General features: G+C 72.3%; 52 protein-coding genes and 1 riboswitch (2 of these 53 running past the window's edge). Of the genes, 21 read left to right on the forward strand and 31 right to left on the reverse strand.

Annotation, left to right across the window (positions count from 1 at the left end):
* Positions 1–357, forward strand: the 3' end of a protein-coding gene (locus tag ACWCRJ_RS27845; RefSeq protein WP_450941881.1) for a nucleopolyhedrovirus P10 family protein. It extends 369 nt beyond the left edge of the window; 357 of the gene's 726 nt are visible here — the last part of the coding sequence; its start codon lies beyond the left edge, outside the window; the stop codon is at positions 355–357.
* A gap of 72 nt (positions 358–429) precedes the next feature.
* Here the strand turns inward: ACWCRJ_RS27845 and ACWCRJ_RS27850 are convergent, their stop codons facing one another.
* The 3 genes from ACWCRJ_RS27850 to abc-f form a co-directional block, all read right to left on the reverse strand.
* The gene (locus ACWCRJ_RS27850; RefSeq protein WP_005477682.1) at positions 430–1221 is read right to left on the reverse strand and encodes an enoyl-CoA hydratase/isomerase family protein; all 792 of its coding nucleotides are present in this window, start codon (positions 1219–1221) and stop codon (positions 430–432) included.
* A 127-nt stretch (positions 1222–1348) separates the two neighbouring features.
* Entirely contained in the window at positions 1349–1570 is a 222-nt protein-coding gene (locus ACWCRJ_RS27855; protein WP_006123601.1) for a helix-turn-helix domain-containing protein, read from the reverse strand.
* A 361-nt stretch (positions 1571–1931) separates the two neighbouring features.
* Positions 1932–3530 carry a ribosomal protection-like ABC-F family protein gene (abc-f, locus tag ACWCRJ_RS27860; protein WP_059079423.1) on the reverse strand — a complete coding sequence of 533 codons (1599 nt, stop codon included), beginning with the start codon at positions 3528–3530 and terminating at the stop codon, positions 1932–1934.
* Between the two features lie 226 nt (positions 3531–3756).
* On the opposite strand from abc-f, the gene ACWCRJ_RS27865 reads away from it, so the two are divergent.
* Entirely contained in the window at positions 3757–4185 is a 429-nt protein-coding gene (locus tag ACWCRJ_RS27865; RefSeq protein WP_046919317.1) for a VOC family protein, read from the forward strand.
* Between the two features lie 18 nt (positions 4186–4203).
* Here the strand turns inward: ACWCRJ_RS27865 and ACWCRJ_RS27870 are convergent, their stop codons facing one another.
* The 3 genes from ACWCRJ_RS27870 to ACWCRJ_RS27880 all read right to left on the reverse strand — a co-directional run bounded on the left by ACWCRJ_RS27870 (position 4204) and on the right by ACWCRJ_RS27880 (position 7806).
* A complete protein-coding gene (locus ACWCRJ_RS27870) occupies positions 4204–5598 on the reverse strand; it encodes a hypothetical protein (protein WP_450941882.1) in 1395 nt (464 codons plus the stop codon).
* A gap of 188 nt (positions 5599–5786) precedes the next feature.
* A complete protein-coding gene (locus ACWCRJ_RS27875) occupies positions 5787–6914 on the reverse strand; it encodes an alpha/beta hydrolase (protein ID WP_450941883.1) in 1128 nt (375 codons plus the stop codon).
* Positions 6915–7065: 151 nt separating this feature from the next.
* Positions 7066–7806 (reverse strand): class II aldolase/adducin family protein, encoded by a 741-nt coding sequence (locus tag ACWCRJ_RS27880; protein WP_450941884.1) that lies wholly within the window; start codon positions 7804–7806, stop codon positions 7066–7068.
* A gap of 271 nt (positions 7807–8077) precedes the next feature.
* On the opposite strand from ACWCRJ_RS27880, the gene ACWCRJ_RS27885 reads away from it, so the two are divergent.
* Together ACWCRJ_RS27885 and ACWCRJ_RS27890 are read left to right on the forward strand one after the other, a co-directional pair.
* A complete protein-coding gene (locus ACWCRJ_RS27885; RefSeq protein WP_450941885.1) occupies positions 8078–9328 on the forward strand; it encodes an anion permease in 1251 nt (416 codons plus the stop codon).
* A gap of 31 nt (positions 9329–9359) precedes the next feature.
* Complete coding sequence (locus ACWCRJ_RS27890) at positions 9360–9581, forward strand: hypothetical protein (RefSeq protein ID WP_391005313.1); 222 nt, start codon at positions 9360–9362, stop codon at positions 9579–9581.
* 113 nt (positions 9582–9694) lie between these two features.
* Here ACWCRJ_RS27890 and ACWCRJ_RS27895 read toward each other — a convergent pair whose 3' ends face one another.
* On the reverse strand, positions 9695–9940 hold the full coding sequence (locus ACWCRJ_RS27895; RefSeq protein ID WP_450941886.1) for a hypothetical protein: 246 nt from the start codon (positions 9938–9940) through the stop codon (positions 9695–9697).
* A gap of 335 nt (positions 9941–10275) precedes the next feature.
* Positions 10276–10429: riboswitch (cobalamin riboswitch) on the forward strand.
* Between the two features lie 107 nt (positions 10430–10536).
* Here ACWCRJ_RS27895 and ACWCRJ_RS27900 point away from each other — a divergent pair.
* The 5 genes from ACWCRJ_RS27900 (at position 10537) to ACWCRJ_RS27920 (ending at position 17128) form a co-directional block, all read left to right on the forward strand.
* A complete protein-coding gene (locus ACWCRJ_RS27900) occupies positions 10537–11508 on the forward strand; it encodes a cobalamin biosynthesis protein (protein ID WP_450941887.1) in 972 nt (323 codons plus the stop codon).
* The gene (locus tag ACWCRJ_RS27905) at positions 11505–13031 is read left to right on the forward strand and encodes a cobyric acid synthase (RefSeq protein WP_450941888.1); all 1527 of its coding nucleotides are present in this window, start codon (positions 11505–11507) and stop codon (positions 13029–13031) included. Before ACWCRJ_RS27900 ends, ACWCRJ_RS27905 begins: the two co-directional genes overlap by 4 nt.
* Positions 13032–13110: 79 nt before the next feature.
* Positions 13111–15156, forward strand: a complete 2046-nt coding sequence (locus tag ACWCRJ_RS27910; protein ID WP_450941889.1) for a putative cobaltochelatase — start codon at positions 13111–13113, stop codon at positions 15154–15156.
* Positions 15157–15756, forward strand: coding sequence for a cob(I)yrinic acid a,c-diamide adenosyltransferase (cobO, locus tag ACWCRJ_RS27915; protein ID WP_239753193.1), 600 nt, complete (start codon positions 15157–15159; stop codon positions 15754–15756).
* A gap of 4 nt (positions 15757–15760) precedes the next feature.
* Entirely contained in the window at positions 15761–17128 is a 1368-nt protein-coding gene (locus ACWCRJ_RS27920) for a cobyrinate a,c-diamide synthase (RefSeq protein WP_450941890.1), read from the forward strand.
* 44 nt (positions 17129–17172) lie between these two features.
* Here the strand turns inward: ACWCRJ_RS27920 and ACWCRJ_RS27925 are convergent, their stop codons facing one another.
* Positions 17173–17901 carry a ZIP family metal transporter gene (locus ACWCRJ_RS27925; protein ID WP_450941891.1) on the reverse strand — a complete coding sequence of 243 codons (729 nt, stop codon included), beginning with the start codon at positions 17899–17901 and terminating at the stop codon, positions 17173–17175.
* Positions 17902–18049: 148 nt separating this feature from the next.
* On the opposite strand from ACWCRJ_RS27925, the gene ACWCRJ_RS27930 reads away from it, so the two are divergent.
* The 3 genes from ACWCRJ_RS27930 to cobC all read left to right on the forward strand — a co-directional run bounded on the left by ACWCRJ_RS27930 (position 18050) and on the right by cobC (position 20760).
* A complete protein-coding gene (locus ACWCRJ_RS27930) occupies positions 18050–18631 on the forward strand; it encodes a cobalamin biosynthesis protein (RefSeq protein WP_450941892.1) in 582 nt (193 codons plus the stop codon).
* 100 nt (positions 18632–18731) lie between these two features.
* On the forward strand, positions 18732–19673 hold the full coding sequence (locus ACWCRJ_RS27935; protein ID WP_450941943.1) for a sirohydrochlorin chelatase: 942 nt from the start codon (positions 18732–18734) through the stop codon (positions 19671–19673).
* On the forward strand, positions 19663–20760 hold the full coding sequence (cobC, locus tag ACWCRJ_RS27940) for an Rv2231c family pyridoxal phosphate-dependent protein CobC (protein WP_450941893.1): 1098 nt from the start codon (positions 19663–19665) through the stop codon (positions 20758–20760). Before ACWCRJ_RS27935 ends, cobC begins: the two co-directional genes overlap by 11 nt.
* Positions 20761–20853: 93 nt before the next feature.
* Here cobC and ACWCRJ_RS27945 read toward each other — a convergent pair whose 3' ends face one another.
* The 9 genes from ACWCRJ_RS27945 to ACWCRJ_RS27985 all read right to left on the reverse strand — a co-directional run bounded on the left by ACWCRJ_RS27945 (position 20854) and on the right by ACWCRJ_RS27985 (position 31598).
* The gene (locus ACWCRJ_RS27945) at positions 20854–22785 is read right to left on the reverse strand and encodes a DUF2264 domain-containing protein (RefSeq protein WP_450941894.1); all 1932 of its coding nucleotides are present in this window, start codon (positions 22783–22785) and stop codon (positions 20854–20856) included.
* A gap of 121 nt (positions 22786–22906) precedes the next feature.
* Positions 22907–24151 carry a LacI family DNA-binding transcriptional regulator gene (locus ACWCRJ_RS27950; protein ID WP_450941895.1) on the reverse strand — a complete coding sequence of 415 codons (1245 nt, stop codon included), beginning with the start codon at positions 24149–24151 and terminating at the stop codon, positions 22907–22909.
* 47 nt (positions 24152–24198) lie between these two features.
* A complete protein-coding gene (locus tag ACWCRJ_RS27955; protein WP_450941896.1) occupies positions 24199–25836 on the reverse strand; it encodes an extracellular solute-binding protein in 1638 nt (545 codons plus the stop codon).
* A 36-nt stretch (positions 25837–25872) separates the two neighbouring features.
* Entirely contained in the window at positions 25873–26733 is an 861-nt protein-coding gene (locus ACWCRJ_RS27960; protein ID WP_450941944.1) for a carbohydrate ABC transporter permease, read from the reverse strand.
* Positions 26734–26804: 71 nt separating this feature from the next.
* Positions 26805–27659 carry an ABC transporter permease gene (locus ACWCRJ_RS27965; RefSeq protein ID WP_450941897.1) on the reverse strand — a complete coding sequence of 285 codons (855 nt, stop codon included), beginning with the start codon at positions 27657–27659 and terminating at the stop codon, positions 26805–26807.
* A gap of 282 nt (positions 27660–27941) precedes the next feature.
* Entirely contained in the window at positions 27942–29033 is a 1092-nt protein-coding gene (locus ACWCRJ_RS27970; RefSeq protein ID WP_450941898.1) for an amidohydrolase family protein, read from the reverse strand.
* Positions 29034–29101: 68 nt separating this feature from the next.
* Positions 29102–29911 (reverse strand): amino acid ABC transporter ATP-binding protein, encoded by an 810-nt coding sequence (locus tag ACWCRJ_RS27975; protein WP_450941899.1) that lies wholly within the window; start codon positions 29909–29911, stop codon positions 29102–29104.
* Positions 29908–30747 (reverse strand): amino acid ABC transporter permease, encoded by an 840-nt coding sequence (locus ACWCRJ_RS27980; RefSeq protein ID WP_450941900.1) that lies wholly within the window; start codon positions 30745–30747, stop codon positions 29908–29910. Before ACWCRJ_RS27980 ends, ACWCRJ_RS27975 begins: the two co-directional genes overlap by 4 nt.
* Complete coding sequence (locus ACWCRJ_RS27985; protein WP_450941901.1) at positions 30744–31598, reverse strand: transporter substrate-binding domain-containing protein; 855 nt, start codon at positions 31596–31598, stop codon at positions 30744–30746. The genes ACWCRJ_RS27980 and ACWCRJ_RS27985 overlap by 4 nt, the downstream gene beginning before the upstream one ends.
* Before the next feature lie 174 nt (positions 31599–31772).
* On the opposite strand from ACWCRJ_RS27985, the gene ACWCRJ_RS27990 reads away from it, so the two are divergent.
* From ACWCRJ_RS27990 to thpD, 5 genes are all read left to right on the forward strand, one after another.
* Positions 31773–32873: a pyridoxal-phosphate-dependent aminotransferase family protein gene (locus ACWCRJ_RS27990; RefSeq protein WP_450941902.1), complete on the forward strand. Its 1101-nt coding sequence runs from the start codon at positions 31773–31775 to the stop codon at positions 32871–32873.
* Positions 32874–33229: 356 nt separating this feature from the next.
* Positions 33230–33781 (forward strand): diaminobutyrate acetyltransferase, encoded by a 552-nt coding sequence (ectA, locus tag ACWCRJ_RS27995; protein ID WP_450941903.1) that lies wholly within the window; start codon positions 33230–33232, stop codon positions 33779–33781.
* A 65-nt stretch (positions 33782–33846) separates the two neighbouring features.
* Positions 33847–35118, forward strand: a complete 1272-nt coding sequence (gene ectB, locus ACWCRJ_RS28000; RefSeq protein WP_450941904.1) for a diaminobutyrate--2-oxoglutarate transaminase — start codon at positions 33847–33849, stop codon at positions 35116–35118.
* Between the two features lie 76 nt (positions 35119–35194).
* The gene (locus ACWCRJ_RS28005; protein ID WP_334489285.1) at positions 35195–35599 is read left to right on the forward strand and encodes an ectoine synthase; all 405 of its coding nucleotides are present in this window, start codon (positions 35195–35197) and stop codon (positions 35597–35599) included.
* Between the two features lie 7 nt (positions 35600–35606).
* Complete coding sequence (gene thpD / locus ACWCRJ_RS28010) at positions 35607–36521, forward strand: ectoine hydroxylase (RefSeq protein ID WP_450941905.1); 915 nt, start codon at positions 35607–35609, stop codon at positions 36519–36521.
* 94 nt (positions 36522–36615) lie between these two features.
* Here thpD and ACWCRJ_RS28015 read toward each other — a convergent pair whose 3' ends face one another.
* The 6 genes from ACWCRJ_RS28015 to ACWCRJ_RS28040 form a co-directional block, all read right to left on the reverse strand.
* Complete coding sequence (locus ACWCRJ_RS28015) at positions 36616–37641, reverse strand: maleylpyruvate isomerase family mycothiol-dependent enzyme (protein ID WP_450941906.1); 1026 nt, start codon at positions 37639–37641, stop codon at positions 36616–36618.
* A 76-nt stretch (positions 37642–37717) separates the two neighbouring features.
* Complete coding sequence (locus ACWCRJ_RS28020; protein WP_005477737.1) at positions 37718–38326, reverse strand: RNA polymerase sigma factor; 609 nt, start codon at positions 38324–38326, stop codon at positions 37718–37720.
* 56 nt (positions 38327–38382) lie between these two features.
* Positions 38383–39432, reverse strand: coding sequence for an aminotransferase class V-fold PLP-dependent enzyme (locus tag ACWCRJ_RS28025; RefSeq protein ID WP_450941907.1), 1050 nt, complete (start codon positions 39430–39432; stop codon positions 38383–38385).
* A 111-nt stretch (positions 39433–39543) separates the two neighbouring features.
* Complete coding sequence (locus ACWCRJ_RS28030) at positions 39544–40260, reverse strand: DsbA family oxidoreductase (RefSeq protein ID WP_450941908.1); 717 nt, start codon at positions 40258–40260, stop codon at positions 39544–39546.
* Positions 40261–40405: 145 nt separating this feature from the next.
* The gene (locus tag ACWCRJ_RS28035; RefSeq protein WP_450941909.1) at positions 40406–41014 is read right to left on the reverse strand and encodes a DUF1349 domain-containing protein; all 609 of its coding nucleotides are present in this window, start codon (positions 41012–41014) and stop codon (positions 40406–40408) included.
* Positions 41015–41143: 129 nt separating this feature from the next.
* A complete protein-coding gene (locus ACWCRJ_RS28040; RefSeq protein ID WP_450941910.1) occupies positions 41144–42673 on the reverse strand; it encodes an aldehyde dehydrogenase (NADP(+)) in 1530 nt (509 codons plus the stop codon).
* 145 nt (positions 42674–42818) lie between these two features.
* Here ACWCRJ_RS28040 and ACWCRJ_RS28045 point away from each other — a divergent pair, with 145 nt between their 5' ends.
* Both ACWCRJ_RS28045 and ACWCRJ_RS28050 read left to right on the forward strand, forming a co-directional pair.
* Positions 42819–43592 (forward strand): IclR family transcriptional regulator, encoded by a 774-nt coding sequence (locus tag ACWCRJ_RS28045; RefSeq protein WP_005477746.1) that lies wholly within the window; start codon positions 42819–42821, stop codon positions 43590–43592.
* Between the two features lie 119 nt (positions 43593–43711).
* The gene (locus ACWCRJ_RS28050; protein WP_450941911.1) at positions 43712–45163 is read left to right on the forward strand and encodes a peptidoglycan D,D-transpeptidase FtsI family protein; all 1452 of its coding nucleotides are present in this window, start codon (positions 43712–43714) and stop codon (positions 45161–45163) included.
* 83 nt (positions 45164–45246) lie between these two features.
* On the opposite strand, the gene ACWCRJ_RS28055 is transcribed toward ACWCRJ_RS28050, so the two are convergent.
* Positions 45247–46698, reverse strand: coding sequence for an NCS2 family permease (locus tag ACWCRJ_RS28055; protein WP_450941912.1), 1452 nt, complete (start codon positions 46696–46698; stop codon positions 45247–45249).
* Between the two features lie 268 nt (positions 46699–46966).
* Here ACWCRJ_RS28055 and ACWCRJ_RS28060 point away from each other — a divergent pair, with 268 nt between their 5' ends.
* Both ACWCRJ_RS28060 and ACWCRJ_RS28065 read left to right on the forward strand, forming a co-directional pair.
* A complete protein-coding gene (locus ACWCRJ_RS28060; RefSeq protein ID WP_046913318.1) occupies positions 46967–47569 on the forward strand; it encodes a SigE family RNA polymerase sigma factor in 603 nt (200 codons plus the stop codon).
* Positions 47566–48450 (forward strand): hypothetical protein, encoded by an 885-nt coding sequence (locus tag ACWCRJ_RS28065; protein WP_450941913.1) that lies wholly within the window; start codon positions 47566–47568, stop codon positions 48448–48450. Before ACWCRJ_RS28060 ends, ACWCRJ_RS28065 begins: the two co-directional genes overlap by 4 nt.
* Positions 48451–48842: 392 nt before the next feature.
* Here the strand turns inward: ACWCRJ_RS28065 and ACWCRJ_RS28070 are convergent, their stop codons facing one another.
* The 7 genes from ACWCRJ_RS28070 to ACWCRJ_RS28100 form a co-directional block, all read right to left on the reverse strand.
* Positions 48843–50003: a right-handed parallel beta-helix repeat-containing protein gene (locus ACWCRJ_RS28070; RefSeq protein WP_450941914.1), complete on the reverse strand. Its 1161-nt coding sequence runs from the start codon at positions 50001–50003 to the stop codon at positions 48843–48845.
* Between the two features lie 152 nt (positions 50004–50155).
* On the reverse strand, positions 50156–51268 hold the full coding sequence (locus ACWCRJ_RS28075) for a right-handed parallel beta-helix repeat-containing protein (protein WP_450941915.1): 1113 nt from the start codon (positions 51266–51268) through the stop codon (positions 50156–50158).
* A gap of 35 nt (positions 51269–51303) precedes the next feature.
* Positions 51304–52527: a dienelactone hydrolase family protein gene (locus ACWCRJ_RS28080; RefSeq protein ID WP_450941916.1), complete on the reverse strand. Its 1224-nt coding sequence runs from the start codon at positions 52525–52527 to the stop codon at positions 51304–51306.
* Complete coding sequence (locus ACWCRJ_RS28085; RefSeq protein WP_450941917.1) at positions 52514–53551, reverse strand: pectinesterase family protein; 1038 nt, start codon at positions 53549–53551, stop codon at positions 52514–52516. Before ACWCRJ_RS28085 ends, ACWCRJ_RS28080 begins: the two co-directional genes overlap by 14 nt.
* 1 nt (position 53552) lies before the next feature.
* The gene (locus ACWCRJ_RS28090; protein ID WP_450941918.1) at positions 53553–54701 is read right to left on the reverse strand and encodes a pectinesterase family protein; all 1149 of its coding nucleotides are present in this window, start codon (positions 54699–54701) and stop codon (positions 53553–53555) included.
* On the reverse strand, positions 54701–56008 hold the full coding sequence (locus tag ACWCRJ_RS28095; RefSeq protein ID WP_450941919.1) for a pectate lyase family protein: 1308 nt from the start codon (positions 56006–56008) through the stop codon (positions 54701–54703). Before ACWCRJ_RS28095 ends, ACWCRJ_RS28090 begins: the two co-directional genes overlap by 1 nt.
* Positions 56009–56072: 64 nt before the next feature.
* Positions 56073–56256, reverse strand: partial view of a rhamnogalacturonan acetylesterase gene (locus ACWCRJ_RS28100; protein WP_450941920.1) — the 3' portion only. 623 nt of this gene lie beyond the right edge of the window; only the last 184 of its 807 coding nucleotides appear in the window; the start codon falls outside the window, past its right edge; it ends in the stop codon at positions 56073–56075.

The raw sequence follows: 56256 nt of genomic DNA on the forward strand, positions 1-56256 counted from the left end.
GTGGATCTACGGCTGACCGACCTGCTGGAGGACGACGAGCAGGCGGTCCCCCCGGCCTCCGCCTCCCCGCCGGCGACCCCCGCTCCGCCCACCGGCGACGACGAGCAGGCGCGCGCCGCCGCCGCGGGGCTCGCGGTCCCCGGCGTCGGCCGCCTCACCACCGTCCTCGGCGCTCCCGGCACGACGGGGCCCGCCCTCCCCCGCCGCCATGTCCTCGTGGAACTGGTGGTGACGGAGGAACGGCGGGTCCTGGACGTGGCACGCGAGGTACGGGTGGCGGTGGGCGAGGCCCTGCCGGGCCACCCGACGGTGGCGGTGCTCGTCACCGCGGTGACAGGCGGGGCCGCCCGGGTCTGACCGCTGTGGATCGCGGCGCCGGCTCAGTGCACACACGCCGCGCCGAATGCCGGCCGGCGGCCGGCATGCCGGCTACTGAGCGATCCCCGCGAGGTCCCGCAGGCGCCGCGCCTGGGCCGCCCGCTCCGCCGCGCGCTGCTGGTCGTAGTCCCGGCCCACCGCTCCTCGCAGCAGCGCCTTCGTCTCGACCACGGCGTCCCGCGGCGCGGACACCAGCGCGGCGGCCAGGTCCCGTACCGCGTCGGCGAGCTGGTCGCCGGGGACCGCGAGGTTCGCGAGCCCGATCCGCTGCGCCTCCTCCGCCGTGACGAAGCGTCCGGTGAGACAGATCTCCAGCGCGCGGGCGTACCCGACGAGGCCGACCAGCGGATGCGTCCCCGTGAGGTCGGGCACGAGCCCGAGGCTGGTTTCGAGCATGGCGAACTGCACGTCGTCGGCGACGACGCGCAGATCACAGGCGAGGGCGAGCTGGAAGCCCGCACCGACGGCGTGTCCCTGCACGGCGGCGATGGACACGATGTCGTTGCGCCGCCACCAGGTGAACGCCTCCTGGAACTCGGCGATGATCGAGTCGAGCCCGGCGTCGTCACGACGCGCGAGATCGACGAAGGAGGGCTCCCCCTCGATGCCTTCGGGCGTGAACATCTGCCGGTCGAGACCGGCGGAGAACGATTTGCCCTCGGCACGCAGCACGACCACACGGACGGAGCCCGGCACCGACCGTCCGGCCTCGGTGAGCGCCCGCCACAGAGCGGGGCTCTGCGCGTTGCGCTTGGCCGGATTGGTCAGCGTCACCGTGGCGATGGCGTCGTCGACGGTGAGCCGTACGCCGTCCTGGTCGAGCAGCGGTTCGAGCGAAGCCATGGGGCGCCTCCGATGAGTGCGGTCAGCAGAGCGATGAAGCATTGCTAAGTGACTGCACAGTAACCACCCGGTCGATCAGCCGACCGACCGGGTGGCCACCATCGAAGCCGATGGGCCGCCCGGCACGTCAGGCCGAGGCGGCTTTCTTGCCCCGCGTCGCGCCGCCACGCCCTCGGAGCGTGACGCCCGATTCGCTGAGCATCCGGTGTACGAAGCCATACGAGCGACCGGTTTCCTCGGCCAGCGCCCGAATGCTCGCACCGGAGTCGTACTTCTTCTTCAGGTCTGCCGCGAGCTTGTCGCGCGCGGCGCCGGTTACCCGGCTGCCCTTCTTCAGAGTCTCGGCCACCCGGTCCTCCTCATGGGAAGTGCGCTCTGGTCTCCTCATGATCACCCCTCCGGGGCGTGATGGCCACCCATTCGGCAAGGTCCGTGGGACAAGGTTGTGACGACGGGAGCGCACACCCACGAGCGGAAGCTGTGATTCCGCCCAGCGTCGTCCGTACACCCGAACGGGTTGTTCCGCGAAGTGCCAGGTCAGAGACGCACGACGGCCGAGCCCCTCGCACGGAAGGGCTCGGCCGTGAAATCGATGTAGGACACACCTCGGTACGAGGAGATCTCACACAGATGATGGATCACGGATGGGCCGAATGATCCAGAGGCAGTTGATCAACCCGGACGGTCGGCCCATTCGATCGGCCGATCGCTCAGGCGAGCGCGACGAGATCCGCGTAGTCCGCGCCCCACAGGTCTTCGACGCCGTCCGGCAGCAGGATGATCCGCTCCGGCTGGAGCGCCTCGACGGCGCCCTCGTCGTGGGTGACGAGGACGACCGCGCCCTTGTAGGTGCGCAGCGCGCCGAGGATCTCCTCGCGGCTGGCGGGGTCGAGGTTGTTCGTCGGCTCGTCAAGGAGCAGGACGTTCGCGGACGACACCACCAGGGTCGCGAGCGCGAGACGGGTCTTCTCACCGCCGGAGAGGACCCCGGCCGGCTTGTCGACGTCGTCGCCGGAGAACAGGAACGAGCCGAGCGTCTTGCGGATCTCGACCAGGTCCAGGTCCGGGGAGGCGGAGCGCATGTTCTCCAGGACCGTGCGCTCCGGGTCGAGGGTCTCGTGCTCCTGCGCGTAGTAGCCGAGCTTGAGGCCGTGACCCTCGATCACCTCGCCGGTGTCGGGCTTCTCCACACCGCCGAGGAGGCGCAGGAGGGTGGTCTTGCCGGCGCCGTTGAGGCCGAGGATGACGACCCGGGAGCCCTTGTCGATGGCCAGGTCGACGTCGGTGAAGATCTCCAGCGAGCCGTACGACTTCGACAGGCCCTCGGCCATGAGGGGGGTCTTGCCGCAGGGCGCGGGCTCCGGGAAGCGCAGCTTGGCGACCTTGTCGGAGACCCGGACCGCGTCGAGGCCCGCGAGCAGCCGGTCGGCGCGCTTGGCCATGTTCTGCGCGGCGACGGTCTTGGTGGCCTTGGCGCGCATCTTGTCGGCCTGCGAGTGCAGCGCGGCGGCCTTCTTCTCGGCGTTCTGCCGCTCCCGCTTGCGGCGCTTCTCGTCGGCCTCGCGCTGCTGCTGGTACAGCTTCCAGCCCATGTTGTAGACGTCGATCTCGGCGCGGTTGGCGTCCAGGTAGAACACCTTGTTGACGACCGTCTCGACCAGGTCGACGTCGTGGGAGATCACGATGAAGCCGCCGCGGTAGGTCTTCAGGTAGTCCCGCAGCCAGACGATCGAGTCGGCGTCGAGGTGGTTGGTCGGCTCGTCGAGGAGCAGGGTGTCGGCGTCGGAGAAGAGGATCCGGGCCAGCTCGATACGGCGGCGCTGACCGCCGGAGAGGGTGTGCAGCGGCTGGCCGAGCACCCGGTCGGGCAGGTTCAGCGCGGCGGCGATGGTGGCGGCCTCGGCCTCGGCGGAGTACCCGCCCTTGGTGAGGAACTCCGTCTCCTGGCGCTCGTACTGCTTCAGCGCCTTCTCCCGGGTCGCGCCCTGGCCGCCTGCGATCCGCTGCTCGTTGTCGCGCATCTTGCGGATCAGTACGTCGAGGCCGCGCGCGGAGAGGATGCGGTCGCGGGCGAGGACGTCGAGGTCGCCGGTGCGGGGGTCCTGCGGGAGGTAGCCGACCTCGCCGGAGCGGGTGATGGTGCCGCCGGCCGGGATGCCCTCACCGGCCAGGCACTTGGTGAGGGTGGTCTTGCCGGCGCCGTTGCGGCCGACCAGGCCGATGCGGTCGCCCTTGGCGATGCGGAAGGTGGCGGACTCGATGAGGACGCGGGCACCGGCGCGCAGCTCGACGGCGGAGGCGGAGATCACGGACAGACTCCAGGGCGGATCGGGGGTGGCGGGCGGGCGGCTGAGGACGTTCCCGCCGTCTAATGCGCGAGGAGAATGGCCATGGGCCGATTCTAACTGGGGGCGGCAAGCGGTTTATCGCCCGTATGACAAGGGATCACGTGGTCTCGGTCACCGGCTGCCGGGGCCTTGTCGGTGGTGGGTGCGAAACTGGGCCGCAGGGCGTGTTCCGGACGACGGAGAGGTCGTGATCGGTATGACGGGCAGGAGCGACGGACGTCCGAGCGTCTATCCGACGCTGCTGTACGCGGACGCCAAGGCCGCCATCAGACAGCTCACGGAGGCGTTGGGCTTCACCGAGCTGTCGGTCTACGAGGGCGAGGACGGTGTGGTGCAGCACGCCGAGCTGACGCAGGGCAACGGCGCGGTGATGGTCGGCTCCAAGGGCAGCGGCAGCGTCTTCGACGGCGCGATGAAGGGCGCGGGGCCCGCCGGGGTGTACATCGTCGTGTCCGCCGACGAGCTGGACGCCCACCACCGGCGGGCCGTGGAGCACGGCGTGGAGATCCTGACGCCCCCGACGGACCAGGAGTACGGCTCACGGGACTACATGGCCCGGGACGCCGAGGGCAATGTCTGGAGCTTCGGCACCTACGCACCCGAGACGGGCGGCTGACGCGTCGCGCCCGCCCGGTCAGCTGCCCCCGGTGTGCACCTGGAAGGCGGCGCGGCGGACGGCCTTGGCGAGGGCCGGGTCGGGGTGGGCGGCGGCGAGGGCGACCAGGACCTGGACGGTGCGGGGGTGGCCGACCGCGCGGACCTCGGCCAGCAGCGCGGGGACCGTCGGCTGCACCGCGGACTCCAGATGCCGCACGAGCAGCGGGGCCTCGCCGTGGTCGGCGACGGCGGCGGCGGTGTCCACCCAGAGCCAGGTGGACTCCTCGCGGGTGAGGACCTCATGGGCGTCCTCGGGGTCGGCGCCGTCGTGCTCGGCGAGCCAGAGCAGGGCGTAGGGGCGCAGCGGGGTCTCGTCGGCGACCGTGCGGACGTCGGGCTCGGCGGGGGCGCCGACGACGCGCAGCGCCTCGAAGGCGAGGCCCCGGATGAGGGCGTCCTCGCCGCGCGCGGCGGCGATCAGCTCGGTGACGGCGCCGCCCACGGGGCGGGCGGCGAGCCAGGCGCGGTACTCGGCGCGGGCCGCGTTCGGACGGAGCTGCGCGCAGCCTCTGAGCATGTCCTCGGCGGAGACCTCGATGTTGCCGGCGGGGCTCTGCGCGGCGACGCAGATCTGCTCCAGCTTGACCCAGACCGCCCAGCTGCCGAGCGGGGTGAGGGTGGCCTGGGCGTCGCCGTAGGTGAGGGCGCCGACGGAGGCGAGGGCGCGCAGGGACCAGTCGAGGAGCGGGGCGAGGGGGGTGTCCTCGGTGGGCTCGGGGTTCGGCTCCGGCTGCGGACCGTAGGGGACCTCGCAGCGCTCGGTGCGCAGTTCGGTGACCCGCTGTTCCAGGAGGTCGAGGAGCTGCTCGACGGGGACGGGCCCGGCGGAGAGCTGGAGGAAGGAGAGCACCTGGGGCATGGCCGAGACGACCTCGGCGACCGCCGCGGGCTCGCGGTCCTCGGGCTCGGGGTAGGCGATGGACCAGGCGTCGAAGAACGCGACCCAGCCGCGCAGGACGGCGCTGTCGTCGCGGTGCCAGGCACGCAGCCGCCAGCCGGGGCGCGCGCTGTCGCCGTGCACCTCGATGAGGCCGGCCAGTCGTGCCGTGTCCCAGTCGTGGCGGACCTGATCCGGGGTCAGGCCCAGTTCGACGGCGGCCCGTTCGGCGGTCGCGGCGGAGAGAGTGCCCTTGCCGTCGGGGTTCGCGCCCTCGCGGCCGGGGCGCAGGGCGGCATCGGCCCAGTGGGCGACCCGGGCCGCGTCCGCCAGAACGGCGCGGGCCATGCGGGCGAGTTCCACGGGCGGCGGGGTGCCCTCCGGGGGCCGGGGGGCCGGTCGGCGGCGCTGGGTCACTGCTGCTCGGGGAGCGGCGGCCAGGGTTCGCGGGCCGACGAGGCGGAGCCTGGAGTCGCGCGGGTTACGGGACGTCACGGGGGCAGTCTTCCGGTTGACGGTCCGAAAACCCAAACGGAATGTCACAGCGGGCGACAGGGGTGGCCAAGGCACGGGGTCCCCAGGGGTCGGTACCGACGAGGATCGCGTCACCACGGCGCTAAGCGGAATGTGGCGCACCTCTCGCTGCGGACAGGTTTCGCGGGGCCCTCGACGAGCCCGGCCGCCTACACCAGGGGGGTGAGGAAGCGGCGGAGGGTTTCCTCGTAGGCCTTCGGGTCGGCGTTCCACATGGCGCCGTGCGGGGCGTGGCGGACCGTGCGCAGGGTGACCCGGTCGGGGCGGAGGGCGGCGAGGCGCCGGGAGGGACCCCAGGGGGCGACGGTGTCGTCGGGACCGTGAAGGAGCAGCGTCGGGGCCCGGAGACCGGAGGGGGCGGTCTCGTGGTCGGCGGGCGCGGCACGCAGTCCGGTGCGCCCCTGCGCGGCGCGGACCGCGAGGGGCAGCAGGGGGCCGGGGGTGCGGCGGGCGGTGGCGAGGGCCCGCAGGGTGGCGGCCCAGTCGAGGACCGGTGAGTCCAGCACGAGTCCGGCCACGCGGTCGCGCAGGGCGGAGCGGGTGGCGGCGTGCAGGGCCATGGTGGCGCCGGTGGACCAGCCGAGCAGGACGACGCGCTCGGCGCCGTACCGCACGGCGTACCTGAGGGCGGCGTCCACGTCGCGCCACTCGGTCTCGCCGAGGTGGTTCAGGCCGTCCGGGGAGCGGGGCGCGCCAGGGTCGCCCCGGTAGGCCGGGGCGAGGACCGGGAAGTGGTGGCGGTGCAGGGCCTCCATGAGGTTCAGGGCGTGTGCGCGGGTGGCGCCGAGACCGTGCACGGCGATCACCCAGGTGTCCCGGGCGGCGGGCACGAACCAGGCGGGCAGGGTGCCGAGTTCGCCGGGGATCTCGACGTCGTCGTGGTCGAGGCCGAGCGCGGTGCGCGGGTCGCCGATGTGGAGGTCCGGGGTGAGCCACACCTTGTCGCCGGGCTCCAAGGTGCCCTGGCTGACACGCTCCAGGCGGCGGACGACCGCGTCGGGGGCGTGCGGGGCGCCGTTCAGCACGCCGCCGACGACCGCGTGGGAGCCGTTGCCGGTGAGGCCGTAGGTGCCGGGGCGCTGGGAGGCGAAGGCCCGGGTCAGCGCGATGCGGCCGGCCGCGGTGGCGTGCACGGTCAGCCGGGGTTCCGTGGGCAGCGGTTCGCCCGGCGGCGCCTTCAGCGCGACGTCACTGGCCAGCCGGCCCGCGGCGACACTGGCCGCGCCGACGGCGAACGCGACCCCGAGGGCCGAAGCTGCCGCTCTCACTCCACGCACGGCTCCAGTGTCCCGGCGGACCGTGCCGGGGGCCAGTGGGCGTGCGTCGGGGGGTGACCATGTGCGTGTCGCGGTGTGCGGGCGCCCGGCCGAGTGGCGGGTGTACGCATCCTGAGGGTGCCCCGGAGGCTCGCCGCCGTCGGTCCGGAGGCTAGCCCGGCTGGCCGTATCCCCTGAGGCGCTCGCCCGTCTCGTTCAGCTGTTCGCGGGTGAGCAGGTGCGGGGTGAGGTGCGGGACGGTGGAGGCCTTCAGCCAGACCTGGCACATCCATTCCAGCTGGGCCGTGCGGTCGTAGGCCTCGTCGAGGGTGCCGCCGCAGGTGATCGTGCCGTGGTTCTGGAGCAGGCAGGCCGTGCGGCCCGTCAGGGCCCGGAGCATGTTCTCGGCCAACTCCGGGGTGCCGTAGGTCGCGTAGGGGGCGACCCGGACGGGTCCGCCGAGGGCGGCGGACATGTAGTGGATCAGCGGCAGCTCGTCCACGAGGGTGGAGACGGCCGTCGCGTGCACGGCGTGGGTGTGGACGACGGCACGGGCGTCGGTCGTGGTGTGGATCGCCAGGTGCATGGGGAGTTCGCTGGTCGGGCGGAGCGTGCCGAGGACCTGCCGGCCGGAGAGGTCGACGCCCGTGACGTCGTCCGGGGTCAGGCGGTCGTACGGCACTCCCGTCGGTGTGACCAGGACGGTGTCCCCCACGCGCACGGACACGTTGCCGGAGGTGCCGACGACCAGACCGTCGGCCACGGTCCGCCGGGCGGTGGCGACGAGTCCGCCCCACGCGCGCGCCACCTCGTCCGGCACACCGCGCCGCCCTCCGTCCCGCACATCCCGCGGATGCCCGCCCACCTCGTCCACGCCTCGCTCGTCCCGGACGTCGCGCCGCTGCTCAGCCATGCCGTGATCCTGCCAGGCACCTCACACAAAGGACGGACGGGCGGCCGGAGGCGGGGCGCGGGAGGCGGGACGAGAGGCGGCCGGACCACGGTATTCCGCCTGCGTTCGAACGTCGGGCCGCCGTCCCGTCGGGCCGGGCCCCGCCGCACGCGCACAAGCGGAAGGGCGGCACCTCATTCACTACACCCACACGCCCGCCCCAGTTCACCTTCCGTTCATCCAGGTTGCCTACGGTCCTCATGCCACTGACGTCCGAAAGAAGCTCAGGTAAATGGAAAACTTCTCGCTGATCCTCGCGATCGTGGTCGTCACCGCGCTTGCGTTCGATTTTACGAACGGTTTCCACGACACCGCCAACGCGATGGCCACCACCATCTCGACAGGCGCCATGAAGCCCAAGGTCGCGGTGGCCATGTCCGCCGTGCTCAACCTTGTCGGCGCGTTCCTTTCCATCGAGGTCGCCAACACCATCTCCAAGGGGCTCGTCGACGAGTCCGGCATACAGCCAGAGGTCATCTTCGCGGCGCTCGTCGGCGCCATCCTCTGGAACCTGTTGACCTGGCTGGTCGGACTCCCCTCCAGCTCCTCGCACGCCCTGATGGGCGGCCTCATCGGCGCCACCATCGCCTCGGTCGGCGTGGGCGCGGTGCACGGGGACGTGCTCGTCACCAAGGTGCTGATCCCGGCCGTCGCCGCCCCGCTGGTCGCCGGTCTCGCGGCGATGCTCGCCACCCGGCTGACGTACAAGCTCGGCGCGCACACCAACGAGAAGGCCTCCGGCAAGGGTTACCGCGCCGGCCAGATCGCCTCCGCCGGCCTGGTCTCGCTGGCCCACGGCACGAACGACGCCCAGAAGACGATGGGCATCATCACGCTGGCCCTGGTGGCCGGCGGCACCCTGGCGCCCGACTCGGACCCGCCGGTGTGGGTCATCGTCTCCGCCGGTACGGCCATCGCGCTCGGCACCTACCTGGGCGGCTGGCGCATCATCCGCACGATGGGCAAGGGCCTGACCGACCTCCAGCCGCAGCAGGGCTTCGCCGCCCAGACCAGCGCGGCCACGGTCATCCTGGCCTCCTCGCACCTCGGCTTCTCGCTCTCCACCACGCACTCGGTCTCCGGTGCGGTGATGGGCGCGGGCCTCGGCCGCAAGGGCGGGGTGGTCCGCTGGTCCACCGCGACCCGGATGTTCGTCGCCTGGGGCCTGACCCTGCCGGCCGCCGCGCTGGTCGCCGCGCTGGCCGAGTGGGTGACGTCCTTCGGCACCTGGGGCACGGCCGTCGTCGCGGTCTTCCTCGTCGCCTCCAGCGCCGCGATCTGGCTGGTCTCCCGCCGCGAGGTGGTCGACCACACCAACGTGAACGACACCGAGGAGCCGCCCGGGGTGGTGACGACGGCGATCGCCGCCGTGACCCCGCCGCCGGTCGGCACCGTGGCCGAGGACCTCACGGCGACCATCCCGGCCCCCGCCGCCGAGACCACGGCACCGGCGAGCACGTCCGCGCCGACGCACGCCGTCTGAGCCCCACGACTCCCTGAGGAAGATCACCACCATGCACATCGACTGGGCAGCTCTCGGCTCCGTCTTCGGAGTCAGCCTCGTGGTCACCGTGGCCCTCGTCGGCCTGTTCACCCTCGGCATCGTCGGCCTCTCCAAGCGGGAGGAGGCGTCGACCCGGGGCGACTCGGTGGCGGCGGCGACCACGGGAGCGTACGTGTGCTTCGCGCTGTGCGCGGGGGCAGTGGCGTACGGAATCTCCCTGATCATGACCTGAGACCGGACATGATCATGACCTGAGACCGGACCTCCCCGGTCTCTCGACAGCTCGACCGGCGACCCCCGACGGCGTACCGCGCCCTCGGGGGTCGCCCGCGTCCCGGGCCGGCGTCAGCGACGCTCCGGCCCGCGGGGCGGGGGCACGACCGGAGCACGGTTCAGGCCCCGGAGCCGCCCCGTGCCCGGGGTGAGACCCGACCACAGGCCCGCGCCGGCGGCGACGAGAACCGTCACCAGCGTCCAGACCGGACCGCGCACCTCACCCGCCGGGACGAGGAGCGCCGCCAGCGCGCCCGCGCCGACGGCCAGCACCCCCATGACCGAACAGAAGAGTGCCCAGGGCGCGGCCTCCGCCACCCACGTTCCGCGCGCGCTCCCGTACCTCGTGCCCGACGAGACCGTCCCGCTCGGCCGATCTTCCACGTGCGCACCTCCCGTCCCCCGGGCGACCCGTCGCGAGGCGCCCGTTCCGGGTCCAACAAGTCCAGCCAGAAAAGCACACCACGCCGTGTGGCGGAAGATGTACACAGAGTTCCGGATGCGGCTCGGACGTCGTACCGCCGTTCCTCGGGGTGTGCCCGGCCGGGCCGTCCGGCGGGAGCGCGGAAAGAGCCGATTCGGGCGTCTGACGGGATTTCGGCGATGTGGGGCTGAGCACACCGTTGCGCCGCAGGTCAACAGCAAGTTGACGGGTCTTCCGGGGGCGTGGTGGACTGCCGGGGCCATGTACGACGGTTGAAGAGGAAGCCGGTGCGAGTCCGGCGCGGTCCCGCCACTGTCACCGGGGAAGCATCTCGAAGCGTCTCCCCGGGAGCCAGGAACTCTCGCCGTCGGTCTCGTCGAACCAGGGCGTGGACACCCTGAGTGAGGACCTATCGCCATGTGCGCCCTGTGCGGCTTCCCTTCGGGGCCCAGCGTCCGGACCCTGCCCGACCCCGTGATCGGCTGAACCGGTGCGTGCCGATCGCGTCTTCGCGTACGGTGCCGCCGTCGGGCTCCTCGGCGATCTGCTGTTCGGCGATCCGCGCCGGGGGCATCCGGTCGCCGCGTTCGGGCGGGCCGCCGGTGCGGCGGAGCGGGTGCTGTGGCGGGACCACCGGGGATGGGGCGCGCTGCACACCGCGGTGTGCGCCGGCGGCGCCGTCGCTCTGGGGGCCGCCGCCTCGGCCGCCGTACGGCCGTCACGGATCGCGTCCGTCGGACTGACCGCCGCCGCCACCTGGGCCGTCGTCGGGGGGACCTCGCTCGGACGGGAGGCGCGAACGATCGCGCGGTTCCTCGACGCGGGCGATGTCGAGGGCGCGCGGGGCCGGTTGCCCCATCTGTGCGGACGGGATCCGCAGGCGCTCGACCCGGACGGGATCGCGCGGGCGGTCGTGGAGTCCGTCGCCGAGAACACGTCCGACGCGGTGGTGGGGGCGCTCGTGTGGGGGGCCGTCGGCGGAGTGCCCGGACTCGTGGGGTTCCGGGCCGTCAACACCTTGGACGCCATGGTCGGGCATCGGTCGCGGCGGTACCGGCGCTACGGGTGGGCCTCCGCGCGGCTGGACGACGTGGCGGGGTGGCCGGGGGCCCGGCTGACCGCCCTGCTGGCCACCGCCGCCGGCGGGGATCCCCGGGGGGCGGTGCGGGCCTGGCGGGCGGACGCGGGCAGGCATCCGAGTCCCAACGCGGGGCCCGTGGAGGCGTCGTTCGCGGGGGCGCTCGGAGTGCGGTTGGGGGGCACGTTGTCGTACGGGGGGCGGGTCGAGCACCGGCCCGTGCTCAATGGGGAGGGACGGGCCGTCGGCGTCGGGGACATCGAACGGGCCGTCCGGCTGTCCCGCAGGGTGAGTTGGCTCGCCCTCGGTGTCAGCGCGGGTGCGGCGATGGTGCGGGGGCGGGTCGCGGGGCGGCCGGCACGGCGGTCGAGGAGTCAGGGATGAGTGGCGGGTTGCTGGTCGCCGGAACCACCTCCGATGCCGGGAAGAGCGTGGTGACCGCCGGGATCTGCCGGTGGCTCGTGCGGCAGGGGGTGAAGGTCGCGCCCTTCAAGGCGCAGAACATGTCGCTCAACTCCTTCGTGACGAAGGAGGGCGCCGAGATCGGACGGGCCCAGGCCATGCAGGCCCAGGCCTGCCGGGTGGAGCCGACCGCGCTCATGAACCCCGTCCTGCTGAAGCCCGGTGGTGAAAGCAGCAGTCAGGTGGTGCTGCTCGGCAAGCCCGTGGGGGAGATGAGTGCGCGCGGGTACCACGGCGGGCGGCAACAGCGGCTGCTCGGGACCGTGCTGGACTGTCTCGCCGAGTTGCGGGGCACGTATGACGCGGTGATCTGTGAGGGGGCCGGTTCCCCCGCCGAGATCAATCTCCGGCGGACCGACATCGTCAACATGGGGATCGCCCGGAACGCCGGGCTCCCCGTGCTCGTCGTCGGCGACATCGACCGCGGTGGGGTCTTCGCGTCCTTCTTCGGGACCGTGGCGCTGCTCTCGCCCGAGGACCAGGCACTCGTCGCCGGGTTTCTCGTCAACAAGTTCCGGGGCGACGTCTCCCTGCTGGAGCCGGGGCTCGACATGCTGCACGGGCTCACCGGCCGGCGGACGTACGGAGTGCTGCCGTTCCGGCACGGGCTCGGGATCGACGAGGAGGACGGGCTGCGCGTCTCGCTGCGCGGGACGGTCCGCGAGTCGAACGTGGCACCGCCCGTCGGGGAGGACGTCCTGCGGGTCGCCGTGTGCGCGGTGCCGCTGATGTCCAACTTCACCGACGTGGACGCCCTCGCCGCCGAACCCGGTGTCGTCGTGCGGTTCGTGGACCGGGCCGAGGAACTGGCCGACGCCGACCTCGTCGTCGTGCCGGGGACCCGGGGGACGGTGCGGGCGCTGGAGTGGCTGCGGGAGCGGGGCCTCGCCGGCGCCCTCGCGCGGCGGGCCGCCGAGGGGCGGCCGGTGCTCGGCGTCTGCGGCGGGTTCCAGGTGCTCGGGGAGCACATCGAGGACGACGTCGAGAGCCGGCGGGGGCACGTCGACGGGCTCGGCCTCCTGCCCGTCCGCGTACGGTTCGCCCGGGAGAAGACGCTCACGCGGCCGGTCGGGGAGGCTCTCGGGGAGCGGGTCGAGGGGTACGAGATCCACCACGGGGTCGCCGAGGTACTGGGCGGGGAGCCTTTCCTGGACGGGTGCCGGGTCGGACAGGTCTGGGGCACGCACTGGCACGGGTCGCTGGAGTCGGACGGGTTCCGGCGGGCCTTTCTGCGGGAGGTGGCGGCAGCCTCCGGGCGCCGTTTCGTACCGGCCGCCGACACGTCCTTCGCCGCGCTGCGCGAGGAGCAGCTGGACCGGCTCGGCGACCTGATCGAGGAACACGCGGACACGGACGCGCTGTGGCGGCTCATCGAGTCGGGCGCGCCGAAGGATCTGCCGTTCGTGCCGCCGGGGGCTCCCGGAGCGCCGGGAGCGTCCGCATGACGGGCACGGGCTCGCTGTTGAACGACCGGCCGGGGGTCAACCGCCCGCGGCCGGAGGGTGACTTGGAGGGCGACGCAAAGTGAGTGTTCCGTTTCCGTTCACGGCCGTCGTCGGCCAGGACGACCTGCGCCTCGCGCTGCTGCTGAACGCGGTGTCGCCGGCGGTCGGCGGTGTGCTGGTGCGCGGCGAGAAGGGCACCGCCAAGAGCACCGCCGTGCGGGCGCTCGCGGCGCTGCTGCCGGAGGTGGAGGTCGTCGCCGGGTGCCGGTTCAGTTGCGATCCCGCGAAGCCGGACCCCGCGTGCCCGGACGGGCCGCACGAACCGGCGTTCGAGACGCGGCCGGCGCGTATGGTCGAGCTGCCCGTCGGCGCCTCCGAGGACCGGCTCGTCGGCGCCCTCGACATCGAACGGGCGCTGTCGGAGGGCGTGAAGGCCTTCGAGCCGGGGCTCCTCGCCGACGCGCACCGGGGGATCCTCTACGTCGACGAGGTCAACCTGCTCCACGACCACCTGGTCGACCTGCTGCTCGACGCGGCGGCGATGGGCGCCTCGTACGTGGAGCGCGAGGGCGTCTCCGTACGTCATGCCGCGCGGTTCCTGCTGGTGGGGACGATGAACCCCGAGGAGGGCGAGCTGCGGCCGCAGTTGCTCGACCGGTTCGGGCTGACCGTGGAGGTCGCGGCCTCGCGGGAGCCGGACCAGCGGGTGGAGGTCGTCCGGCGGCGGCTCGCCTACGACGACGACCCGGCGGGCTTCACGGCCCGTTGGGCGGACGAGGAGGCCGACGTACGGCAACGGGTCGTCGCCGCACGGGAGTTGCTGCCGTCCGTGGTGCTGGGCGACGGGGTGCTGCGGCAGATCGCGGCGACCTGCGCGGCCTTCGAGGTGGACGGGATGCGGGCCGACATCGTGATGGCCCGCACGGCGACCGCGCTGGCCGCGTGGGCCGGGCGGACCGAGGTGCTCGCGGAGGACGTGCGGCAGGCGGCGCTGCTGGCGCTGCCGCACCGGCGGCGACGGAACCCGTTCGACGCGCCGGGGCTCGACGAGGACAAGCTCGACGAGACCCTGGAGGAGTTCGCGGAGCCCCCGCGGGACCCGGAAGACCCGCAGGACCCGCACAACCCTCAGGACGAGGATCCCGATCCCGGTCCCGACGGGCCCGGTGGCGGCGGGCAGCCGCCCTCCTCCGAGCCCGACGGGCCGCAGGGCGGCGACGGCGGAGCGCGACCCGAGAACGGGGAGGGCGTGCCGGCGCAGGCGCCGGCCGCCGGGGAGCAGTCGGCCGTACGGGCCGCCGAGCCCTTTCGTACGAAGGTGCTGAGCGTGCCGGGGCTCGGGGAGGGTGCCGCCGGGCGGCGTTCGCGGGCGCGGACCGAGCACGGGCGCACCACTGGGGCGCGCCGGCCGCGCGGCACGCTGACCAAGCTGCATCTGACGGCGACCGTGCAGGCGGCCGCGCCACACCAGCGGACGCGGGGCCGGTCCGGGCCGGGGCTGGTGGTCCGCCGGGACGATCTGCGGCAGGCGACCCGGGAGGGGCGTGAGGGCAATCTCGTGCTGTTCGTGGTGGACGCCTCCGGGTCGATGGCGGCGCGGCAGCGGATGAGTGCCGTGAAGGGCGCGGTGCTGTCGCTGCTCCTCGACGCCTATCAGCGGCGGGACAAGGTGGGTCTGGTGACCTTCCGGGGGTCGGCGGCCGAGGTGGCCCTGCCGCCGACCTCGTCCGTGGACGCGGCGGCGACCCGGCTGGAGTCGCTGCCGACGGGCGGGCGGACGCCGCTCGCCGCCGGGCTGCTGAAGGCGCACGACGTCCTGCGGGTGGAGCGGCTGCGGGACCCGGTGCGCCGCCCGCTGGTCGTGGTGGTGACCGACGGCCGGGCGACCGGCGGGCCGGAGCCCGTCGCGCTCGCGGAGCGGGCGGCACGGCTGTTCGCGGCCGAGGGGACCGCGTCCGTGGTCGTCGACTGCGAGTCGGGCCATGTCCGGCTGGGACTCGCCGGGCGGCTCGCGGGTGAACTCGGCGGTACGGCGGTGACGTTGGACGAGTTGCGGGCGGACTCGATCGCCGGGCTGGTCAGGGATGTGCAGGGCACGCAGAAGACTTCCAGGAGGGCCGCGTAGATGCCGCAGGGACAGCCGAGTGTCGTACCGGACGACGGACTGACGACACGTCAGCGCCGCAACCGTCCGCTGGTGTTCGTGCACACGGGGATAGGCAAGGGCAAGTCCACCGCCGCGTTCGGGCTCGCGCTGCGCGCCTGGAACCAGGGGTGGCCGATCGGGGTGTTCCAGTTCGTCAAGTCGGCGAAGTGGAAGGTCGGCGAGGAGAACGCGCTGCGGGTGCTCGGGGCGTCCGGCGAGGGCGGGTCCGTCGACTGGCACAAGATGGGCGAGGGCTGGTCGTGGGTGCAGCGTGACGGTCAGATGGACAACGAGGACAAGGCCCGCGAGGGCTGGGAGCAGGTCAAGCGGGACCTGGCGGCCGAGACGTACAAGCTCTACGTGCTGGACGAGTTCGCGTACCCGCTGCACTGGGGGTGGATCGACACCGACGAGGTCGTCGACGTGCTGCGCAACCGGCCCGGGACCCAGCATGTGGTGATCACCGGTCGGAACGCGCCCGAGAAGCTCGTGGACTTCGCGGACCTCGTGACCGACATGTCGAAGGTCAAGCACCCCATGGACGCGGGCCAGAAGGGCCAGCGGGGCATCGAGTGGTGACATCGTGACGTCTCACTCCTCAGTGGCCTCCGTCCCCCGGCTGGTGATCGCCGCGCCCTCTTCACGCAGCGGCAAGACCACCGTGGCCACGGGGCTGATGGCCGCGCTCACCGAGCGGGGGCTCGCCGTGTCCCCGCACAAGGTGGGGCCGGACTACATCGATCCCGGCTACCACGCGCTCGCGAGCGGGCGGGTGGGCCGGAACCTCGACGCGTACCTGTGCGGACCGGACCTGGTCGCGCCGCTGTTCGCGCACGGGGCGCGCGGGTGCGACATCGCCGTCGTCGAGGGCGTGATGGGGATGTACGACGGGGCCTCGGGGCAGGGGGAGCTGGCGTCCACCGCGCATGTGGCGAAGCTGCTGCGGGCGCCGGTGGTGCTGGTCGTGGACGCCTCCTCGCAGTCGCGGTCGGTGGCGGCGCTGGTGCACGGGTTCGCCTCCTGGGACCCCGGGGTGCGGATCGGGGGCGTGATCCTCAACAAGGTCGCCTCCGACCGGCACGAGGAGTTGCTGCGGGACGCCCTGGAGTCGACCGGTGTGCCCGTGCTGGGGGTTCTGCGGCGGGCTCCTCAGGTGGACACGCCGTCCCGGCATCTGGGGCTGGTGCCGGTCGCCGAGCGGCAGGCCGCGGCGGTGGAGGCGGTCGCGGCGATGGCCGCGCAGGTACGGGCGGGGTGCGATCTGCGGGCGCTGGTCGCGCTCGCCCGGAGCGCGGGGCCGTTGTCGGATCCGGCGTGGGAGGCGCCCGTCGTCGACCCCGTGGGCGGACGGCAGGTGGTCGCCGTGGCCGGCGGGCCCGCGTTCACGTTCTCCTATGCCGAGCACGCCGAACTGCTGACCGCCGCCGGTGCCGAGGTCGTCGTCTTCGATCCGCTGCGCGACGAGCAACTCCCCGAAGGGACACGGGGGTTGGTGATCGGGGGCGGGTTCCCCGAGATGTACGCCGCCGAGCTGTCCGCCAACGAGCCGCTGCGCAAGGCGGTCGCCGAGCTGGCGTTCGGCGGGGCTCCGGTGGCCGCCGAGTGCGCCGGCCTGCTCTATCTGTGCCGGGAGCTGGACGGGCGGCCCATGTGCGGGGTGCTCGACGCGACGGCCCGGATGGACGAGCGGCTGACGCTCGGCTACCGGGACGCCGTGGCCGTCGGCGACAGTGTGCTCGCGCCCGCCGGGACCCGGATGCGGGCCCACGAGTTCCACCGGACGGTCGTCGAACCGGGGGCCGGGCCGGCGCCCGCCTGGGGGGTACGGACTCCCGGGCCGCGGGTCGAGGGGTTCGTCCGGCGCGGGGTGCACGCGAGCTATCTGCACACGCACTGGGCGGCCGAGCCCGGTGTCGCCAGACGGTTCGTGGAGAGATGCCGGACGTCATGAGCCGTCGCCCGGCCGGCGCCGCGCACGGCTTCGCGTCCTGCCGCTCACTCCGCCACGCCCACCACCAGCCAGATGAAGGCCGCGCCCGCGATCGTGCACATCAGGGTGGAGCGGGCCGGGTGCGCGTGGTGGGCCTCGGGCAGGATCTCGGCCGCGGCGAGGTAGAGCAGCGCGCCGCCGAAGAAGCCGAGGTAGCAGCCGAGAGGGCCCTCCGGGATCGTGAACAGCAGGGTGGAGGCGGCCCCCACCACCGGGGCGGCCGCGTCGGCGTACAGCATCGCGAGCGCCCGGCGGCGGGCGTTGCCGTACAGGCTCGTGAGTGTGTAGGTGTTGAAGCCGTCCGCGAAGTCGTGGGCGATCACCGCGAGCGCGACCGCGACGCCCATGCCCTCGCCGATCTGGAAGGCCGCGCCGATCGCGACGCCGTCCATGGCGCTGTGCCCGACCATCGCGGCCGCGGCCGTCAGACCCACCTGGGGCGTACGGCCGTTGTGCTCCCCCGCCCCGTGCGCGGCCTGGCGGGCGGCCAGCAGGCGCTCCACGAGGTGGGCCAGGAGGAAACCGGCGACGAACAGCAGCAGCGCGGCCGGTACGCCGAAGACCTCGTCACCGGCGGCCTCCAGCGCCTCGGGGAGCAGGTCGAGGCCGACCACGCCCAGCATCAGGCCGCCGGCCAGGCCCAGCACCAGGTGACGGCGGTCCGTCACCCGTTGTGCCGTCCAGCCGCCGACCAGCGTCATCACGAACGCGCCGAGTGCCACGAAGACCGCCATGCGTCCTTGCTACCGGATGAGCGGGGTCTCCTGGCCGCGGCGCCCCGAACGAGTGAGGAGCGGGGCGGGCGGGCCACGGTCGCGGGCGGGCCGTGGCCGGTGGGGTCCGCGCGGTGGGGTCCCCTCGTGTTCCCCGCGGGGCGCGGCCGTGGCTGACCGGGCGCGTGGCTCCGTCGTCGTGGGGGTGGGCGCCTCCAGGGGCGTGCCGGTGGCGGAGGTCGTCGGGCTGATCGAAGGGGCCCTGCGGGAGGCTGGTCTTCCGTCCGGATCGGTCGCCGCGCTCGCCACCGTGGACACCAAGGCGGACGAACCCGGCGTCGTCCAGGCCGCCGTACGTCTCGGTGTTCCCCTGGTGACCTACTCGGCGCGGGAGTTGGCCGCGGTGCCGGTGCCCCATCCCTCCGACGTGCCCCTCTCCGCCGTGGGCACCCCGTCCGTCGCGGAGGCCGCCGCGCTCGTCGCCGGGGGCGAACTCCTCGTGCCCAAGCGGAAGTCGGCCCCGGCGGACGGACGGCCGGCCGGGGTGACGTGTGCCGTCGCGTCGGCCGGTGCGGGGCGGGGCGCCTCGCCGGCGGACACCTCGCCGCCGGACGGGACGGGCGCTCCGGTGGACCCTGGTTGCGCGGGTCCCGCCACCGGTCGGCATGATGATCATCGTGACGGCGGCCGTGACCGGGGCCCGCAGGGGTACGACGACGGTGACCGCCGCCGCCCCGGCCCCCACACCTGACTCACCGCTCGACCCGCACCCCGCACACGTCCGCCGCATCCGCATCCGCATCCGCATCCGCATCCGCATCCGCATCCGCATCCGCATCCGAGGAGACATCGTGACCACCCCGCCGCCCGCCCTGCTCATCGCCGCCGGTCATGGCACCCGGGACGATGCCGGGGCCGAGGCGTTGCGCGGCTTACTGCGCGAGGTGATGCGCCGTCACCCGGGGCTGCCCGTCGGGGGCGGCCTCGTCGAGCCGTCCGGGTCGTCGCTGGGCGGAGCCGTGGACGAGCTGGTGGAGCGGGGGGTACGGCGGTTCGTCGTGATCCCGCTGACGTCGGAGCCCACCGGGCGGGCCGGGAGGGACCTGACGGCGGCGCTGGCCCTCGCCCAGGAGCGGCACCCGGGGATCGGATACACCTGCGGCCGGCCACCGGGCCCGCACCCGACGCTGCTGAACCTCCTGGAGCGGCGGGCCGAGGAGGCGCTGGGGTCGCCCGCGCCCCGGATGCCGGGCGACCGTGCCGAGGTGACCGTGCTGCTCGTGGGGCACGGGTCCACCGACGCCGGGGCCAACGCCGAGGTGCACAGGGCCGCCCGGCTGCTGTGGGAGGGGCGCGGCTACGCGGGCGTCGAGACGGCGTTCGGGTCGCTGGCGGCGCCGGACGTGCCGAGCGGTCTCGACCGGTGCGTGAGGCTTGGCGCGCGGCGCGTCGTGGTGCTGCCGTACTTCCCGCTCGCGGGCGGACCGGCGGAACGCGTGCGGCAGCAGACCGAGGGCTGGGCTGCCGCCCGTCCGGAGATCGGGGTACGGTCGGCCGATGTCATCGGACCGGAGCCGGAGCTGCTCGACCTGGTCGTGCAGCGGTACCGGGAGGCGCTGGAGGGCGACTCACACATGAACCGCGCATCCCGCGAACCCTCCGTCGACGCCGTCCCGTCCGGCGCCGGGAGCATCACGGGACTGCCTCGGCAGCCTCGCGTCCAGCCGGACGAGGGCGGGCACCACGGCCATGATCATCACCACCGGGGACACGCGAACTCCCATGCACACTGAATCCGGCACCGAGAACGGCCACGCCCCCCGGCACCCGGGGCACGACCTCCGGCATCACGGTGACGCCGAGGTGCGCGACGACGGGGCGCGACTCGTCGATCTCGCCGTGAACGTCCGGGCCGGCACCCCGCCCGACTGGCTGCGGGAGCGGATAGCCGGGTCGCTGACCGGGCTGGCCGCCTACCCCGACGGGCGGACCGCACGGGAGGCGGTGGCGGCCCGGCACGGGCTGCCCGCGGACCGGGTGCTGCTCACGGCGGGTGCCGCCGAGGCGTTCGTGCTGTTCGCCCGCGCCCTGAAGGTCCGTCGGCCCGTGGTCGTGCACCCGCAGTTCACGGAACCCGAGGCCGCACTGCGGGACGCCGGGCACGCGGTGGACCGGGTGCTGCTGCGGGCGTCGGACGGCTTCCGGCTGGACCCGGCGGCCGTGCCCGAGGACGCGGACCTGGTCGTCATCGGCAATCCGACCAACCCGACGTCGGTGCTGCACCCGGCGGCCTCCGTCGCCCGACTGGCCCGGCCGGGGCGGACACTGGTGGTCGACGAGGCGTTCATGGACGCGGTGCCCGGGGAGCGTGAGGCGCTGGCCGGGCGGACGGACGTGCCCGGCCTCGTCGTCCTGCGCAGCCTCACCAAGACCTGGGGCCTGGCGGGCCTGCGGATCGGGTACGTCCTCGCCGCCCCCGGGACGATCACCGAGCTGGAGCGGGCGCAGCCCCTGTGGCCGGTGTCGACGCCCGCCCTCGCGGCGGCCGAGGCGTGTATGTCGGACCGGGCGCTCGCGGAGGCCGCCGACGCGGCCTGCCGGATCGCCGCCGACCGGGACCATCTGGTCGCCGGGCTCCGGGAGTTCGCCCCCGACGGGCTGGTCGTGGCCGAGCCCGCCGAGGGCCCGTTCGTGCTGATGCGGCTGCCCCGCGCGACCGCCGTACGACGGCATCTGCGCAGCCTCGGCTACGCCGTCCGGCGGGGCGACACCTTCCCGGGGCTGGACGAGGAGTGGCTGCGCCTGGCGGTCCGCGACCGGGTCACGGTCAACGGTTTCCTCCAGGCGCTGGACCGGGCGATGACGCTGGCGGACCGCTGAGCGAAAGGGCCCGACGGTCCGTCCGCGGACCGTCGAGCGCCTTCCTCCGGGCCGAGGAACCCGCCGCGCGGAGCCTGCGGCCCGATCAGCGGGTCACGTCGGTTGCTGTCCCCGAGGAAGTGGCAGCGCCTGTGTCCCGTACGGAAGTTCGTCGCGGCGGATCCGCTCCCGGGTGCCGTCCGGGAAGCGGAGGTCCACGTCTCCGTGGGCATCGACCGTCGCCCTCGCCCCGGTGTGCGGGGTGCGCGGGTCGCCGCTGAGCATGACGAGGGTGACCAGGACCGGCCCGCTCCCGCCGGGCCCTTCCAGTACGGGTGTCGCCGAGTGGTGCCCGTACGCGTTCGCACCGACGGCTCGCACCACGGCTCCGGGCCGGTCGCCCCAGCCGTACAGGCCCACGATCGCGCTGGTCAGGCCGTCCGCGCGGCGGGCCAGCGCCCAGCCCGGCCCCGACTCCCCCGCGGGCGGCCCGCCGTCCTCGGCCACGGCCCAGCCCCCTTCCCGTACGGGTGCGCCGGCCGGGGCGTCGACTCGGTGCACCCTGATCTCCCAGGGGCCGTGCACCACGCTGACCGTCTCGATGCCGTGGCCGTACCGGGAAGCGGCGCGCCGGCCTTCGGCGCCCAGGGGGTGGATACGGCCGCGTGGGGAGGGCGTGCCGTCGGGTGCGAGCAGGGCGAGATGGTTGTCGGGGCCGGTCCGCGGGGTGGCCGGGGTCTGCGGTGCCGTGGCGCTGGAGTAGGCGAGCCGGGCGTAGTGCGGGCTGTCGTCGGCGGTCGCGGGCGGGGGCGGCAGCCGGTCGCTGCCGTGGTTGACGAGCCGTACGAGCCCGTCGGCGGCGGTGGTGTGCAACAGCCAGCCGGGGCCGGGCAGGGCGAGCGTGGTGTCGGCCGTGTCGACGGGCGCGGGTTCCTCGGGCGCGCTCCACACGGGGTGGCTCTCGGGCAGGAGGAGACCGAGGAACGCCTTGCTCGCCCAGTACGGGGAGGCGGGGCCCGAGTAGCGTTGGGTGACGGGGAGGAAGGGCCGGTACCAGCCGAGCGTGAGCAGGCCCCGCTCGTCGGGCACGCCCCGTTCCGCGAAGTGCTTCAGGGCGCCGGAGGCGAGCCTGCGGGTGCGGCCGGGCGGCAGGGGCGTGGCGTCGGCGAGGGCTCCCGCCCACAGCGGGGCGGCGGTCGCGAAGCGGTAGGTGAGCGAGCGGCCCTGGTGCACCGGTGCCCCGTCGGCGCCGAAGAAGTGCTGGTGGGCTCCGAGGAACTCACGCAGCCGCCCGCGATGCCGGGCCACCGCCGCCGGGTCCGCGCGCGGACCCGCGATCCGCGCCCACAGCACCGGATACAGGTGCAGTGCCCAGCCGTTGTAGTAGTCGAACTTCCGTCCGTCGCCGTCGGTGTACCAGCCGCCGCCCCGGTACCAGTCCTCCAGCCGGGCGAGCCCCGCGTCGATCTCGGCGCGGCTGTGCGGGGCGCCGACCGAGGCGAGGAACTCCTCGGTGATCACCTGGAAGAGCCGCCAGTTGGAGTCGTTGACGTCGGCTCCGACGAATCCGCCCAGCCAGTCGGCGATCCGCCCGCGTACGGCGTCGTCGAGGTGGTCCCACAGCCACGGGCGGGTCTCGTGCAGGGCGATCGCGATCGACGCGGCCTCCACCATGGGCTGCGACCGGTCCGTGATCGCCGGCCACCGTTCGGCGCCGTGCGGGTCGGTCCCGGCGGCGAGCCCGGCCGCGTACCGCTCGATCAGGGCGGGCCCGACCCGCCCCGCCGAGCCGGCGATCCGGAAGGCGGCGAGCAGGAAGGACCGCGCGAACCCCTCCAGCCCGTCGGACAGCGGCCCCGAGTGACTGGCCCGACCGGGCAGCCGGTACTGGGCCAGCCCCGGCGACGCGTACGGCAGCAGCCCGTCGAGCAGCCGGTCGGCGAGCGCCTCCCAGTGGGCGCGGGTCCAGCCGGTGAGGGGGGAGAGCACGTGGTCGGCCGGGGGGAGCGCCGAGTGAGCGGCGAGTGGCACCTGCTGCGCGGTCATACGGGCGTGATTCCTCCGTGAGTCGTGGACAGAGAGCGGTGCGGCGCGCCCCGACGGGGGCGCGGGGAACTACGTGACCGGCCACGCCTCACCCGCACACGTTCTACGGCCCTGCCGGCTTCTACGGCCCTGCCGGCGGAGCCACACTGCGCCGCACGACGATGTGCGTGCCCAGCACATGCCGGCCCCCCACCCCCCGCTCCGGGTCCCGCAGAGCGATCCGCACGGCCGCCCGCCCCAACTCCTCCGCGGGCGTACGGACCGTGGTGAGCGGCGGATCGAAGTCCTCGGCCAGCGGGATGTCGTTGTACCCGACCACCGAGATGTCGTCGGGAACCCTCAGCCCCGCCTCGGCGATCGCGCGGAGCGCCCCCGCGGCGACCATGTCGTCCCCCGCGAACACGGCCGTGAACTCCCGTGTCTCCTTGAGCAGTCCGGTCATCGCCCGCAGCCCGGCGGGGCGCCCGAGGCCGCAGTCCACGACCCGCGCGGCCTCGGGCGGCAGCCCGTGCTCCGCCAGCGCCGCCCGGTACCCCGCGACGCGGGCGTCGAGCGCGGTGTTCCCGGGCAGCCCGCCGAGGAAGACGAGCCGGCGGTGCCCGGCCGACAGCAGATACCCGGTGATCGCCCGCGCCCCCGCCTCGTTGTCGAACTCGACGACCAGCGCGGGGATTTCGGGATCGGGGGCGGGCCGGCCGCACAGCACGAGCCGGGCCCCCGAGGAGTCCAGGGCCTGCGCGTACTGGGCCACGCGCGAACGGTACGCGTCGTCCTCGACGACGCCGCCCACCAGGATCACCAGCCGTGCCCCCTCCTCCCGCATGAGCCGCACGAACTCCATCTCCCGCTGCGGGTCTCCCCCGGTCGCGCCGACCACGCACAGCCAGCCCCGGTCGGCGGCCTCCGCCTCCACCCCCTCGGCGACCTGGGCGTAGAAGGGGCTGGTGACCTGGCGGACGACGACGGCGGCCATCTTGCGGCCGCCGCCGACCAGGGCGCGGGCGTGCGCGTTGGCGACGTAGTCGAGCTCGCGGGCGGCGCGCAGCACGCGGGCCCGGGTCGCCGCGGGCACGGGGTGGTTGCCGCTGAGCGCGCGGGAGGTGGTGGCCGTCGACACTCCGGCCCGCTCGGCGACCTCACGGATGGTGATCCGCCCCTTGGGCACCGGAGCGTCGGCAGCGGGGGGCGCCGGCCCGTCGGGCACCGCCGCCTCGGACGCCGCCGCCTCGGGCACCGTCGACCGGAGTACCAGTCCCTCCGGCATCGGCTCGGACCGCGTCGGCTCGGACCTCGTCTGCTCGGACCGCGTCTGCTCGGACCGCGTCTGCTCGGACCGCGTCTGCTCGGGCGCCATGTCGTTCCCCATCCCCCGCGTCTCCTGTTCCGCTTCCGCCGCCGACCGCCGGCCTCTGCTCACGTATTGGCCGCGTAGTCCTTCGCGAACTCCTCGGCCATTCTGTCGCCGCCCCGCTGCCGCCACTTCTTCACGGTCGCGTCCCATTCGGACATCGGGAGGCGACCGGCGACGATGCCGGTGATCGTGTCCTCGACGAGGGCCTTGAGGGTCGTCCCCTGGGAGTTCTTCGTGGCGGACTGGAGGCCGAAGGAGGCGTTGCGGACGGCGTGCGGCACGACCTTCCGCTGCCAGGTGTGCAGCGCCCGTACGGCGTCCGGCATACCCGGGACGAACAGCACCTGGGGGCCCTCCGCGAGGTACTTCAGCGGCAGATTGGTGTTGTTCTCGACCTCGCCGAGCCTGGTGACCTGCGGGGAGCCGTCGGCGGCGCGGGTGAAGTGGGTCCCCTCGACGCCGTAGTGGACGAGTTCCCACTCCTGGCTGCCGAAGGGCGCGGCGAGGTGGTCCAGGACGCGCAGCAGCAGCTCGATCCGTTCCTTCCCTGCCTTCTTCAGCACGGTGTAGCCGAAGGAGCGGCGGGCGGCGACGACACCACCGGGCTCTCCGCCGACGCTGTACGGCAGGGCCGCCGCCGGGGTCAGCTTGCCCTTGCTCTCCCGGTACTTGGGGAGGTAGGCGCCGAAGCCGTCCTGCATGGAGCCGACCGTGCCGTTGTAGTAGAGCGTGGTCAGGTCGATCTGGGAGACGGACGTGGCGTCGGGGTGGTACGAGCCGTCCTTGCGCAGCCGTGCCTGGAAGGCGATCGCCGCCTTGAAGCGCTCGTCGGACCAGGCGGATTCGAAGGTGCCGCTCTTGGTGACGGCCCATTCCAGGGGGGAGTTGTGGGCGGCCGCGTGGACGGCGTTGCCGAAGAGGGAACCTGCGGCGGCGCCGAGGGCGTAGGTGCGGCCGCCGGTGGCCCGTTCGGCCACGGCGGCGAAGTCGTCGGAGGTCCAGCCCTCCGTCATGCCCGCGTCGGCGAACATGCCCTGGTTGAGCCAGAGGGTGGAGCCGGGCAGCGGGCGCTCCAGCGGGATGCCGTAGAGGAGGCCGCCGATGCGGCCCATGTCCCGCCAGGCGTGGGTGGGGATGTTCGCGAGGTTCGGGTAGTCGGCGATCGCGTCGCCGGAGAGGAACGGGGTGAGGTCCTCGGCGCGGCGCCGGACGAACTCGGCCTCTCGGGGCAGGACGAAGCCGGAGAAGACGTTGATGATGTCGGGCAGGGCGTCGGCGTCACCGGCCATCACCGTCGCCATCTTCTTCTGGTAGTCGGCCTGGGGGACGATCGTGTACTCGATCTTCACCCCGAGGGCCTTCTCGACCGCCGCCCAGAACCGGTTGGCGGAGGCGGGCTTCGGCGGCGTTCCGAACGACACGGACATGACCCTGACCGTGGAGCCGTCACCCGGGGTGCGGGAGACGGATCTGACGAGGTCGGCGGGGTAGGTGGTGTAGCCGGCCTGGACGCCGGCCTCGGTGGGCGCGAGGTCCGGCTTCGGGCCGCGCGCCGGGGTGTACGTCGGCCAGGGCGCCAGCTTCTTGCCCGCGTTGGACACGTCGCTGTCGCCGGAGCCCGTGGAACAGGCGGTCAGCACGCCCGGGACGGAGGCGGCGGCCAGGGAACCGAGCAGAGTACGTCGGGACATGCTGGGCATGGATGAACCCCTCGTGTCGGTGTGGATCGGCGTGGGTCAGCTCTTGACGGCGCCGGTGAGCACGCCCTTGGTGAAGTACTTCTGGAGGAAGGGGTAGACGAGCAGGATCGGTACGGTGGCGATCACCAGCACCGCCATCTGCACGGTCTGCGGTGCGGTGACGGTGCCCTCGCCGGTCGTCGCGTCGGTGAGGCCGGAGCCGGCCACCACGTAGGTGCGCAGGACCTGTTGGAGGGGCCAGTGGTCGCTCTCCAGGTACAGCGAGGCGTAGAACCAGGAGTTCCAGTACGCCACCGCGTAGAACAGCCCGACCACGGCGAGCGCGGCCTTGGACAGGGGCAGGACGACCGAGAACAGCACCCGCCAGTCCCCCGCCCCGTCGAGCCGCGCGGCCTCGTACAGCTCCTCCGGGATGCCCTGGAAGAAGCCGCGCAGGACGACGAGGTTGAAGACGTTCACCAGGACGGGCAGCACGAGCGAGGCGTAACTGTCCAGCAGGCCCAGCTCCTTGACCAGCAGGAAGCTCGGGATCATGCCGGGCGGGAACAGGAAGGTGAACAGGATCAGCAGCAGCGCCGGCCGGCCGCCGAAGACGCCGGGACGGGAGAGCGCGTAGGCGAGGGTGACCGTGCAGGCGAGACTGAGCAGCGTGCCGGCGAGCGTGACGCCGGCGCTGACGCCGAGGGCGTGGGTGACGATGCCGCCGTCGAGGATGTCGCGGTACGCGTCCAGGCTCGGCTCGGTCGGCCACAGCACCCAGCCGCCGTTGGCCACCACCTCGTCGGTCGAGGCGAGGGACGTCGACACGATCACCAGGAACGGCACGCACACCAGGAGGACGACGACGGCGAGGGCGACGGCCTTGGCGGCCCGGGTCACCGGCCTCGGCTTCTCCATCCAGCCGGGCCGTACGGCGGTACGGCGGGTACCGCGTCCCGCGGTCCGGGTGCGGGTACCGGTGCGGGCGCTCACTTGTAGACCCCCTGTTCGCCGAGGCGGTGGGCGACCTTGTTGGCCGCGTACACGAGCAGCGCGCCGATGACGCCCTTGAACAGGCCCGCGGCGGCCGCGAATCCGTAGTCGCCGCCGACGATGCCCTGGTAGTAGACGAAGGTGTCGATGATCTCGGCGGCCTCCGGGCCGACGGCGTCGCGCTGGAGCAGCATCTGCTCGAAGCCGACGGAGAGGATGTCGCCGAGCCGCATGATGAGCAGCAGCACGATCACCGCACGGATGGCGGGCAGTGTGACGTGCCAGAAGCGGCGCCAGGGGCCGGCCCCGTCGATCGCGGCGGCCTCGTACTGCTGCTCGTCGACCTGGGCGAGCGCGGCGAGGAAGATGATCGTGCCCCAGCCGGCGTCCTTCCAGATGGCCTGGGCGACGGTGAGGGAGCGGAAGGCGTCCGGGTTGCCGATGATGTCGACGGTGCTCAGCCCCATGCCGTCGAGCGAGGAGTTGAGCAGGCCGGTGTCTCCGAGCAGCTGCTGGAACAGGGCGACCACGATCACCCATGAGATGAAGTGCGGCAGGTAGGCCACCGACTGCACGAAGCGGCGGACGCTGCTCCGGGTGAGGCTGTGCAGCAGCAGGGCGAGGGCGAGCGGTACCGGGAAGTAGAAGACGAGCTGGAGGACGGCGATCCGGACCGTGTTGAGGACGGCCGCCCAGAACGCCCCGTCCTCGAACATCCGTTGGAAGTTGCCGGTGCCGACCCAGGGGCTGCCCCAGATGCCGTCGAACGGCACGTACTCCTTGAACGCGATGAGGTTGCCGGCCAGGGCGCCGTAGTGGAACAGCAGGAAGTAGCCGAGGCCGGGGAGCATGAGCAGGACGAGCGTGCGGGAGCCCCGTATCCGGCCCCGGCTCTGTAAACCTTTTCGTCGCGGTGGCGGACCGTCCGTCCGACGGTTCGCCGACCCGACCCCCTTCGTACGTGCGCGTTCCCGTAGTACAGCGGCCACGGGTCCCCCTCACATCTCGACGTCGGGTGAGAGGAAATTAAAACGTTTTCAGTGCACGGTCAACACTCCTGACACACAACGGAGTTGGAAAGCGGCGGCCGACGGCCGTCGACCGCCCGGGTACGGCCGGTGGTGAGGCCGCTCCTAGCCGACCACCCGTCCGTTCAGGACCACCCTCGACGGCGCCGCCAGGACGCGCACGTCCGTGCGGGGGTCCTCCGCGTAGACCACCAGGTCGGCGGGGGCGCCCTCGGTGAGGCCGGGGCGGGCCAGCCAGTCGCGGGCGGCCCAGGTGGTGGCCGCGAGGGCCTCGACGGGCGGGATGCCGGCGGTGACCAGTTCGGCGACCTCGGCGGCGACCAGGCCGTGGGCGAGGGAGCCGCCGGCGTCGGTGCCGACGTAGACGGGGATGCCGGCGTCGTAGGCGTCGCGGACCGTGTCGTAGCGGCGTTCGTGCAGCCGGCGCATATGGGCGGACCAGCGCGGGAACTTCGCCTCGCCGCCGTCCGCCATGGCCGGGAACGTGGCGATGTTGACCAGGGTCGGGACGATCGCGACCCCGCGGGCGGCGAAGAGCGGGATCAGGTCCGCGGTCAGCCCCGTCGCGTGCTCGACGCAGTCGATGCCCGCCTCGACGAGGTCCCGCAGGGAGTCCTCCGCGAAGCAGTGGGCGGTGACCCGGGCGCCCAGCACGTGCGCCTCCGCGATGGCCGCCTCGACGGCCTCCCGGGGCCAGCACGCGGTCAGATCGCCGACGCCCCGGTCGATCCAGTCCCCCACCAGCTTCACCCAGCCGTCCCCGCGCCGGGCCTCCTGGGCGACGTACGCGACGAGATCCTCCGGCTCGATCTCGTGGGCGAAGTTCCGGATGTAGCGCCGGGTGCGGGCGATGTGACGGCCCGCCCGGATGATCTTCGGGAGGTCGTCGCGGTCGTCGATCCAGCGGGTGTCGGAGGGGGAACCCGCGTCGCGGATCAGCAGGGTGCCGGCCTCGCGGTCGGTCAGCGCCTGCTTCTCGGCGACGTCCTCCGGGACGGGCCCGTGCGCCCCGAGGCCCACGTGGCAGTGCGCGTCGACCAGGCCGGGAAGCGTCCAGCCCTCGACGGTACGGACGTCCTGGACGCCGCGTGGACGGTCGTAGGAGACGCGCCCGTCCACGACCCACAGTTCGTCGCGGACGTCCTGCGGACCGACGAGGATCCGCCCCTTCACGTGCAGCACCGCGTGATCGCTCATGCACCGCACGATAAGGCTCCCCCGGGGCGCCCTGTCGACCGCGGGTGCGTGAGGGTCCGTCGCGCGTCCTACGGAGTGCCGTCGTCCTCCTCGACGTCCGCCATCGCCGGGTCCAGCAGACGCGAGAGGAAGTGACGTGTCCGCTCGTGGCTCGGGTGGGCGATGACCTGGTCCGGGGTGCCGTCCTCGACGACGACCCCGCCGTCCATGAAGACCACCCGGTCCGCGACCTCCCGCGCGAACGTCATCTCGTGCGTCACGACCATCATGGTCATGCCCTCCCGCGCGAGCATGCGCATCACCGCCAGGACGTCCCCGACCAGCTCCGGGTCCAGGGCGGAGGTCGGCTCGTCGAAGAGCATCACCTCGGGGCCCATCGACAGCGAGCGGGCGATGGCCACCCGCTGCTGCTGGCCGCCGGAGAGGGAGGCCGGGTAGGCGTCCGCCTTCTCGGACAGGCCCACGCGCTCCAGGTTCTCGGCGGCCACCTTCGCCGCGTCGGTTCTGCCGCGCTTGAGCACCCTGCGCTGCGGCAGCGTGAGGTTCTCGGTCACCGTGAGGTGCGGGAACAGGTTGAACTGCTGGAAGACCATGCCGATGCGGCGGCGTACCGCGTCGATGTCGACGTCGGGGTCGGTGAGTTCGGTGCCGCCGACGAGGACCTGGCCCTTCGTCGGCTCCTCCAGGAGGTTCACACAGCGCAGGAGGGTCGACTTGCCGGAGCCCGACGGGCCGATGACACACACCACCTCGCCGCGCCCGATCTCCAGGTCGATGCCCTTCAGCACCTCGTTGGTGCCGAACGACTTGTGCAGGCCGCGTACTTCGATCTCCGGGCGCCCGCCGGGGGACGTCCCGCCCAGGGTCTTCTCGGTCATTTGACGGCCTCCTGGGCCTTGGCCTCCATACGGCGTACGACGAAGCCGAGCGGGATGGTCACCAGCAGGTAGCACAGGCCGGCGACCAGGATCGGCGTGGAGTTGGCGGTGGTGCTGGCCAGGTCGCGGCCGTACTTGGACAGTTCGCGCTCCTCCAGCGTGACGCCGAGGAACAGCACGAGCGAGGAGTCCTTGAACAGGAGCACCAGTTCGTTGGTGAGCGGCGGGAGGATGATCCGGAACGCCTGCGGGATGACGATCGAGACCATCGCGCGCGCGGGTGAGAAGCCCAGCGAACGGGCCGCCTCCAGCTGTCCCTTGGGGACCGCCTGGATGCCCGCGCGGATCGTCTCCGCCATGTACGCGGCGGCCACCAGACCGAGGGCGAGGGCCACCTTGCCGTAGGTGCCGCCGGGGATCTCCGTACCGGGGAAGGCCAGCGGGACGGCGACGCCGATGAAGATGAAGATCAGCAGGGCGGGCAGGCCCCGGAAGATCTCGATGTAGACACCGGCGAACCAGCGGTACGGGCCGACCGACGACAGCCGCATCAGCGCGATGACCATGCCGAGGACGAGCCCGAACACGAAGCCGGACAGCGTGTACAGGACGGTGTTCTTGAGCGCGAGCGTGATGACGTCGGGGAACATCTGCTCGGCGATGTCCCACTGGGCGAACTGGTTCTTCAGCCGGGCCCAGTCCGCGGACGCCGCGAAGGCGACGACGGCGGCGACGAACACGACGTACTGCGCGCCCCGGGACAGGGCGCGCCTGCGGCTTCGGCTCAGGCCCTTCCTCTTCGGCTGGAGCGGCGTGTCCGTGTCGGCCTGGCTCATGATGCGGACGGGGAGGCGGAGGCCGCGTTCTCGTCGTACGGGCCGATCCACTGCTCGTACAGCTTCTTGTACGTGCCGTCGGACTTGGCCTTCGCCAGCGCCTTGTCGATGGCGGCGAGGAGCTTGGTGTTGCCCTTCTTCACCGTGAAGCCGTACTGCTCACCGGTGTTGATCTGGTCGGCGACCTCGAAGGCGTCGGCGTTCGCCTTGTCCTTGAGCCAGCCCTGGACGACCGGGTAGTCGATGATCACGGCGTCGACCTGCTTGGTGCGCAGGCCGTTGAGGACGGCGTCGGAGGACTCGAAGGAGACCGAATCGATGCCCTTGCTCTTGGCGTAGTCCTCGCCCGTGGTCTGCGCCTGGGTACCGACCTTCTTGCCCTTGAGGTCGGCGAAGGAGGCGATGCCGGCCTTCTTGTCGGCGAGGACGGCCTGGGTGGCCTCGAAGTACGGGTCGGAGAAGTCGACGTTCTTCTTGCGCTCGTCGGTGATCGTCATACCGGCGGCGGCGAGGTCGCACTCGCCGGAGTTCAGGAAGGCGCCCGTCTTGAAGTTCTCGAACGGGGTGTCGAGGATCTCCTGCTTCACGCCCAGGTTCTCGGCGACGAGGTCGATCAGCGACACGTCGAAGCCCTGCACCTTGCCGTCGATCTCCGACTGGAAGGGCGGGTACGGCAGGTGGGTGCAGGTCGTGAGCTGACCGGCCTTCACCAGCTCGACCCCGCCGGCCGCGGTCTTGGTGCCGCCGCTGCCGCCGTCGCCCTCCGAGCCACAGCCGGCCACGAGCAGCAGGCCGGCCGCGGCGGTGGTGGCGGCCAGGGTGCGGGTCCGGCGTCCGAGGACCGAGTTCACGGGGAGACCTCCTGTGAGGGGACTTGAGACAATCGATTATAAGGAGATGTTTGACTTCCCCAAACCAATCCGATGGGTACCGGGCCGCTTGACCTCGGATGTCGCCGGTGAGGGGGGCGAGGGTGCCGTCGGTACCCTCGACACCATCTACCCCATAGGTGAAGAGAGCACCCCGTGACACACCCGTTTCTGGATCTGGCCCCGCTGAGCGCGGCACACTTCGCGTCGATCGAGGACCGGGTGGCCCGGCTGCTCTCCACCACGCAGGACGTCGTGATCACCCAGGGCGAGGCACTGCTGCCCCTGGAGGGCGCGATCCGCGGGGCCGCCGGGCCCGGCACGACCGCGCTGAACGTGATCACCGGGCCGTACGGGCAGACCTTCGGGGACTGGCTGCGGGACTGCGGGGCGACCGTGATCGACCTGAGCGTCCCCTTCCACACGGCGGTCACGGCCGCGCGGATCCGGGAGGCCTTCGCCGCCGACCCGGCGATCGACTTCGTCTCGCTGGTCCATGCCGAGGCGGCGACCGGCAACACCAACCCCGTGGCGGAGATCGGCGAGGCCGTCCGCGAGCAGGGCGCCCTGTTCTACCTGGACGCGGTCGCCTCCGTCGGCGCCGAGCCGGTACTGCCGGACGCGTGGGGTGTCGACCTGTGCGTCATCGGCGCGCAGAAGGCCATGGGCGGGCCGGCCGGGGTGTCGGCGATCTCCGTGAGCGAGCGGGCGTGGGCGAGGATGGCGGCCAACCCGCGCGCCCCGCGCCGCTCCTACCTCTCCCTGCTGGACTGGAAGGAGCGCTGGATCGACGGCGGCCGCCGCGCGCTCCTGCACGCGCCGGCCCAGCTGGAGATGCTGGCGCTGGAGGCCTGTCTGGAGCGCATCGAGACGGAGGGACTCGACACGGTGATGTCCCGGCACGCGTCCGCCGCCGCGGCGACCCGGGCGGGGGCGCTCGCGCTGGGCGGCGGTCTGGAGCCGTACGTCCACGCGGCGGCCGACGCGGCGCCCGTCGCCACGACCCTGCGGGCGCCCGCCGGGGCCGACGCGGCGGAGCTGGTCGCCAAGGCGCTCGCCGCGGACCCCGCCCTGCCGCTGGCCGCGGGCGGCGGCGCCCTTGCCTCGGAGATGATCCGCGTGAACCACTACGGCGCCGACGCGACCCCGCAGGTCGTGCACGCGGCCCTCGCGGGGCTGGGGGCGGCGCTGGCCGAGCGCGGCGGAACGGTCGACCCGGAAGGGGCCCGTCGCGCGGCGGCGCAGGCCTGGGTGTAAAGCGGCGGGCAGCTGGACGCGGAAAGGACCGTCCCGAGAATTTCCGATATCTTCCACGGGGGAATTCAGTGAATTCAGCGGGTAGAACCCCGTATTCTTCTTCCCGCTCTCCCCTTCCCTAAACGCAAAGATTTCGCGAACGCGACGGGGCGTAATTCGAGCAGATCTCGTGAGGGTTGCACACGTGTGACCGACTCCACAACGTGCCCTTTTCGTGCGGTAATTTCCGGACGAAAAGCATCAGATCCACCTCGGTTCGCCGGAGCGCTCGCGCCCGCGTGATAACACGTGCTCGGCGCATACGTAACCCCGCGGGGCGATGCAATTCGAAATTTCGCTGGGTAAATTCAAGCCGTATGACCGCCGCACAAGCAGACCTGCACACCCAACCCCTGGAAGCCCCTCAGGAAATCGCGGAAGGGATTCGGATCGACCGCCCGAGCGTGGCGGACGGCGCTGCGCTGTGGCGCATCGCCGGGGACTCCGGAGCCCTCGACCTGAACTCCTCGTACAGCTATCTGCTGTGGTGCCGGGACTTCGCCGACACCTCGGTGGTGGCGCGGGACGACTCCGGAGAGCCGGTCGGGTTCGTGACCGGGTACGTGCGGCCCGAGCGGCCGGACACCCTGCTCGTGTGGCAGGTGGCCGTCGACGAGGCGCACCGGGGGCTCGGCCTCGCGGCGGCGCTGCTGGACGGACTGACCGAACGGGTCGCACGACGGCACCCCCTGACCACCGTCGAGACCACCATCACGCCGGGCAACACCGCCTCCGAGCGTCTGTTCGCCGGGTACGCCGCCCGTCATGGCGCGGACCTCGAGCGCACGGTGCTGTTCGAGGCGGGGGACTTCCCGGACGGCCCGCACCCGCCCGAGATGCTCCACCGCATCGGACCGCTGTCCCTCTGAGCACCACCCGCACTCCCCCCTCCCCCTTTCTCTCCCTCCCCCCACGCACCGAGGAGCGATTCGACGTGACCATCACCCAGCCGGACCTGAGCGTCTTCGAGACCCTGGAGTCCGAGGTGCGCAGCTACTGCCGCGGCTGGCCCACCGTCTTCGACCGCGCGCAGGGCAGCCGCATGTTCGACGAGGACGGCCGCACGTACCTGGACTTCTTCGCCGGCGCCGGTTCACTCAACTACGGCCACAACAACCCCGTGCTCAAACGCGCGCTCATCGACTATCTGGAGCGGGACGGCGTCACCCACGGGCTCGACATGTCGACGACCGCCAAGCGGGCGTTCCTGGAGTCCTTCCAGAACCTGGTGCTGCGGCCGCGCGACCTGCCGTACAAGGTGATGTTCCCGGGTCCGACGGGCACCAACGCGGTGGAGTCGGCGCTGAAGCTGGCGCGGAAGGTGAAGGGCCGGGAGTCGGTCGTGTCGTTCACGAACGCCTTCCACGGCATGTCGCTCGGCTCGCTGGCCGTGACCGGCAACGCCTTCAAGCGGGCCGGAGCGGGCATCCCTCTGGTGCACGGCACCCCGATGCCCTTCGACAACTACTTCGACGGCACGGTCGAGGACTTCCTGTGGTTCGAGCGACTGCTGGAGGACCAGGGCTCCGGGCTCAACAAGCCCGCCGCGGTGATCGTGGAGACCGTGCAGGGCGAGGGCGGCATCAACGTCGCCCGCCCGGAGTGGCTGCGGGCACTGGCCGCGCTGTGCGAGCGGCAGGACATGCTGCTGATCGTCGACGACATCCAGATGGGCTGCGGTCGCACGGGTGCCTTCTTCTCGTTCGAGGAGTCGGGCATCACCCCCGACATCGTGACCGTCTCCAAGTCCATCAGCGGCTACGGGCTGCCGATGTCGCTGTGCCTGTTCAAGCCGGAGCTGGACATCTGGGAGCCGGGCGAGCACAACGGCACCTTCCGCGGCAACAACCCGGCGTTCGTGACGGCGACGGCCGCCCTGGAGGCGTACTGGGCGGACGGCTCCGCCATGGAGAAGCAGACCCGGGCGCGCGGTGAGCAGGTCGAGGAGGCGCTGATCTCGATCACCGAGGAGAACCTCGCCGACGTGAAGGAGTACCGGGGCCGGGGCCTGGTGTGGGGCCTGGAGTTCCACGACAAGGCCCGCGCGGGACGGGTCGCCCACCGGGCCTTCGAGCTGGGGCTGCTGATCGAGACGTCCGGCCCGGAGAGCGAGGTCGTCAAACTGCTGCCCGCTCTCACCATCACCCCCGACGAACTGGACGAGGGGCTGCGCGTCCTCGCCCGGGCCGTGCGGGAGACGGTCTGAGACCGCACCGGATCACCCCGAGCACCTGAAGCACCTGAAGCACCTGAAGCACCTAACTAGGAGGCATCGCAACACCGTGATCGTCCGTTCGTTCAAGGACATCGAAGGAACAGACCGGCATGTGAAGTCGGCGTCCGGCACCTGGGAGAGCAAGCGGATCGTGCTCGCCCGGGAGCGGGTCGGCTTCTCCCTCCACGAGACGGTCCTGTACGCGGGGACCGAGACGTCGATGTGGTACGCGAACCACGTCGAGGCCGTCGTGTGCGTCGAGGGCGAGGCCGAGCTCACCGACCAGGAGACCGGGCGGAGTTACACGATCACGCCCGGCACCATGTACCTCCTCGACGGGCACGAGCGGCACACACTGCGGGTGAAGGAGGACTTCCGCTGCATCTGCGTGTTCAACCCGCCCGTGACCGGCAGGGAGGACCACGACGAGAACGGCGTCTACCCGCTGCTCACCGAGCCCGAGGAGGTGTGACATCACCATGACCACGACCACCACGATGAACACTGCCACCACCGTGCCCGACCTCTACCCCAGCCGTGGGGCCACCGAGGTGTCGGTCCCGCGTCAGGACCCGGTCGTCTGGGGCTCCCCCGCCACGCCCGGCCCGGTCTCCCTCGCCGAACTCCAGGCCTACGAGCGCGACGGCTTCCTGCCCGTCGAGCAGCTCATCGCGCCGGACGAGGTCGCCGTCTACCGGCAGGAGCTGGAGCGGCTCGTCGCCGATCCGGCGATCCGCGCCGACGAGCGCTCGATCGTCGAGCCGCAGTCGCAGGAGATCCGGTCGGTCTTCGAGGTGCACCGGATCAGCGAGATCTTCGCCCGGCTGGTGCGCGACGAGCGGGTCGTCGGACGGGCCCGGCAGATCCTCGGCTCGGACGTCTACGTCCACCAGTCGCGGATCAACGTCAAGCCGGGGTTCGGCGCCTCCGGCTTCTACTGGCATTCCGACTTCGAGACCTGGCACGCCGAGGACGGTCTGCCGAACATGCGGACGGTGTCCGTCTCGATCGCCCTGACCGAGAACCACGACACCAACGGCGGCCTGATGATCATGCCGGGGTCGCACCGGACGTTCCTCGGCTGTGCGGGGGCCACCCCCAAGGACAACTACAAGAAGTCGCTGCAGATGCAGGACGCCGGCACCCCGTCGGACGAGGCGCTGACGGCCATGGCCTCCGAGTACGGCATCAAGCTGTTCACGGGCAAGGCCGGTTCGGCGACCTGGTTCGACTGCAACTGCATGCACGGCTCCGGCGACAACATCACGCCGTTCCCGCGCAGCAACGTCTTCATCGTCTTCAACAGCGTGGAGAACACGGCGGTCGAGCCGTTCTCGGCGCCGGTACGGCGGCCCGAGTTCATCGGCGCGCGAGACTTCACCCCGGTGCGCTGAGCACCGGATCCGGGCCCGTGCGGTGACCTCACCGTCACCCGGGCCGGACCGGGCGGCCGCTGCCCCTGAGCGGCCGCCCGGCCCTTTCGCGCGTTCACAGCCAGGCCAGTGACGCCGCCCTGTCCAGCACGTTCCGGGCGGCGGCCTCGTCGCCCGTGATGCCTCTGGGGACGTCCCCCGGGGTGTGGCGGCCGCCGACCAGGAGACAGAAGTCCACGGGGTCCAGGGTGAGTTCGGCCCGTACGGGACCGGTGTCGTCACCGAGGATCCAGCTGGTGCCGGTGGGGCCGGTGACCTCGAAGAGGACGGGGGCCGCGTCGTGGAGGGCCAGGCCGAGGATGCGGACGGCCAGGCGGACCAGGGACCAGAGGTGTTCGTCCGGGGGCGGGGGGACCGGGAGGCCGAGCGCGCGGCCGATGTCGTCCGTGTGGATCCATGCCTCGAAGGCGCGGACCACGAAGTGGTCGGCGACCGGCAGCCGCAGGCCCATCACCGAGACGGGGCGGGCGGCGAGTTCGGGGTCGGCGGCCTCGGGGGTGGCCAGCAGCGCGGCGGCCTGCGCGGCCCAGGTGGCGACCGTCTCCCCGGGGGTGCGCCCGTGCTCGTGGGCGATGACGTCGGCGGTGCGCCGGGCCCAGGCCTCCCCGGCGGGCATCCCCTCCGGGATGTGCGAGGCGGGCAGCGGCGAGTCCAGGCCGAGGCGTACGGCGAGGTGCTCGTCGGCGGCGACGAGGTGGGCGACCGTGGCGTGCGCGTCCCAGTCGTGCACCACCGGTGTGCCCCAGCGGCCGGCCACCTCCGGAACCAGCGCCTGGAGTCCGGCCACGGCGGCGGCGTAGGGGGCGGCGTGGTGGGCGATCTCGGCGGCGCGGGGGCGGCGGGAGCGCAGGGCGAGCGCGAGGACGCCGTCGGCGCCGGTGTCCGGGGCGTCGGCACCGTCACGGGCGGGGACCGGCCCGCCGTCCAGCAGGCGTACGGTGTCGCGGAGCCGTTCGGCCTCCGCCGCGCACGACTCGCAGCCGGCCAGGTGCAGGGGGACCGTCCGCCGGTCGCCGGGGGGCAGCGCGCCGACCGCCCAGGCGGCCAGGAGCTCCCGTACCCCGTCGTGGTCGTTGGTCATCGCGCGCCGCCCTTTCGCCCTGCCCCGTCCACGATACGCACGACCGGCGCGGTCCCGGCGGTCACGTACGCCCCCATCACGCGCCCCTCACCGCCGCCGGGTCCGGTGGGTCCGCGAGGGACCGGGCCAGGGTGCGCAGGGCCGAGCGGAGCCGGGTCTTCGCGGTGCCCTCGGGTATGCCCAGTTCGACGGCGGCCTGGCGGTAGGTGCGGCCCGCGAAGTAGGCGAGGTGGACCACCTCCCGCTGGGGGCGCGGGAGTCCGGCGAGGGCGGTGTGCAGCAGCAGGGAGCGCTCACGGTCGACGACCGCCTCGTCCGGGCCGGGCCGGGGGTCGGGGACGGCGTGCAGCGCGGAGTCGTCCGCGCGGGCGTCCCTGCGGTGCCGGGCCTCGTCGCGCACCCAGTCCACGGCCCGCCGGTGGGCGAGCATGGAGAGCCAGGTGCGCAGCGAGCCCCGGCGCGCGTCGAAGCCGTACGGTCTGCTCCACAGCTGGGCGAAGACCTCCTGCGCCACGTCCTCGGCGGCCGCCGGGCTGCGGGTGACCCGGGCGGCCACCCGCCGGACGAGTCCCCCGTACACCGCGTACGCCTCACGCAGCGCGGACTCGTCCCCGTACACCAGCCGCCGATGCAACTCCACATCGATGGACGGCTGTTCGAGCGTCGGCTCCACCGGCACCACCACCTCGTGCAGCCTTCCTAGCGCCCTCGCCCGGTCCCGCGCCAGTGGGTCTCGTGAACTCAGCCGGACAGGACGTCCAGGAGGCGGTCGACATCCGTGGGCGTGTTGTACAGGTGGAAGGCGGCCCGCAGGTGGCCCGCGCGATCGGAGACCTCGACGCCCGCCCGGCTCAGTTCCGCCTGGCGGTGGCCGAGTCCGGGCACCGAGACGATCGCCGATCCGGGCGCCGGAACGGGCTCGTGGCCGAGGCCGGCGAGGCCCGCGCGGAACCGGCCGGCCAGCGCCAGGTCGTGGTCCCGCACGCGCGAGGCGCCCAGCTCCTCGATCAGCGCCAGGGACCGGCGTGCGCCGGCGTACGAGAACAGGCTCGGGCTCTCGTCGAACCGGCGGGCGGAGCGGGCGAGTTCCTCGACCGGGCCGTAGCAGCTGTCCCACGGCTCCTGTCCCGCGACCCAGCCGGCGAAGAGGGGGGTGAGGCCGCCGAGGTCCTCCGGGACGACGAGGAAGGTCACTCCGCGCGGGCAGAGAAGCCACTTGAAGGCGACGGAGACGACGTAGTCGTACGCGTCCGCCTCGATCGGGAGCCAGCCGGCGGACTGCGACGCGTCGACGTACGTACGCGCGCCGTGCGTCAGCGCGGCCTCCCGGATCGCGGCCAGGTCGGCGATCCGGCCGTCGGCGGACTGGGCGGCGCTCACCGCGACGAGCGCCGTGCCGGGGCGCACCGACTCGGCGACGCGCTCCAGCGGGACCTGGCGCACCTTGAGGTCGCCGCGCACGTGGAAGGGGTTCACGAGGGAGGTGAAGTCGGCCTCGGCGGTCAGCACCTCGGCGCCCTCGGGCAGCGAGGCGGCGACCAGTCCGCTGTAGACGGCGACCGAGGCGCCGGCCGCCACACGGCTGTCCGGCACCCCGACGATCCGCCCGAAGGCCGCCCGCGCGGCCTCCACGTCGGCGAACATGTCCTGCGGCTGCCCGGCCGCGACCGAGTCCACGCCGGCCTTCATCGCGTCGACCGTGCGGGCAGGCAGCAGTCCCGTACTCGCGGTGTTCAGATAGGTGTTCTTCGGGGCGAACTCGGTCCGGACGAGGCTCTCGAAGGTCTCCATGGCTCCACTGTGGGGCCCCGGCGCATCCCACGTCCATGGAGATGTTCTGCGCGATTTCCCCAAGCGATGCTTATGGATGGCCGCTGACCTGCGCCGCAGACCTCACCGCGGCTACTGCGGCACGGCACATCCGTCGGGTCCGCAGGCCTCCGCGCCCTCGGCCGCGACGACCTTCAGGGGCGCGGGCCGCTCGCCCCACGCCTGCGTGAGCGCCCGCTCGAACACCTCGGCGGGCTGGGCGCCGGACACCCCGTACGTGCGGTCCAGCACGAAGAACGGCACCCCGTTCGCCCCCAGCTCCGCCGCCTCGCGCTCGTCCGCGCGGACGGCGTCGGCGTACGCGCCGGAGTCGGCGAGCACGGTGCGGACCGCGCTCTCCTCCAGCCCCGCCGCGACGGCCAGCTCGACCAGATACTCGTCCGCGTCGGCGTACACGGACCGCTCCTCGGCGAAGTTCGCCCGGTAGAAGGCCTGGAGCAGCTCGCTCTGGCGTCCCTGCTCCTTGGCGAAGTGCAGCAGGCGGTGCATGTCGAAGGTGCTGCCGTGGTCGCGGCCCTCGGCCCGGTAGGCAAGGCCCTCGGCGCCGGCCTGCTCGCGCAGGTTGTGCTCGCCGGCCTGGGCCTGCGCCTCGCTCATCCCGTACTTCTTGCTCAGCATGGTGAGGACCGGCTGGATGTCGTCCTTGGCGCGGCCCGGGTCGAGCTCGTAGGAGCGGTGCACCACCTCGACGCCGTCGCGGTGCGGGAAGGCGGCGAGGGCCTTCTCGAAGCGGGCCTTGCCCACGTAGCACCAGGGGCAGGCGATGTCGCTCCAGATCTCGACGCGCATGGTGTCAGCTCTCTCCAGGTCGTACGGGTACGGAGACGGCCCCCGCCTCCCTGGTTGGTGAACGTTCAAGCAGCTCGGCTCATTCCCTGCCACGCCCGTCTCCGGTCACCGTGAGGGCGGTCACTGTGAGGGCCCGAGGCGCGCCTCAGCTGCCGTTCCTCAGGTCCTTGGGCCAGTTCGGGCGGAACTCGATCTCGTCGTAGGTGACCACGCAGCCCTCGCCCATCGGGGACTGGGTCATGAAGCCGACGAGGGCGGCACCGCTCTCGTACTCGCCGGCGAGGGTGAAGAGGCGGACGAAGGTCCAGCGCTTGCCGTCGCGCGAGGCGTGGAAGGCGAAGGCACGGCCGGTGCGGCTGACCCGCAGCCATACCGAACTGCCCTCCACCGTGAAGGAGTTCGCGTCGTCCGAGTGACCCCGGGTGACCACCGTGCACACGGTCGGCACGTCCGGCGAGTACTCCAGGCAGAGCTTCGCCCAGGCCCGCTCCCCCACGTGCACGTACAGCACGCCCGCGTCGAATCCGGCGCCGAACCCGACCGTGACCCGCGCTATCAGCTGGAAGTCCCCTTCCGGCGCCCCCAACAGCCTGGGCGCGTCCGAAGCGGGGTCCAGAGCCTCGTCGGTGGGTGGCACGAACCGGTCCTGCCGGGCACCGGCCCACCCGGTGAGCACCCCGTCCTCATGGGACCAGTGCCCATCGGGACCGTATGTGCGCAGGGGGAAGGGGAGTTCGGGAATTTCGACGTCCATTGGGGGATTCTTACAGCTCCCGGCCCCCTGCCGCGCCCCTGCGAGGGGCGCGGGGAACTGCGCGAGCAACCACGACGCTCGCGCAGCCCGGAAACGGGACCGAACCCCTACGGCGCTCCCCGCGAAGCGCTAGCGCTCCAGACGGCCGTCGAAGCGGCGCGGCAGCCCCAGCGGGTTGTCGTCGCGCAGCTCCGGCGGGAGCAGCGCCTCGGGCGCCCCCTGGTACGCGACCGGCCGCAGCCACCGCTCGATCGCGGTCCCGCCCACCGAGGTGGACGTGGAGGTCGTCGCCGGGTAGGGCCCGCCGTGGTGCTGGGCGGCGGCCACGGCCACGCCCGTCGGCCAGCCGTTCACGAGCACGCGGCCCGCCAGCGGCGTCAGCTCGGCCAGCAGCTCCGGTCCGCGCCCGCCCTCGGCGGCCTCCTCGCCGGAGACGTGCACGGTCGCGGTGAGGTTGCCCGGCAGCCGCGACAGCACGGACTTGGCCTCGTCCTCGTCCGTGTAGCGCGCCACGACCGTGAGCGGCCCGAAGCACTCCTCCAGGAGCAGGTCGTGCTCGCCCTCGGCCGCCAGCTTCTCCGCGGGGACGGTCAGGAATCCGGGGCTGACGGTGTGGTCGCCGCCCGCGCCGGCGGTCACCGGCGACTCCACCTCGGGCAGTTCGGCGCGCTCGGCGACACCGGCGAGGAAGTTGTCGCGCATCCGGTGGTCCAGCAGGACCCCGGAGCCGACGTCGCTGACCGCGTCGGTGAGCGACTTGAGCAGACGGTCACCGGCGTCACCGGCGGGCGCCAGCACCAGGCCGGGCTTCACGCAGAACTGGCCGACGCCGAGGGTCATCGACCCGGCGAGTCCGGCGCCGATCGCCTCGGCGCGCTCGGCGGCGGCGGCCTCGGTGATGAGCACGGGGTTCAGGGAGCCCAGCTCGCCGTGGAACGGGATCGGCACGGGCCGGGCGGCCGCCGCGTCGAACAGGGCCCGGCCGCCGCGTACCGAACCGGTGAAGCCGGCGGCGGTGACGAGGGGGTGCTTGACCAGCTCGACACCCGCCTCGAAGCCGTGCACGAGGCCGAGGACGCCCTCGGGGATGCCGTGCTCGGTGGCGGCCCGGCGCAGCACGATCGCGACCAGCTCGGACAGCGCCGGGTGGTCGGGGTGGGCCTTGACGACCACCGGGCAGCCGGCGGCCAGCGCGCTCGCGGTGTCGCCGCCGGGGACGGAGAACGCGAAGGGGAAGTTGGACGCCGAGTAGACGGCGACGACGCCGAGCGGGACCTTGTAGCGGCGCAGGTCCGGGATGGGCGGGGTGGCGGTGTCGTCGGGGTGGTTGATCACCACGTCGAGGAAGGCGCCCTCGTCCACGATGTCGGCGAAGGCCCGCAGCTGGTAGCAGGTGCGGGCGAGTTCGCCGGTGAGCCGGACCGGGCCGAGCGCCGTCTCGGCGTCGGCGACCTCGACGAGCTGGTCCTTGGCCGCCTGGAGCTGGTCGGCGGCGGAGCGCAGGAAGGCCGCGCGGACCGCGCGGTCGGCCAGGGAGGCGCGGGCGGCGTGCGCCGCGCGGACGGCGGCGTCCACCTCCTGGGCTGTGGCCTCCACCGCAACCTGCTCGCGCTGCTTCCCGGTTCGAGGGTCGACACTCCAGACTGGTGCTGCTGCCACCGCGGGTTCCTCCACGTATATCTGGGTCAATTCCCAGGGGTATTTCTGGGTCATTCACCAGGGTCGTTCGATATGCTGAACGCTGTCTCTGATGATGAATACTCGGTCGGAGACTATTTCCCGTCCAACGAAGGGGTCAAGGGCGATGTCGGCAGTCGAGACGGGCGGCGGAGCGCAGGTCAAGTCGGCGGTGAGGACCGTTGAGCTGCTCGAATACTTCGCCGGGCGCCCCGGAATGCACTCCCTGGCGGCCGTCCAGGAAGCCGTCGGTTACCCCAAATCCAGTCTCTACATGTTGCTCCGCACCCTGGTGGAGCTGGGCTGGGTCGAGACGGACGCGACGGGCACCCGGTACGGCATCGGGGTGCGGGCGCTGCTCGTGGGCACGTCGTACATCGACGGCGACGAGGTGGTGGCGCTGGCCCGGCCGACGCTGGACCGGCTGTCGGACGACACCACCGAGACGATCCACCTGGCCCGCCTCGACGGCACGAACGTCGTCTACCTGGCCACCCGGCAGTCGCAGCACTATCTGCGTCCGTTCACCCGGGTCGGCCGCCGGCTGCCCGCCCACTCCACCTCGCTCGGCAAGGCGCTGCTGGCCACGCACACCGACGAGCAGGTCCGCAAGATGCTCCCGGAGACCCTGCCCGCGCTGACCGAGCACACGATCACCGACCGGGAGCGGCTCATCGAGGAGCTGCGCCAGATCCGTGACCAGGGCTTCTCCGTGGACCGCGAGGAGAACACGCTCGGACTGCGCTGCTTCGGCGTGGCGATCCCGTACCGCACGCCCGCCCGTGACGCCATCAGCTGCTCGGTCCCGGTGGCCCGGCTGACGCCCGCCCACGAGCAGCTGGTCAAGGACGCCCTCTTCGACGCACGGGACCGGCTGACGCTGGCGACGCGGCGGCTCTGAGCCGGCCGGGCGCGCACCCCGGCCGACGCCCCGGGGTCAACCCCGCTTTCATGAGGAACCCATGAGAAAACCGGCCGAGGGGAACGACTGATCGCGTTCCGCTCGTCCTTACGGGTGCCATGAACAAGACGATCAGGCGCTCCGCCGTCTTCATCCTGCTGCTCGTGGTCGCCCTGCTGGTGCGGGCGACCTGGGTGCAGTTCTACGAGGGCACGGCGCTCGCGGACGACCAGAACAACCGGCGCAACGCGATCAAGACGTACGCGGACCCGCTGGGGAACATCATCGTGGCCGGCGACTCGGTCACCGGCTCGGGCCGGACGAAGGGCAGCGACCTCGCGTACAAGCGCACGTACAAGGACGGCGAGCTGTACGCGGCGGTCACGGGCTACGCCTCGCAGGCCTACGCGCCGACGCAGCTGGAGGGCGTCTACAAGGACCTGCTCGACGGCACCGACCTGCGGCTGAGGACCGTGATGGACACGGTCACCGGCGAGCGGGCCGAGCCGGGCAACGTGATCACCACGATCGAACCGGCCGTGCAGAAGGCCGCGTTCGACGCCCTCGGCGACAAGTTGGGCGCGGCCGTGGCGATCGACCCGGCCACCGGACGGATCCTCGCGGTGGTGTCGACGCCGTCGTACGACCCGTCCTCGCTCACGGACGCGGGCACCGCCGGTACGGCCTGGAAGAAGCTGAACGCCGACCCGGACAAGCCGCTGACCAACCGGGCGCTGCGCCAGCCGCTGCCGCCGGGGTCGACGTTCAAGCTGGTCGTGGCGGCGGCCGCGCTGGAGGACGGGCTGTACGCGTCGGTGGACACCAGGACCGACAGCCCGGACCCGTACACCCTGCCGGGCACGCGCACGGAGCTGTCGAACGAGAACCCGAGCGCGCCCTGCACGAACGCCACGATCCGTACGGCGCTGCAGTACTCGTGCAACAACGTCTTCGCGAGGATGGCCGTCAAGCTCGGGCAGGACAAGGTCCGGGCGATGGCCGAGAAGTTCGGCTTCGACGACAGGACGCAGGACGTGCCGGTGCGGGCGTACGAGAGCGTCTACCCCTCGGACATGGACGAATCCTCCACAGCCCTGACAGGCATCGGCCAGTACGACGTCACCGCGACGCCACTGCAGATGGCGATGGTGTCGGCGGCGATCGCGAACGGCGGCAAGCTGGTCTCGCCGCACATGGTCGCGCAGATCACCGACGGCGGTGGCGACGTCCTGGAGGACTACGACGAGGACGCGGACACGAAGGAGATCATGAGCGCCGACACCGCGGAGCAGTTGCAGTCGGCGATGCGGACGGTCGTCGAGGACGGCACGGGCACGAACGCGCGGATCGGCGGGGCGACCGTCGGCGGCAAGACCGGTACGGCCCAGCACGGCGAGAACAACAGCAAGACCCCGTACGCCTGGTTCACGTCGTACGCGAAGGCCGACGGCAAGGAGGTCGCCGTCGCGGTCGTCGTGGAGCAGTCGAACGCGGCCCGGTCGGAGGTCAGCGGCAACGGGCTGGCGGCGCCGGTGGCCAGGGCGGTCATGGAGGCCGCGCTGAAGAACTGAGGCACCCCTGAACCATCCGAAGAAGAAGGGCCGCCCTCACTCCCCCCGGAGGGCGGCCCTTCGCCGTCAGCGCGCGAGCGGTGTCACTTCACCCCGAACAGCTGCTGGATCGGGTTGATCGCGAAATAGACCAGGAACAGGGCCGAGGTGGCCCACAGCAGCCAGTGGACCTCCTTCGCCCTGCCGAGGACCGTCTTGATGAGGACGTAGGCGAGGAACCCGGCGCCGATGCCGTTGGTGATGGAGTAGGTGAACGGCATGACGGCGATGGTGAGGAACGCCGGGATGGCTATCTCGTACTTGTCCCAGTCGATGTGCTTGACCTGGGTCATCATCAGGAAGCCGACGGCGACGAGCGCGGGCGCGGCGGCCTGCATGGGGACGATGGTCAGCAGCGGGGTCAGGAAGAGCGCCACCGCGAAGAGGCCGCCGGTGACCAGGTTGGAGAAGCCGGTGCGCGCGCCCTCGCCGACGCCGGCCGCGGACTCGATGTAGGAGGTCGCGGAGGACGAGGAGGCGGCGCCGCCCGCGACGGCCGCCGCGCCGTCGATGAGGAGGACCCGGCCGAGGTTCGGGACCTTGCCCTCTTCGTCCAGCAGGCCCGCCTCGGCGGTGATGCCGACGACCGTGCCCATGGTGTCGAAGAAGTCCGACAGCAGCAGCGTGAAGATCAGCAGGACGACCGTGATGACGGTGGTCTCGCCGAACGAGCCGAACAGGCTGAAGTCGCCGATCAGTCCGAACTCGGGGGCGGCGACGAGGTCGGCCGGGACCTTCGGGGTGGTGAGGCCCCAGCTCTTGATGTCGGCCACCGAGTTGATCACGATCGCAACGACCGTCATCGTCAGGATGCTGATGAGGATCGCGCCCCGCACCTTGCGGGCCAGCAGGGCGACGGTCAGCAGGACACCGAGACAGAAGACGAGTACGGGCCAGCCGGACAGCGCGCCGCCGGCGCCGAGTTGGACCGGCACGGTGGTGCCGGCGATGTCGGGTATGCGGCTGACGAACCCGGCGTCGACGAAACCGATGAAGGCGATGAACAGGCCGATGCCGACGCTGATCGCCTGCTTGAGCGGTTGCGGGATGGCGTGCATGACGGCCTCGCGCAGGCCCGTGGCCACCAGGACGCAGATCAGCAGGCCTTCGAGGACGACCAGGCCCATCGCGTCGGGCCAGCTCATCAGCGGGGCTATCTGGAAGGCGACGACCGCGTTGAGTCCGAGGCCGGCGGCGAGGGCGAGCGGCAGGTTGCCGCCGACGCCCATGATGATCGTCATCACCGCGGCCACGAGGGCGGTGGCGGTGACGAGTTCGGCGCCGTCGAGGGTGTGGCCGAACTTGTCCTTGGCGTTGCCGAGGATGATGGGATTCAGGACAAGGATGTACGCCATCGTGAAGAACGTGGCGAGGCCGCCGCGTATCTCACGGGCGAAGGTGGACCCCCGGGCGCTGATCTTGAAGAAGCGATCGACGCTGTTCGCCCCGGGTGGTTCGGCTGCGGGCCGGTCGGCCACCTTCTGTGCGTCGGACATGAACGGTGCTCCTAGTGACATGCGTGGACTACGCGCGGATGCTGGCTGGATTGTTCCCCCGTTGAACCTGGTTCAGGTTTTCTCCGTGTTACGAAAACGAAGTTCGGCCTGCAAGACGGCGTTCGAAGCCGCGTACGAACCTCGTTCACGATCACTGCTACTCTTCCGGATCTCGTCGGGGGTCGACCTCGGACGATCACATGTCATTCACATGACTCGCACAGGCAGCCGGACGGGCTGCCGTGGCCGCAGCGAGAAGAGAGGTCCCGTGGGCACTGTCGTCGACGACGCAGCCTCCGTGGAGTTCCACGCCTTCTTCGAACGGCACTATGCCGAACTCTCCCGCCTCGCGCACCTGTTGACGGGTGAGGCGGACGCGGCCGACGACCTGGCAGCGGACGCGTTGCTCGCGATGTGGCACCGCTGGGACCGGGTCCGCGCTGCGGACCATCCGGTGGCGTACGCCCGTGGCGTCGTCGCCAACCTGGCCCGCACCCGGATCCGCAGCGCGGTCCGCGAGCGCCGCAGGATCACGCTGTTCTGGTCGCAGCGTGAGGAGAAGACCGAGAATCCCGATGTGCCCGGCGTGGTCGACGTCCAGTCGGCGCTGCGCAGACTGCCCTTCCGCAAGCGGGCGTGTGTGGTGCTGCGGCATGCTTTCGACCTCTCGGAGAAGGACACGGCGCTGGCCCTCGGTGTCTCGGTCGGTACCGTGAAGAGCCAGACGTCCAAGGGGATGGCCGAACTGCAGAAGCTGCTCGGCACCGAGAACGCGCCACGGCGTATGCACGCCGGCATCACGGGCGGGGGCGTGAGGGGCGCGAGTGTGACCGGTGCGGGCGCGCCGGGCAGTGGAGGAAGGGACCGATGAGGGACGTGCACGAGGATCTGCGCGCCCGGCTGCGTGAGTCGGCCGAGGCGCACGAGCCCGACCGTGCCCGCATCCTGGCCCGGATCGAGCGCGGTATGGCGGCCCCCGAGGAGCGCCGGAGCCGCAAGGCGACCCGGCCGCCGCTGTGGGGCTGGGTGCGGGTGGTCACGGCCACCGCCGGTGTCGCGAGCGTGCTCGCGGTGGGCGGCTACGCGGTCGCCTCCGCGGTGAAGGGCGAGGAGACGGCGCCGGCCGACCGGGGGACCGTTGTCGTCTCCCCGGACCCGGTCGACTCCCCGGCTGCGACGAGCCGGGCCCCGATCCCTCCCGACCGTCCGAGCCCGAGCGCCGGCGGGAAGCAGGAGACGAAACCCCGCTCGACCCCGTCGCAGAGCCCGCCGGCCAAGGACACGACCGCGCCGACGCTGCCCTCCTCGGGGGACGAGACGGACGGTCCGCTCTGGTCGGACGGCTCGGTCGACCCGCACAGCAACGACTTCTGGGCGCAGAGCAACCTCACCCTGAGGACGAGCGAGCAGCTCACCGAGCTGACCGTGCAGCTGCGGATCGCCCGGACCGGCGGGGTCACCTCGGCCGGCGCCTGGCGCTCGCTGCCGGAGCAGGACTTCGACCTCACGGTCGCCACGGACGACGGCTTCCTGGTCTACACCTGGGTGCTCAAGGACGGCCGTACGGTCCCCGAGGGCGAGTTCGTCTTCGCCGGGCAGTACAACCACGAGCGCGGCGGCCGGGACGCTGGCGGCGACCGCTACGCGATGGCCGCGAAGGCCGGCGGCGACGACCTCGCGGTGGCGGGCGGCTTCGAGGCCCACGACGACGAAAGCTCCTCGGACGAGGACAAGGACGAGGACGACTCGTAGGAAGATCCGCGGCGGCGGCAACCCTTTCTCCCCCGGTGGCGACCAGGAGGCAGCACAGTCACCACCAGCGGGGGTTCGGGCACATGAACGCGGCTGCGGAACGGACCGGGGTCACGGACGCGTTCGCGGGCGATCGGCCGCGGGTATCCCCGTACGGCCGGGTGAACAACCACGCGTGCGTGTACGGCGTCCTTGTCGGTGCAAGGCATTCGAACACCAGTCAGTACGACGTCCTCGGTCCGGGCCTGGTGCCCGACCGTGCGGACCTGCCGGCCCGAGCCCCCCTCGGCCGGCAGCGGTGCCGACCGGAGCCCCCCTCGGGGTCGGCACGAACAGCGCCCCCCGCCGGTGACGACCGGCGGGGGGCGCCTTCGCGCGCGTGCTGCGGCGGTTCAGCGCATCGTCGCTCCGATGGTGGTGGAGCCCGTGGTCAGGAACGAGGTGGCGGGCAGCGACCCGTCCGCCCGCCGCGCGCCGTACACGGTGGTCGGGGTCGTCGATCGGAAGGCGGGCGCGCTCACGCCGCTGTCCCAGTTGTTCGCGGTGGACACCGTGGAGGGGCCCAGCTCGGCCCTGTCCGCCCCGTTGTCCACCGCCAGGTTGCGGGCCAGACGGGCCTCGCCCGCCGCGAAGGAGAAGCCGCTCTTTCCGTTGGCGTAGGCCGTGTTGCGGTCCAGCCGGCTCGCGCCGGTGTTGGAGTCCCCGGTGAACCCGTGGAGCGCGTTGTCCCAGGCCGCGTTGGAGTCGACCGCGTGCGCGACCGTCGCCCCTCCCCCGCCCAGCTCGAACCCGTTGCCCCGGCCCTCGGACGCGGGGTCGTGCCGGTGGTCCCTGCCGTTGCCGAAGGCCCAGGAGTGCTCGACGGTGACGGGCGAGGAGAACTGCCAGAGGTCGAGACCGTCGTCCGCGTTGCCGTACAGGCGTGCGCCGGTGATCCTGTTGCCGGTGCCGGAGCCGAACTTCACGGCGATGCCGTCGGCGTTGCGGCCGTGGTCGGCGGTGTCGTAGTTGCCGTGGCTGTCCAGGTTCGCCACGAGGTTGTCGGTGGTGCCGTCGCCGCGCAGGGTGAACCCGGTGTCGCCGTTGTCCGCGGTGACGAGGTTCTCGAAGATCCCGCCGGTCGACGACGTGGCCACGAAGCCCTGCGCCGGGGAGTTCTGGAAGGTGAGGCCGGAGACCGTCCAGTAGTCACCGTGGATCCCGGCGAGCCAGGAGCCGGCGGCCAGCCCGGACCCGTCGATCCGGACCTTCTCGTCGCCGTACGCGGTGAGCGTGATCCGGGCCGAGGCGGTGCCGTTCGCCGTGGATCGCAGGGTGTGTGCGGGCCGGTAGGTGCCACCGCGCACCTGGATCGTCGTACCGGCGACGGCGTGCGCGACGGCCGACTCCAGCGACGCGGTGTCGGAGACGGTGACCGTGACCGCGGTGGCCGCGGCCCGGGCGTCGTCGTGCGCGAGGCCGAGGTGGACGCCGCCCGCCCCCGCCGCGACGGACACGGCGGCGGCGATCGACAGGGTTCGCGCTCTTCGATGGCGTCCGTGGCTGTGACGCACGGGGTTCCTTTCGCAGGCGACGCGTCTCGGGGAGACGGGGACGAAGCGGGCCGGAGGGGCCGCTCCGGCCCGCTTCTGCCCACTGGTCGCCGCCCGGCGGGAAAGGGTTGCCGCGCGCCCGCGAAACCGTTCGAAAAGTTTCGCGGCGAAGTTCAGTTCATCGTCGCGCCGATCGTGGTGCTGCCCGTGGTCAGGAAGGTGGTCGCGGGCAGGGTGCCGCTGGACGAGCGGGCGTTGAACGTCGTCGAGGCGCTGGTCGAGCGGAAGGCCGGGGTCGAGACGCCCGAGTCCCAGTTGTTGCCGGACGACACGACCGACGAGCCCTTGCTGACCGAGCCGCCGCTGTTGCTCACCGCCAGGTTCTTGCCCAGGCGGGCCGCGCCGGTGGCGAAGTAGTAGCCCCATTTGGCGTTGGCGTAGGCGGTGGTGCGGTTGATGACGATGGCGCCCTTGTTGCTGTTCTCGGTGAAGCCGTTGCCCGCGTTGTCCCAGGCGGCCGAGTTGTTGATCACATGGGCGACGGTCTCGCCGTCGCCGCCCAGCTTGTAGCCGTTGCCGTCCCCCGCGAACGCGGAGTCGCCCCAGCGGTTCCTGCCGTTGCCCATCGCCCAGGTGTGCTCGACGGTCACCGGTGAGGAGAAGGACCAGAAGTCCAGGCCGTCGTCCGAGTTGTTGTAGAGGCGGGCACCGGTGATGAGGTTGCCGGAGCCGGAGCCGAACTTCACGGCGATGCCGTCGGCGTTCTCCCCGTGGTTGGCCGGGTCGTAGTGGCCGTAGGAGTCGATGTTCCGGACGGTGTTGTTGGTGGTGCTGTCGCCGGTGAGGGTGAAGCCGGAGTCGCCGCCGTTGATGGTCTTGATGTTGTCCCAGACCGTGGAGGCGCAGGACTGGCAGACGACCGCGCTGTCCGGGGAGTTCTGGAAGGTGATCCCGGAGACGGTCCAGTAGTCGGCGGTCAGCTTGAAGATCCAGCCGCCGGCGGGGAGGTTCGAGCCGTCGATCTTCACGGTCTCGGAGCCGTACGGCTGGAGGTATATCCGGCTGGAGGAGCTGCCGTTGGCCGTCGACTGGACGGTCGCCGTGGGGTAGTAGGTGCCGCCGCGCACCTGGATGGTGGTGCCGGCGGTGGCGTTCTTGATGGCGTTGGAGAGGTCGGTGGTGTTGCTGACGACGACCGTGGCGGCGTGCGCCTGGGTGGGGAGCACGGCCAGGCCGGCGCCGAGGGCGAGGGCGGTGCCCAGGGCGAGAGCGGTACGACGAGACATGGGGAGCGGTTCCTTTCTCGTGCGGGTGGGGTCGTTCACAGGACGGAGTCGAGCCAGTCGAAGACCTCGTCCTGCTGAGGCGCGGTGAAGACATGACCGAGGTCCGGCCAGGTCCTCAGCCGCAGCCGCTCCTCGGCGTGGCGGGACCGCCAGACGGCGCGCAGCTTGTCGTGGGCCACGCGGACGCCGTCGGCGGGGAACAGCGGATCGAGGCCGCCGTTCAGGAAGAACATCGGCTTGGGGGCGCCGATGCTCGCCACGTCGGGGAAGTCCAGGTGCCGGGCGAGCCCGGGGTGGAGCATGTAGTAGGAGGACTGGCCGCGCAGGATGTTGTTGCCGGGGACCATGACCTCCTTGAGCCCGGTCATCCAACAGACGCTCACGGTGGCCGCGATGTCGTCGCTGAGCGCGGCCGTCTGCCAGGCCCGGAACGCGCCCATCGAGAAACCGAGGGCGGCCACGCGGCGCCGGTCCACCCGGTCGAGACCGGCCAGGAAGCCCGCCGCGCGCACGTCCTCCCTGGCCATGAGCCCGGCGAGGGACGAGCCGAGGTTGTAGAGGTTGGCGGCCAGGGCCTGCTGCTCCTCGTAGGCGACCGGGCCCCGGTCGCCCCAGCCGAGCGCGTCGACGGCGAGGACGACGTAGCCGCGCCGGGCCAGTTCGTCGCCGACGAACAGTCCGCCGAAGTACCGGTCGGCCCAGGCCTGCGCGGAGGGCAGCCTGCTCTCGTCGAACCAGGGCCGGACCAGTTTCTCCTTCCCGATGTCGAACCTGGCGCCGTGGTCGTGCAGGAGGAGGACGGCGGGGAAGGGGCCGGTCCCGTGCGGGGTGAGCAGGGCACCCCGGACACGGCCGTACCGGGTCAGGGAGAGGGTGACCGTCTCCCGCGTGAACCCGTCGCCTTCACCGCTCCGCTCGCCGAACTCGGGTGCGTACGGCGTGTCGTCACGGGCGACGAACAGGTGCTCCTCGACCTTCGCCCGCGCCACCCGCCGCCAGGTGCGGAAGTCCCGGAGGGGAGAGGTGCCCCAGGCCAGCGGGAAGCGGAGTTCCTCCTTGAGGAGGGGGTGGAAGTCGGGAAAGGTACCCGGCGGGGCGGCCGAGGCGGGGACGGAGCCCCCGACGACCGCGTCGGGCTCCGCCCCGGCAGCGGCCGCCGCCGTTCCCGCCCCCGCCAGGAGCGCCGCCGCCCCCGCGCCCACGACGAAGGAGCGGCGCCCCACGGGGTCACGGCCTCCGGTCGGATCACCGGTGGCCATAGGGCCTCCAGTCCTCCAGATACGTCCGCCGCGTGTGCGTCGCGGCCTCGGCCTCCGTCAGCTGCGGCCGGTTCTCCGGCACCGCGACCACCGCGCCCGGACCGGAGTTGGCGTACTCCCGAAAGCGCATGGTCTGCCAGGGGTGGGCCTCCCGCATGTTGGTGTACGGGGCGGCCGTGTCGATCCCGGGCCCGATCCAGGTGTCCCGCACGACCAATGAGGGCCAGGCGGTCGTCTCGTACGAGGGCACCCAGGGCCGGGCGATCTTGTACGCGGCGTCCTCGGCGGCGGAGGTGATCCGGCCGCGCAGGGCGAGGAAGCCGTAGGGGTTGGCGCGGGCGGTGGCCGGGGCGAAGACCATGCCCTTGGGGGTGAAGGGCACGTCCCGCTGGAGCGTGCGGAAGTGACACTCCTCGAAGACGGCCCGGGCCCGCCCGAACACGAAGTCGACGTCGCCCTCGATGTGGCAGTGCCGGTAGTACTGCCGGTCGAAGGCGTCGAGCGCGGTGGTGTCCGCGAAGAGGGTGTCCTGGTGGGCGAGGAACCGGACGTTCTCGAAGTGCGAGCGGTCCCCCGTGACGTACGCGGCGACCGCCTGGGTCCCCGTGTAGTCCGGATGGTCCGCGCGCAGCCAGTCGTTGGCGAGGGTCAGGTCGCGTACGGTCAGCCCGGCCGCCGCCGAGGTGAAGGTGGCGGAGCCCGCGGTGCCGTACGTGCCTCCCTCGGGCCTCGGGGTGCCGTTGGCCCGGTCGAAGACGACGACGGCGGCGCGGGGGTCGTGGGACGCCCCGCGCAGCGTCAACTCCTCTTTTCCCACAGGGATGTCGACGACCTCGCGGTACGTCCCCGGGTGGACGACGATGGTCCACCCGGGGCCGGTGACGGCGTCGACGGCGGCCTGGACGGACCCGCCGGGCCGCACGTGCAGGACCCGGCGGGCACGGCCGTGGGCGAGGGCGGGGGTGGTGGTGCCGACGGCCGCCAGGCCGCCGGCGAGCCCGGTGAGCAGGGTGCGCCGGCGCATGTCAGCACCTCTCCCACGGGGTCCAGTCGCCGAGGTACGCCTCGCGGGTCGCCGACGCGGCTTCCTCGCGCGTGAGCTGGGGCCGGTTCTCGGGGACGGAGACGAGGGCGCCCGGCCCGGTGTTCCGGTACTCGGCGAACCGCTGGTCCTGCCAGGGAAAGCCGGCCGACATGTTCGTGTACGGGGCGACCGCGTCGATCCCCCGCCCGAGGCGGGTCTCGCGCACGGTGAGCATGGGCCGGGCGGTGGTGTCCGAACTGGGCACCCAGGGGCGGGCCAGCTTGTAGTAGGCGTCCGGGGCCTCGCTGGTGATCCGGCCGCCGGTGACGAGGTAGCCGCGCGGGTTGGCGCCCGCGGTGGAGGGCGCGAACACGAACCCGTACGGGGCTGACCCCAGATCGGTCCTGGTCAGCGTGTGGAAGTGGCAGCGCTCGAACACGGCCGTGGCCCGCCCGAAGACGAAGTCCACGTCCCCTTCGGCGTAGCAGTCGCGGAAGTACTGCCGCGCGAAGGTGCCGAGGGCCATCGAGTCGGCGTACAGCGTGTCCTGATGTCCGAGGAACCGGCACCGCAGGAACGCCGCCCGGTCGCCCTGCACCTTGATCGCGACGGCCTGCGTGCCGCTGATCTCAGGATGATCGGCGCGCAGCCAGTCGTTGGCGAAGGTGATGTCCCGCGCGGTGAACCCCTCGGCCTGCACCAGGGTCGTGGCGGACCCGGTGGTGCCGTAGGTGCCGCCGCCCGGCTTCGGCGTACCGGCCGCGTTGTCGTACACGACCACCACGTCCCGGGCGTTCCCGGAGGCTCCGATCCAGGTCATCCCGGTACGGGCGACACTGACGGCGACGGTCTCGCGGTACACGCCCGGCGCGACGACCAGCGTGTACCCGCTACCTCCCCCAGTGCTGAACGCCTGGGAGGTACCCCCAGCCGCGGTCACCGCGGCCTGGACGGTGGTGAAGTCACCGGCACCGGCGGCGTCCACGTACAGGGTCCGCGCGTCGAGCCGGGCGGCGGGCGATCCGTACCGGCCGAAGACGCGGCGACCATGGGCGGCTCGGGCGGGGGTTGTGAGGGTGAGGGCGAGGGTGGTGCCGAGGCCGGCGGTCAGGAGGGACCGTCTGCCGACCCCGCGGCCGGAGCCTCCCATCAGCACACCTTCCCGGCACCCGCGCCGTTCCCGACGATGCCCGGCACGGCACGCGGGGAGTCGACCTTGGTGCGCAGGGTGGGCGTCCACCCGGCGCCGGACTGCAGGATCTCCGTGGGGATCTCGGCGTTGTGGACGGCGATCAGGTCCGTCGGCTTGCCGTTGACGTAGTTGTTCTGGGCCGTGAGCGGGGACTCGTTCCACTTCTTCAGGGCCTTGCCGACGCTCGCGCCCGCCGGCAGTGTGATCGCGTTGTCGCTGGCGTGGAGCTGCGAGCGGATGCCGACGCCGAAGATGTAGTAGTCGGACTTCTGCGCCTCGCCGACCACGTAGTGGTTGTTGTAGACGTCGACCTGGCCGAACCGCACGCGCGGGGAGCGCTGGAGGATCCCGTCGAAGCGGTTGTGGTGCATGGTGACCTTGAGCTTGCCGGAGTCGGTGGTGGCGGTGCTGTCGCTGTTGCCGATCAGCATGTTCTTGTCGTGGTCCTGGAAGCGGTTCCAGGACACGGTCACGTGGTTGGCGCCGCGCACGATGTCCGTCAGCCCGTCGTGCTGCTGGAAGACCTTGCCGAAGTAGACCGGCCGCTCGCTGTCGGGGTAGCGCCCGTCGGTGAACGTGTTGTGGTCGAGCCACACGTGGTCGGTGCCGTAGACGACCACGGCGTCGTACTCGGAGTTCCAGTTGCCGGTGTTGTTGTCGTCGGTGGGGTCCCACTTGGGGAAGCAGTCGAGCGGCGCCTCGATGGTGAGGTTGCGCATGATGACGTTGGAGACGCCCTTGATCTGGATGCTGCCGCCGAGGATGCCGGAGTGCTTGCCGACGCCGACGATGGTGGTGTTGCTCGGGATGTTGGCCTTGATCTCCGAGTCCTGGCGGGCGGCGGAGGCGACCCGCGCGTCCTCCTGCGGGCCCTTGGCGACCTGGTCGTTGCCGTACACGGCCGGGTCGTAGTCCTTGAGGTACTGCTGGAGGTCGTAGCCGCCGGTGACGAAGGCCTCGCATCCCTCGGAGACGGCGTCGATCATGCCCTTGACCTTGATGATCTTCGGCGCGTCACCGCCGTCCCGCAGCGCGGCCTTGAACTCGGCCCAGGTGGTGACGGTGTAGACATGGCCGGCGTCGGCCGTCGAGCCACCGGTGGTGCCGCCTTCGGCCGAGCCCCAGCCGTCACCCGCGCCGAGGACCTGCCGGCCGAGGTCGCGTCCCTGGGCCTGGGCGACACCGGTGCCCGTGACGCCGAGGACGAGGGCGGTGCAGCCGATGACGGAGGTCATGACGTGGGCATGCCAGATACGAGGACGCATGGATGTGGTTCCTTTCGAAGCAAAGGGGGGTCTTCAAGGGCGCGCGAAAGCCGCGCGCGGGGAGCTATGCCTGGGGCCAGGTGATCCAGGAGTCGGGGATCGCCTCGGTCAGCCGGCGCAGGTCGAGCCGCGACAGGACCCGGCGCCGCAGCAGCTCGGAGGCGACCAGCCGCGCCACGGCGATGGCTCCCGGCGGGTTGAAGTGGGTGTTGTCCTGCTCGGTCGCGGTCCAGTTGAAGTACTTCTTG

The organism is Streptomyces sp. NPDC002324 (assembly GCF_053593335.1).

Bases quoted from the DNA above. Each gene is read 5' to 3' on its own strand.
- ACWCRJ_RS28030 (WP_450941908.1), bottom strand. From the start codon at position 40,260: ATGCGCGTCGAGATCTGGAGCGACATCGCCTGCCCCTGGTGCTACGTG.
- thpD (WP_450941905.1), top strand. From the start codon at position 35,607: ATGACCACGACCACCACGATGAACACTGCCACCACCGTGCCCGACCTC.
- ACWCRJ_RS27905 (WP_450941888.1), top strand. From the start codon at position 11,505: ATGAGTGGCGGGTTGCTGGTCGCCGGAACCACCTCCGATGCCGGGAAG.
- ACWCRJ_RS27950 (WP_450941895.1), bottom strand. From the start codon at position 24,151: ATGGGGAACGACATGGCGCCCGAGCAGACGCGGTCCGAGCAGACGCGG.
- ACWCRJ_RS27880 (WP_450941884.1), bottom strand. From the start codon at position 7,806: ATGGCTGAGCAGCGGCGCGACGTCCGGGACGAGCGAGGCGTGGACGAG.
- ACWCRJ_RS27960 (WP_450941944.1), bottom strand. From the start codon at position 26,733: ATGGAGAAGCCGAGGCCGGTGACCCGGGCCGCCAAGGCCGTCGCCCTC.
- ACWCRJ_RS28085 (WP_450941917.1), bottom strand. From the start codon at position 53,551: ATGCGCCGGCGCACCCTGCTCACCGGGCTCGCCGGCGGCCTGGCGGCC.
- ACWCRJ_RS27945 (WP_450941894.1), bottom strand. From the start codon at position 22,785: ATGACCGCGCAGCAGGTGCCACTCGCCGCTCACTCGGCGCTCCCCCCG.
- ACWCRJ_RS28065 (WP_450941913.1), top strand. From the start codon at position 47,566: ATGAGGGACGTGCACGAGGATCTGCGCGCCCGGCTGCGTGAGTCGGCC.
- ACWCRJ_RS28075 (WP_450941915.1), bottom strand. From the start codon at position 51,268: ATGTCTCGTCGTACCGCTCTCGCCCTGGGCACCGCCCTCGCCCTCGGC.
- ACWCRJ_RS28050 (WP_450941911.1), top strand. From the start codon at position 43,712: ATGAACAAGACGATCAGGCGCTCCGCCGTCTTCATCCTGCTGCTCGTG.
- ACWCRJ_RS28045 (WP_005477746.1), top strand. From the start codon at position 42,819: ATGTCGGCAGTCGAGACGGGCGGCGGAGCGCAGGTCAAGTCGGCGGTG.
- ACWCRJ_RS28055 (WP_450941912.1), bottom strand. From the start codon at position 46,698: ATGTCCGACGCACAGAAGGTGGCCGACCGGCCCGCAGCCGAACCACCC.
- ACWCRJ_RS27955 (WP_450941896.1), bottom strand. From the start codon at position 25,836: ATGCCCAGCATGTCCCGACGTACTCTGCTCGGTTCCCTGGCCGCCGCC.
- ACWCRJ_RS27850 (WP_005477682.1), bottom strand. From the start codon at position 1,221: ATGGCTTCGCTCGAACCGCTGCTCGACCAGGACGGCGTACGGCTCACC.
- ACWCRJ_RS28025 (WP_450941907.1), bottom strand. From the start codon at position 39,432: ATGGAGACCTTCGAGAGCCTCGTCCGGACCGAGTTCGCCCCGAAGAAC.
- ACWCRJ_RS27980 (WP_450941900.1), bottom strand. From the start codon at position 30,747: ATGAGCCAGGCCGACACGGACACGCCGCTCCAGCCGAAGAGGAAGGGC.
- ACWCRJ_RS27885 (WP_450941885.1), top strand. From the start codon at position 8,078: ATGGAAAACTTCTCGCTGATCCTCGCGATCGTGGTCGTCACCGCGCTT.
- ACWCRJ_RS27975 (WP_450941899.1), bottom strand. From the start codon at position 29,911: ATGACCGAGAAGACCCTGGGCGGGACGTCCCCCGGCGGGCGCCCGGAG.
- cobO (WP_239753193.1), top strand. From the start codon at position 15,157: ATGCCGCAGGGACAGCCGAGTGTCGTACCGGACGACGGACTGACGACA.
- ACWCRJ_RS28035 (WP_450941909.1), bottom strand. From the start codon at position 41,014: ATGGACGTCGAAATTCCCGAACTCCCCTTCCCCCTGCGCACATACGGT.
- ACWCRJ_RS27965 (WP_450941897.1), bottom strand. From the start codon at position 27,659: ATGCTCCCCGGCCTCGGCTACTTCCTGCTGTTCCACTACGGCGCCCTG.
- cobC (WP_450941893.1), top strand. From the start codon at position 19,663: ATGCACACTGAATCCGGCACCGAGAACGGCCACGCCCCCCGGCACCCG.
- ACWCRJ_RS27925 (WP_450941891.1), bottom strand. From the start codon at position 17,901: ATGGCGGTCTTCGTGGCACTCGGCGCGTTCGTGATGACGCTGGTCGGC.
- ectA (WP_450941903.1), top strand. From the start codon at position 33,230: ATGACCGCCGCACAAGCAGACCTGCACACCCAACCCCTGGAAGCCCCT.
- ACWCRJ_RS27890 (WP_391005313.1), top strand. From the start codon at position 9,360: ATGCACATCGACTGGGCAGCTCTCGGCTCCGTCTTCGGAGTCAGCCTC.
- ACWCRJ_RS28095 (WP_450941919.1), bottom strand. From the start codon at position 56,008: ATGCGTCCTCGTATCTGGCATGCCCACGTCATGACCTCCGTCATCGGC.
- ACWCRJ_RS28015 (WP_450941906.1), bottom strand. From the start codon at position 37,641: ATGACCAACGACCACGACGGGGTACGGGAGCTCCTGGCCGCCTGGGCG.
- ACWCRJ_RS28090 (WP_450941918.1), bottom strand. From the start codon at position 54,701: ATGGGAGGCTCCGGCCGCGGGGTCGGCAGACGGTCCCTCCTGACCGCC.
- ACWCRJ_RS28080 (WP_450941916.1), bottom strand. From the start codon at position 52,527: ATGGCCACCGGTGATCCGACCGGAGGCCGTGACCCCGTGGGGCGCCGC.
- ACWCRJ_RS27970 (WP_450941898.1), bottom strand. From the start codon at position 29,033: ATGAGCGATCACGCGGTGCTGCACGTGAAGGGGCGGATCCTCGTCGGT.